Origin of the sequence: Synechococcus sp. CB0101, from assembly GCF_000179235.2 — a bacterium.
Classification (GTDB): Bacteria; Cyanobacteriota; Cyanobacteriia; order PCC-6307; family Cyanobiaceae; genus Vulcanococcus.
The window spans coordinates 600,315-652,457 of record NZ_CP039373.1 but is presented as its reverse complement, the minus strand read 5'-3'; the positions used below and the strand labels follow the sequence as shown (position 1 = coordinate 652,457).

General features: G+C 65.6%; 61 protein-coding genes (1 of these 61 cut by a window edge). 33 read left to right on the top strand and 28 right to left on the bottom strand.

Going from position 1 to position 52,143, the window contains the following annotated elements:
* The 4 genes from CB0101_RS03585 to CB0101_RS03570 all read right to left on the bottom strand — a co-directional run.
* Positions 1 to 198, bottom strand: the 5' portion of a protein-coding gene (locus CB0101_RS03585) for a hypothetical protein (RefSeq protein ID WP_010307917.1). 93 nt of this gene lie to the left of the window's left edge; 198 of the gene's 291 nt are visible here — the first part of the coding sequence; its start codon is at positions 196 to 198; its stop codon lies off the left edge, out of view.
* A gap of 7 nt (positions 199 to 205) precedes the next feature.
* Positions 206 to 961, bottom strand: a complete 756-nt coding sequence (gene msrA / locus CB0101_RS03580; protein WP_010307922.1) for a peptide-methionine (S)-S-oxide reductase MsrA — start codon at positions 959 to 961, stop codon at positions 206 to 208.
* 39 nt (positions 962 to 1,000) lie between these two features.
* Entirely contained in the window at positions 1,001 to 1,255 is a 255-nt protein-coding gene (locus tag CB0101_RS03575) for a hypothetical protein (protein ID WP_010307926.1), read from the bottom strand.
* Positions 1,256 to 1,357: 102 nt separating this feature from the next.
* Positions 1,358 to 3,124: an ABC transporter ATP-binding protein gene (locus tag CB0101_RS03570; protein ID WP_010307929.1), complete on the bottom strand. Its 1,767-nt coding sequence runs from the start codon at positions 3,122 to 3,124 to the stop codon at positions 1,358 to 1,360.
* Positions 3,125 to 3,162: 38 nt separating this feature from the next.
* Here CB0101_RS03570 and CB0101_RS03565 point away from each other — a divergent pair, with 38 nt between their 5' ends.
* The 9 genes from CB0101_RS03565 to CB0101_RS03525 all read left to right on the top strand — a co-directional run bounded on the left by CB0101_RS03565 (position 3,163) and on the right by CB0101_RS03525 (position 13,740).
* On the top strand, positions 3,163 to 3,501 hold the full coding sequence (locus CB0101_RS03565; RefSeq protein WP_010307932.1) for a DUF3288 family protein: 339 nt from the start codon (positions 3,163 to 3,165) through the stop codon (positions 3,499 to 3,501).
* Between the two features lie 37 nt (positions 3,502 to 3,538).
* Complete coding sequence (trpD, locus tag CB0101_RS03560; RefSeq protein WP_010307935.1) at positions 3,539 to 4,573, top strand: anthranilate phosphoribosyltransferase; 1,035 nt, start codon at positions 3,539 to 3,541, stop codon at positions 4,571 to 4,573.
* Positions 4,574 to 4,604: 31 nt separating this feature from the next.
* On the top strand, positions 4,605 to 5,750 hold the full coding sequence (carA, locus tag CB0101_RS03555) for a glutamine-hydrolyzing carbamoyl-phosphate synthase small subunit (protein WP_010307938.1): 1,146 nt from the start codon (positions 4,605 to 4,607) through the stop codon (positions 5,748 to 5,750).
* A 127-nt stretch (positions 5,751 to 5,877) separates the two neighbouring features.
* Positions 5,878 to 6,225, top strand: a complete 348-nt coding sequence (locus tag CB0101_RS03550) for an STAS domain-containing protein (protein ID WP_010307942.1) — start codon at positions 5,878 to 5,880, stop codon at positions 6,223 to 6,225.
* Between the two features lie 49 nt (positions 6,226 to 6,274).
* Entirely contained in the window at positions 6,275 to 6,646 is a 372-nt protein-coding gene (locus tag CB0101_RS03545; RefSeq protein ID WP_050778769.1) for a ribonuclease III domain-containing protein, read from the top strand.
* Positions 6,643 to 8,313 carry a 23S rRNA (guanosine(2251)-2'-O)-methyltransferase RlmB gene (gene rlmB, locus CB0101_RS03540; protein WP_010307946.1) on the top strand — a complete coding sequence of 557 codons (1,671 nt, stop codon included), beginning with the start codon at positions 6,643 to 6,645 and terminating at the stop codon, positions 8,311 to 8,313. The genes CB0101_RS03545 and rlmB overlap by 4 nt, the downstream gene beginning before the upstream one ends.
* A 52-nt stretch (positions 8,314 to 8,365) precedes the next feature.
* On the top strand, positions 8,366 to 8,608 hold the full coding sequence (locus tag CB0101_RS03535; protein WP_010307950.1) for a DUF1816 domain-containing protein: 243 nt from the start codon (positions 8,366 to 8,368) through the stop codon (positions 8,606 to 8,608).
* A 32-nt stretch (positions 8,609 to 8,640) separates the two neighbouring features.
* Positions 8,641 to 10,101, top strand: coding sequence for an Asp-tRNA(Asn)/Glu-tRNA(Gln) amidotransferase subunit GatA (gene gatA / locus CB0101_RS03530; RefSeq protein WP_010307954.1), 1,461 nt, complete (start codon positions 8,641 to 8,643; stop codon positions 10,099 to 10,101).
* Positions 10,102 to 10,203: 102 nt separating this feature from the next.
* Positions 10,204 to 13,740 (top strand): DNA polymerase III subunit alpha, encoded by a 3,537-nt coding sequence (locus CB0101_RS03525; RefSeq protein ID WP_010307957.1) that lies wholly within the window; start codon positions 10,204 to 10,206, stop codon positions 13,738 to 13,740.
* Here CB0101_RS03525 and CB0101_RS03520 read toward each other — a convergent pair.
* The 3 genes from CB0101_RS03520 to ruvA are packed head-to-tail and all read right to left on the bottom strand — an operon-like array spanning position 13,715 to position 15,124.
* Positions 13,715 to 14,128: a PAM68 family protein gene (locus CB0101_RS03520; RefSeq protein WP_010307961.1), complete on the bottom strand. Its 414-nt coding sequence runs from the start codon at positions 14,126 to 14,128 to the stop codon at positions 13,715 to 13,717. The two genes, CB0101_RS03525 and CB0101_RS03520, sit on opposite strands and share 26 nt — an antisense overlap.
* 3 nt (positions 14,129 to 14,131) lie before the next feature.
* On the bottom strand, positions 14,132 to 14,401 hold the full coding sequence (gene rpsO / locus CB0101_RS03515; RefSeq protein ID WP_010307963.1) for a 30S ribosomal protein S15: 270 nt from the start codon (positions 14,399 to 14,401) through the stop codon (positions 14,132 to 14,134).
* A 60-nt stretch (positions 14,402 to 14,461) separates the two neighbouring features.
* A complete protein-coding gene (gene ruvA / locus CB0101_RS03510; RefSeq protein WP_010307967.1) occupies positions 14,462 to 15,124 on the bottom strand; it encodes a Holliday junction branch migration protein RuvA in 663 nt (220 codons plus the stop codon).
* A 22-nt stretch (positions 15,125 to 15,146) separates the two neighbouring features.
* Here ruvA and CB0101_RS03505 point away from each other — a divergent pair, with 22 nt between their 5' ends.
* Complete coding sequence (locus CB0101_RS03505; RefSeq protein WP_029552920.1) at positions 15,147 to 15,602, top strand: hypothetical protein; 456 nt, start codon at positions 15,147 to 15,149, stop codon at positions 15,600 to 15,602.
* Here CB0101_RS03505 and CB0101_RS03500 read toward each other — a convergent pair.
* A complete protein-coding gene (locus CB0101_RS03500; RefSeq protein ID WP_010307974.1) occupies positions 15,577 to 16,449 on the bottom strand; it encodes a DMT family transporter in 873 nt (290 codons plus the stop codon). The two genes, CB0101_RS03505 and CB0101_RS03500, sit on opposite strands and share 26 nt — an antisense overlap.
* Positions 16,450 to 16,495: 46 nt before the next feature.
* Between CB0101_RS03500 and dnaG the strand changes: the two genes are divergently transcribed.
* Together dnaG and CB0101_RS03490 are read left to right on the top strand one after the other, a co-directional pair.
* A complete protein-coding gene (gene dnaG, locus CB0101_RS03495; protein ID WP_029552921.1) occupies positions 16,496 to 18,607 on the top strand; it encodes a DNA primase in 2,112 nt (703 codons plus the stop codon).
* A 34-nt stretch (positions 18,608 to 18,641) separates the two neighbouring features.
* Positions 18,642 to 18,926: a hypothetical protein gene (locus CB0101_RS03490; RefSeq protein WP_010307980.1), complete on the top strand. Its 285-nt coding sequence runs from the start codon at positions 18,642 to 18,644 to the stop codon at positions 18,924 to 18,926.
* Between the two features lie 3 nt (positions 18,927 to 18,929).
* Here CB0101_RS03490 and CB0101_RS03485 read toward each other — a convergent pair whose 3' ends face one another.
* Complete coding sequence (locus CB0101_RS03485) at positions 18,930 to 20,207, bottom strand: Y-family DNA polymerase (RefSeq protein ID WP_010307983.1); 1,278 nt, start codon at positions 20,205 to 20,207, stop codon at positions 18,930 to 18,932.
* Positions 20,200 to 20,640 carry a LexA family transcriptional regulator gene (locus CB0101_RS03480; RefSeq protein WP_010307987.1) on the bottom strand — a complete coding sequence of 147 codons (441 nt, stop codon included), beginning with the start codon at positions 20,638 to 20,640 and terminating at the stop codon, positions 20,200 to 20,202. The genes CB0101_RS03485 and CB0101_RS03480 overlap by 8 nt, the downstream gene beginning before the upstream one ends.
* Positions 20,641 to 20,698: 58 nt before the next feature.
* Between CB0101_RS03480 and CB0101_RS03475 the strand changes: the two genes are divergently transcribed.
* Complete coding sequence (locus CB0101_RS03475; protein WP_010307990.1) at positions 20,699 to 21,880, top strand: choloylglycine hydrolase family protein; 1,182 nt, start codon at positions 20,699 to 20,701, stop codon at positions 21,878 to 21,880.
* A 21-nt stretch (positions 21,881 to 21,901) separates the two neighbouring features.
* Here the strand turns inward: CB0101_RS03475 and CB0101_RS03470 are convergent, their stop codons facing one another.
* Both CB0101_RS03470 and CB0101_RS03465 read right to left on the bottom strand, forming a co-directional pair.
* Positions 21,902 to 22,339, bottom strand: a complete 438-nt coding sequence (locus CB0101_RS03470; protein ID WP_010307992.1) for a hypothetical protein — start codon at positions 22,337 to 22,339, stop codon at positions 21,902 to 21,904.
* Positions 22,340 to 22,352: 13 nt separating this feature from the next.
* The gene (locus tag CB0101_RS03465) at positions 22,353 to 22,838 is read right to left on the bottom strand and encodes a pentapeptide repeat-containing protein (protein ID WP_010307994.1); all 486 of its coding nucleotides are present in this window, start codon (positions 22,836 to 22,838) and stop codon (positions 22,353 to 22,355) included.
* A 139-nt stretch (positions 22,839 to 22,977) separates the two neighbouring features.
* Between CB0101_RS03465 and CB0101_RS03460 the strand changes: the two genes are divergently transcribed.
* Both CB0101_RS03460 and CB0101_RS03455 read left to right on the top strand, forming a co-directional pair.
* Positions 22,978 to 23,208, top strand: coding sequence for a hypothetical protein (locus CB0101_RS03460; RefSeq protein WP_010307997.1), 231 nt, complete (start codon positions 22,978 to 22,980; stop codon positions 23,206 to 23,208).
* A 45-nt stretch (positions 23,209 to 23,253) separates the two neighbouring features.
* The gene (locus CB0101_RS03455; protein WP_010308001.1) at positions 23,254 to 23,625 is read left to right on the top strand and encodes a YraN family protein; all 372 of its coding nucleotides are present in this window, start codon (positions 23,254 to 23,256) and stop codon (positions 23,623 to 23,625) included.
* Here CB0101_RS03455 and CB0101_RS03450 read toward each other — a convergent pair.
* On the bottom strand, positions 23,582 to 23,875 hold the full coding sequence (locus CB0101_RS03450) for a hypothetical protein (protein ID WP_010308005.1): 294 nt from the start codon (positions 23,873 to 23,875) through the stop codon (positions 23,582 to 23,584). The genes CB0101_RS03455 and CB0101_RS03450 overlap by 44 nt on opposite strands.
* A gap of 89 nt (positions 23,876 to 23,964) precedes the next feature.
* On the opposite strand from CB0101_RS03450, the gene rsmA reads away from it, so the two are divergent.
* From rsmA to CB0101_RS03415, 7 genes are all read left to right on the top strand, one after another.
* On the top strand, positions 23,965 to 24,777 hold the full coding sequence (gene rsmA / locus CB0101_RS03445; RefSeq protein WP_010308009.1) for a 16S rRNA (adenine(1518)-N(6)/adenine(1519)-N(6))-dimethyltransferase RsmA: 813 nt from the start codon (positions 23,965 to 23,967) through the stop codon (positions 24,775 to 24,777).
* Positions 24,778 to 24,787: 10 nt separating this feature from the next.
* Entirely contained in the window at positions 24,788 to 25,720 is a 933-nt protein-coding gene (gene ispE, locus CB0101_RS03440; RefSeq protein ID WP_010308012.1) for a 4-(cytidine 5'-diphospho)-2-C-methyl-D-erythritol kinase, read from the top strand.
* Positions 25,721 to 25,739: 19 nt separating this feature from the next.
* The gene (locus CB0101_RS03435) at positions 25,740 to 26,090 is read left to right on the top strand and encodes a DUF3082 domain-containing protein (protein ID WP_043717465.1); all 351 of its coding nucleotides are present in this window, start codon (positions 25,740 to 25,742) and stop codon (positions 26,088 to 26,090) included.
* A 169-nt stretch (positions 26,091 to 26,259) separates the two neighbouring features.
* Positions 26,260 to 27,243, top strand: coding sequence for a pyruvate dehydrogenase complex E1 component subunit beta (locus CB0101_RS03430; RefSeq protein ID WP_010308020.1), 984 nt, complete (start codon positions 26,260 to 26,262; stop codon positions 27,241 to 27,243).
* 75 nt (positions 27,244 to 27,318) lie between these two features.
* Positions 27,319 to 28,800: a protein translocase subunit SecD gene (gene secD, locus CB0101_RS03425; RefSeq protein WP_010308023.1), complete on the top strand. Its 1,482-nt coding sequence runs from the start codon at positions 27,319 to 27,321 to the stop codon at positions 28,798 to 28,800.
* On the top strand, positions 28,800 to 29,792 hold the full coding sequence (secF, locus tag CB0101_RS03420; protein WP_010308026.1) for a protein translocase subunit SecF: 993 nt from the start codon (positions 28,800 to 28,802) through the stop codon (positions 29,790 to 29,792). Before secD ends, secF begins: the two co-directional genes overlap by 1 nt.
* Positions 29,789 to 29,995, top strand: coding sequence for a hypothetical protein (locus CB0101_RS03415; RefSeq protein WP_010308029.1), 207 nt, complete (start codon positions 29,789 to 29,791; stop codon positions 29,993 to 29,995). The genes secF and CB0101_RS03415 overlap by 4 nt, the downstream gene beginning before the upstream one ends.
* A gap of 1 nt (position 29,996) precedes the next feature.
* On the opposite strand, the gene CB0101_RS03410 is transcribed toward CB0101_RS03415, so the two are convergent.
* The 4 genes from CB0101_RS03410 to mnmH are packed head-to-tail and all read right to left on the bottom strand — an operon-like array spanning position 29,997 to position 33,522.
* Positions 29,997 to 30,998, bottom strand: coding sequence for an AI-2E family transporter (locus tag CB0101_RS03410; RefSeq protein ID WP_010308032.1), 1,002 nt, complete (start codon positions 30,996 to 30,998; stop codon positions 29,997 to 29,999).
* The gene (locus tag CB0101_RS03405; RefSeq protein WP_010308036.1) at positions 30,995 to 32,050 is read right to left on the bottom strand and encodes an AI-2E family transporter; all 1,056 of its coding nucleotides are present in this window, start codon (positions 32,048 to 32,050) and stop codon (positions 30,995 to 30,997) included. Before CB0101_RS03405 ends, CB0101_RS03410 begins: the two co-directional genes overlap by 4 nt.
* Positions 32,051 to 32,060: 10 nt before the next feature.
* A complete protein-coding gene (gene psb28 / locus CB0101_RS03400; protein ID WP_010308040.1) occupies positions 32,061 to 32,432 on the bottom strand; it encodes a photosystem II reaction center protein Psb28 in 372 nt (123 codons plus the stop codon).
* A gap of 25 nt (positions 32,433 to 32,457) precedes the next feature.
* Complete coding sequence (gene mnmH / locus CB0101_RS03395; RefSeq protein ID WP_010308044.1) at positions 32,458 to 33,522, bottom strand: tRNA 2-selenouridine(34) synthase MnmH; 1,065 nt, start codon at positions 33,520 to 33,522, stop codon at positions 32,458 to 32,460.
* An 85-nt stretch (positions 33,523 to 33,607) separates the two neighbouring features.
* Between mnmH and CB0101_RS03390 the strand changes: the two genes are divergently transcribed.
* Both CB0101_RS03390 and CB0101_RS03385 read left to right on the top strand, forming a co-directional pair.
* Positions 33,608 to 34,330 carry a GUN4 domain-containing protein gene (locus CB0101_RS03390; protein ID WP_010308048.1) on the top strand — a complete coding sequence of 241 codons (723 nt, stop codon included), beginning with the start codon at positions 33,608 to 33,610 and terminating at the stop codon, positions 34,328 to 34,330.
* 65 nt (positions 34,331 to 34,395) lie between these two features.
* Positions 34,396 to 34,797 (top strand): ATP-binding protein, encoded by a 402-nt coding sequence (locus CB0101_RS03385; RefSeq protein WP_010308052.1) that lies wholly within the window; start codon positions 34,396 to 34,398, stop codon positions 34,795 to 34,797.
* On the opposite strand, the gene CB0101_RS15250 is transcribed toward CB0101_RS03385, so the two are convergent.
* Entirely contained in the window at positions 34,791 to 35,078 is a 288-nt protein-coding gene (locus CB0101_RS15250; RefSeq protein ID WP_010308057.1) for a DUF6439 family protein, read from the bottom strand. The two genes, CB0101_RS03385 and CB0101_RS15250, sit on opposite strands and share 7 nt — an antisense overlap.
* A 36-nt stretch (positions 35,079 to 35,114) precedes the next feature.
* On the opposite strand from CB0101_RS15250, the gene CB0101_RS03380 reads away from it, so the two are divergent.
* Positions 35,115 to 35,387 (top strand): hypothetical protein, encoded by a 273-nt coding sequence (locus CB0101_RS03380; protein WP_010308061.1) that lies wholly within the window; start codon positions 35,115 to 35,117, stop codon positions 35,385 to 35,387.
* A gap of 13 nt (positions 35,388 to 35,400) precedes the next feature.
* Here CB0101_RS03380 and CB0101_RS03375 read toward each other — a convergent pair whose 3' ends face one another.
* Positions 35,401 to 35,724 (bottom strand): hypothetical protein, encoded by a 324-nt coding sequence (locus CB0101_RS03375; protein ID WP_010308069.1) that lies wholly within the window; start codon positions 35,722 to 35,724, stop codon positions 35,401 to 35,403.
* Positions 35,725 to 35,780: 56 nt separating this feature from the next.
* On the bottom strand, positions 35,781 to 36,836 hold the full coding sequence (locus CB0101_RS03370; RefSeq protein WP_029552929.1) for a class I SAM-dependent methyltransferase: 1,056 nt from the start codon (positions 36,834 to 36,836) through the stop codon (positions 35,781 to 35,783).
* A 178-nt stretch (positions 36,837 to 37,014) separates the two neighbouring features.
* Between CB0101_RS03370 and CB0101_RS03365 the strand changes: the two genes are divergently transcribed.
* Entirely contained in the window at positions 37,015 to 37,242 is a 228-nt protein-coding gene (locus CB0101_RS03365) for a hypothetical protein (protein WP_010308077.1), read from the top strand.
* A gap of 72 nt (positions 37,243 to 37,314) precedes the next feature.
* Here the strand turns inward: CB0101_RS03365 and glnA are convergent, their stop codons facing one another.
* Positions 37,315 to 38,733 (bottom strand): type I glutamate--ammonia ligase, encoded by a 1,419-nt coding sequence (gene glnA / locus CB0101_RS03360; RefSeq protein WP_010308081.1) that lies wholly within the window; start codon positions 38,731 to 38,733, stop codon positions 37,315 to 37,317.
* Between the two features lie 230 nt (positions 38,734 to 38,963).
* On the opposite strand from glnA, the gene CB0101_RS03355 reads away from it, so the two are divergent.
* A complete protein-coding gene (locus CB0101_RS03355) occupies positions 38,964 to 39,494 on the top strand; it encodes an allophycocyanin subunit beta-18 (protein ID WP_010308083.1) in 531 nt (176 codons plus the stop codon).
* A 49-nt stretch (positions 39,495 to 39,543) separates the two neighbouring features.
* A complete protein-coding gene (locus CB0101_RS03350) occupies positions 39,544 to 40,734 on the top strand; it encodes an alanine--glyoxylate aminotransferase family protein (protein WP_043717440.1) in 1,191 nt (396 codons plus the stop codon).
* Here CB0101_RS03350 and CB0101_RS03345 read toward each other — a convergent pair.
* Entirely contained in the window at positions 40,664 to 41,221 is a 558-nt protein-coding gene (locus CB0101_RS03345; RefSeq protein ID WP_371413616.1) for a nucleoside deaminase, read from the bottom strand. The genes CB0101_RS03350 and CB0101_RS03345 overlap by 71 nt on opposite strands.
* 16 nt (positions 41,222 to 41,237) lie before the next feature.
* Between CB0101_RS03345 and CB0101_RS03340 the strand changes: the two genes are divergently transcribed.
* Both CB0101_RS03340 and CB0101_RS03335 read left to right on the top strand, forming a co-directional pair.
* Positions 41,238 to 42,689, top strand: a complete 1,452-nt coding sequence (locus CB0101_RS03340; protein ID WP_010308093.1) for an aminotransferase class V-fold PLP-dependent enzyme — start codon at positions 41,238 to 41,240, stop codon at positions 42,687 to 42,689.
* A 10-nt stretch (positions 42,690 to 42,699) separates the two neighbouring features.
* Positions 42,700 to 42,927, top strand: a complete 228-nt coding sequence (locus CB0101_RS03335) for a hypothetical protein (RefSeq protein ID WP_083798580.1) — start codon at positions 42,700 to 42,702, stop codon at positions 42,925 to 42,927.
* Here the strand turns inward: CB0101_RS03335 and CB0101_RS03330 are convergent.
* The 4 genes from CB0101_RS03330 to CB0101_RS03315 are packed head-to-tail and all read right to left on the bottom strand — an operon-like array spanning position 42,851 to position 47,599.
* Positions 42,851 to 44,416 (bottom strand): YcjF family protein, encoded by a 1,566-nt coding sequence (locus CB0101_RS03330; protein WP_010308099.1) that lies wholly within the window; start codon positions 44,414 to 44,416, stop codon positions 42,851 to 42,853. The genes CB0101_RS03335 and CB0101_RS03330 overlap by 77 nt on opposite strands.
* 12 nt (positions 44,417 to 44,428) lie before the next feature.
* Entirely contained in the window at positions 44,429 to 46,555 is a 2,127-nt protein-coding gene (locus CB0101_RS03325; RefSeq protein WP_010308103.1) for a transglycosylase domain-containing protein, read from the bottom strand.
* The gene (lspA, locus tag CB0101_RS03320; protein WP_010308107.1) at positions 46,536 to 47,006 is read right to left on the bottom strand and encodes a signal peptidase II; all 471 of its coding nucleotides are present in this window, start codon (positions 47,004 to 47,006) and stop codon (positions 46,536 to 46,538) included. Before lspA ends, CB0101_RS03325 begins: the two co-directional genes overlap by 20 nt.
* Entirely contained in the window at positions 47,003 to 47,599 is a 597-nt protein-coding gene (locus tag CB0101_RS03315) for a biotin transporter BioY (RefSeq protein WP_010308110.1), read from the bottom strand. Before CB0101_RS03315 ends, lspA begins: the two co-directional genes overlap by 4 nt.
* Positions 47,600 to 47,639: 40 nt before the next feature.
* Between CB0101_RS03315 and CB0101_RS03310 the strand changes: the two genes are divergently transcribed.
* Positions 47,640 to 47,879 carry an NAD(P)H dehydrogenase assembly family protein gene (locus CB0101_RS03310; RefSeq protein WP_029552934.1) on the top strand — a complete coding sequence of 80 codons (240 nt, stop codon included), beginning with the start codon at positions 47,640 to 47,642 and terminating at the stop codon, positions 47,877 to 47,879.
* A 16-nt stretch (positions 47,880 to 47,895) separates the two neighbouring features.
* Here CB0101_RS03310 and CB0101_RS03305 read toward each other — a convergent pair whose 3' ends face one another.
* A complete protein-coding gene (locus CB0101_RS03305; protein WP_010308118.1) occupies positions 47,896 to 49,176 on the bottom strand; it encodes a pitrilysin family protein in 1,281 nt (426 codons plus the stop codon).
* On the bottom strand, positions 49,173 to 50,429 hold the full coding sequence (locus tag CB0101_RS03300) for a pitrilysin family protein (RefSeq protein ID WP_029552935.1): 1,257 nt from the start codon (positions 50,427 to 50,429) through the stop codon (positions 49,173 to 49,175). Before CB0101_RS03300 ends, CB0101_RS03305 begins: the two co-directional genes overlap by 4 nt.
* Positions 50,430 to 50,506: 77 nt before the next feature.
* On the opposite strand from CB0101_RS03300, the gene CB0101_RS03295 reads away from it, so the two are divergent.
* Both CB0101_RS03295 and CB0101_RS03290 read left to right on the top strand, forming a co-directional pair.
* Positions 50,507 to 51,238, top strand: coding sequence for a phycocyanobilin:ferredoxin oxidoreductase (locus tag CB0101_RS03295; protein ID WP_010308125.1), 732 nt, complete (start codon positions 50,507 to 50,509; stop codon positions 51,236 to 51,238).
* Entirely contained in the window at positions 51,238 to 52,134 is an 897-nt protein-coding gene (locus CB0101_RS03290) for an HlyD family efflux transporter periplasmic adaptor subunit (RefSeq protein ID WP_029552936.1), read from the top strand. Before CB0101_RS03295 ends, CB0101_RS03290 begins: the two co-directional genes overlap by 1 nt.
* The last annotated feature ends 9 nt before the right edge of the window (positions 52,135 to 52,143 follow it).

The following is a 52,143-nucleotide window of genomic DNA, read 5'->3' as shown; positions in this document are numbered from 1 at the left end:
TCCGTAGCGAACACCAGGTTGGCTGCTCGCCACGCGGAACAGGGTGAAGCGGTTGCGGCCGCTGATCAACGAAGCCTGGGCGTCATTGCGTTCCACCACCAGCACACCCTGATCGCCGCAGAGAAAGCGGTCGCGGATGTCGTAGTCCTCCCACCAGGGGCTGCTGAGGGCCAGCAGCGGAAGCAGCAGAGCAATCACAACGCAGTTAGAAGCCAATCGGAGCGTTTTCGCCCCGCAGCACGCAGTGATCGATCGACCAGTCGTAGTGGCTCCAGACCGATGCGGGCAACTTGTAGGCCGAGCCCTCGAACCCATCCAGCAGCACGCCGCTGGGCCGAGCTGAGCAGTAGGGGCGGCTGCCGGGACGCGCCAGATACTGCTGGTGGTAGGTCTCCGCGAAGAAGAAGGGCTTACCGGTTGCGATCTCGGTGGTGATCGCTGCCTTGCCGTTGGCGTTCAGCAGTTCCTGGTAGCGATCGCGGGAGGCTTCAGCAACCTTGAGCAGCTCTGGGTCGTTCACATAGATCGCTGAGCGGTATTGAGTGCCGGTGTCATGTCCCTGGGCCATGCCTTGGGTGGGGTCGTGGCATTCCCAGAACAGCTTGAGCAGGTCGCTGAAATCAATGGCGTTGACGTCCCACACCACCCGCACCACTTCGGTGTGCCCGGTGCGGCCTGAGCACACCTCCTCATAGGTGGGATTCGGGGTGTAGCCGCCGGCATAACCCACGGCGGTGCTGATCACGCCAGGCAGGCGCCAGAAGCCTTTTTCCGCACCCCAGAAGCAGCCGCAGCCGAAGAGAGCCTCTTGCTGGCTGGTGCTGAGCGGTGCTTTCAGGGCGGTGCCGAGCACCACATGGCGGTCGGCCGTGGCAATGGGCTCGGTGCGGCCGGGCAGCGCGGCATCGGGGGCGATCAACGCGCCCTTGGATCCACCCAGTCCCTGAAACAGTCCGAACACTGATGCCGCAGCCGATGTGCTGGGGTCAGCCTACGGCGCTCAACCTTGTGGTGCGCCGGGTTCCAGGGCGATGTGGTTCAGCAGCGTGGTGGTGAAGGCGAAGAGCAGGAACGGCAGCGAGAGCACCAGGATCAGCCCCACACCCACCAGGGCAAACAACGGTTTACTGGCGCCCATCAGGGCCAGGCCGGCCGCCAAGCTCACGAACATCACCAGCATCCAAATCAGGATCTGGCCGTAGATATCCCCGAAGGTGAGGGTGCAGCGCAGTCGGTAGGGCACACCGGTGGTCATGGCAGCGGCGCGGAGCGTGCTTCCAGCTAAGCCACGCCGCTGCACCTTGTCTGGTGACAGGCACAGAGTGTGATCGAATCCGGCGGTGGCTTGAAGCGCGGATCAGGCTGCCTGGCTCAGCTGCTGCTCTGCCTGCTCGCGCTCCCAGAGCCGTCTGTAGGTGCCGCTCTGCTGCACAAGCTCGTTGTGGTGGCCTTGCTGCACCAGGCGGCCGCCATCCATCACCAGGATGCGATCGCAGGCGGCGGCGGCCGAGAGCTGGTGGCTGATCATCAGGATCGTGCGGTCCTGCTGGCTGCGCACCGATTGGAGGATGTCGGCGGCGGTGTTGTTGTCCACGCTCGCCAGCGCATCGTCGAGCACCAGAAGCGGGGCCTGCACCAGCAGGGCCCTGCCCAGGGCGGTGCGCTGCCGCTGGCCGCCGCTGAGGGTGATGCCCCGTTCTCCCACGAGCGTGCTGTAACCATCGGGGAAGCCGCGGATGTCTCCCTCGAGCCGTGCCTGGATCGCGGCAGCCTCCACCTGCTCCTGGCCGGCACTGGGTTCGCCGTAGCGCAGGTTGTCGGCCAGGGTGGCGGTGAACAGGTAGCCCTCCTGCGGCACCAGGGCCACCTGGCGGCGCAGTTGATCGAGCTCCACCTGGGTGATGTCGGTGCCGTTGAGGAACAGCGCGCCCTCGGGTACCTCCACCATGCGGCCCAGGGCCCGGGCCAGGGTGGTTTTGCCGCAGCCCACCGGGCCCACCACCGCCACCAGTTCGCCCGGTTCCAGGCGGAAGCTCACGCCATCAAGCGCCAGGCGATCTGCATCGGGATAGCGCAGCGAAAGGTTGTGGGCCTCCACAGAGGCGGCCCGGCGGCCGGCCTGCTGCGGTGGGGCGATCTCCTGAGGCTGCGCCGGTGAGGTGACCTGTGGTTTGCGCCGCAGCAGCTCTTCCACCCGCTCAAGGCTCACCTGGCCGGTCTGGAAGGTGTTGAGGGTGAAGCCCAGCAGTGCGGTGGGGAAGACCAAGCGCTCCACATACAGGATTAACGCCACCAGATCGCCAATGCTCAGGCGCCCGGTTTCCAGCTGGCCGCTGCCCAGGGCGAGCAGCAGTAGCAGGCTCACCGAGGAGATGCCCTCCAGCAGCGGAAACAAGGTGCTGCGGGTGCGGGCTAGCTGCAGCGCGTCGTCGCGGTAGCGGCGATTGCGGGTTTCGAAGGCTTGCCGTTCGGTGGCCTCCTGGCCGTAGATCTTGATTGCATTGATCCCGGAGAGGTCTTCCTGGATCAGATCGCTGAGCTGGGCGAGGGCTTCCTGCTGGCGCCGCTGCTGCCGCATCATCCGCCCACCGAACAGGCGCACGGTGACCAGCATTAAGGGGTAGAGCCCCACCGCCGCCAGGCTGAGCAGGGGATCGATGGCGAGCATCGCCGGCAGTGTGAGGGCATAGGCCAGCACCGTGTTGGTGAGGCTGAGCACGGCGAAACCGAGCAGGCGCCGCACGTTTTCCACGTCGCTGGTGGCGCGGCTGATCACTTCTCCGCTGCCGGTGGTCTGCACCCAACCCGGCTCCTGGCGGAGCATGTGATCGAAGATCTGCTGCTTGAGGCTCGCTTCTACCTGGCGTCCCACGCCGAACACCAACATGCGTGACCACAGCCTCACGCCACCCATCACGGTGGCCAGGGCGATGATCAGCGCGGCTTGACGGAGCACATCGCTGAAGGTGAAACCATCCTGCAGGTCATCGATCACGCCGCGCACCAGCAGCGGCAGGGCGACGCTCAGCAGGTTCACCACCACCAACGCCGCCACACCCAGCAGCACCGTGCGGCGATAGGGCCGCAGGTAGCGCCCGATCAATCCGAACCGGATGGCTGCCATGTCGCACCGCAGGAAGCTGCCAACCTAGGGAGCCAGCCGTGCCGCACGATCTGATGCCCGCCAGCGATCAGCCCGAGCAACAGCATCCTTTGTATGCCAGCGATCGCGAGCTGGTGGATTCCCTGCTGGCCACCCAGCAGCCCGTTGATGCCCAGCTGGTGGATCTGGGCCGGCTGTTGATGCGCTACGCCGGCTTCCCCGGCGCTCTCGACCTTCAGGACGATCTGGAGAAAACGCTTCGCCTGTGGGGGTTCAGCCATGCGGAACTCAATCAACGCTGCCGGGCGATCTGGGCCTCCGGGTATCGCCCCGGTGCTGAAGCGCAGGAGCAGGCCGTGGGCTCAGGTTTCGACACCGCCGATCAGGACAGTCCCTGAACTTTTCTGCTACATCAGCCCCATCTGATTGCTCCCCATGGCCGCTGTTTCGTCCTGGCCCGCGCTGCTGGAGCAGCTGTTGCAGGGGAAATCGCTTCAGACAGAACAAGCCGCAGCCCTGATGCAGGCCTGGCTCGCCGAAGAGCTTGAGCCGGTGCTCACGGGTGCCTTGCTTGCTGCCCTGCGGGCCAAGGGGGTGAATGGTGAGGAGCTGGCGGCGATGGCCCAGGTGCTGCGCCAGGCCTGCCCGTTGCCTGGCCCACGGCCTGAGCTGCCCCTGGTGGATACCTGCGGTACCGGGGGCGATGGGGCCAACACGTTCAACATCTCCACGGCCGTTGCGTTTGTGGCGGCGGCCTGCGGCGCCCACGTGGCCAAACACGGCAACCGCAGCGCCAGCGGCAAGGTGGGTTCGGCTGATGTGCTCGAGGCCGCGGGGCTCAATCTCAAAGCCCCAGCCGAGCAGGTGGTGGCGGCCCTTGAGCCCGCAGGTGTCACCTTCTTATTTGCCCCGGGCTGGCATCCGGCCCTGGTGGGGCTGGCTCCACTGCGCCGTGCCCTGGGGGTGCGCACGGTGTTCAACCTGCTCGGTCCTCTTGTGAATCCGCTGCGCCCGGATACCCAGGTGTTGGGTGTCGGTGCCTCCGATCTGTTGGATCCGATGGCGGATGCCCTGGCTCGCCTGGGCCTGCGCCGAGCTGTGGTGGTGCACGGTCATGGTGGCCTGGATGAGGCGTCGTTATCGGGTCCGAGCGAATTGCGGTTGATCGAGGCGGGCTCGGTGCGCTCTGAAACGATCACGCCGGCAGCGCTCGGTTTGTCGGAAGCCCCGATGCAGGCGCTGGTGGGCGGTGAGCTGGCTGAGAACCAGGCGATCCTGGAGGCCGTTCTGCAGGGGCGCGGCAGCGTGGCCCAGCGCGATGTGGTGGCCCTTAATTCGGCCTTAGTGCTCTGGGCATCGGGTTGCGCCGAGTCCGTGGCAGCTGCCGTGCCCGTGGCGCTTGCAGCGATGGCGAGCGGTGAAGCCTGGCAGCGGTTTGAGCGCCTGCGCGCAGCCTTGGCTTCCCGTTAGCCCTGATCCCGCTGGAGGGGATGATGGGGGCATGACCACAGCTTCTTCCCCATCTCCCGCCCTGCTCGTGCTGGCCGATGGCCTGGTGCTGCGCGGTGAAGCCTTCGGTGCCAGCGGTACTGCGGTGGGTGAGGTGGTGTTCAACACCGGGATGAGCGGTTATCAGGAGGTGATGACCGATCCCAGTTATTCCGGCCAGTTGGTGACGTTCACCTATCCGGAACTGGGTAACACCGGCGTGAACAGCGCTGATCAGGAAGCCGATGCGCCCCATGTGCGCGGGGTGATCGCCCGAGAGCTGGCGCCTGTGCCCAGCAGCTGGCGTTGCGAAGACACGCTGGAGGCCTGGCTGCAACGCCACAACGTGGTGGGGATTCGCGGCATCGATACGCGGGCCTTGGTGCGCCATCTGCGCGAAGGCGGCGCGATCAACGGCGCGATCAGCACCGATGGCAGCACACCCCAACAGCTGCTCGACCAGGTGCGTTCAGCTCCCTCGATGGCCGGCCTCAACCTGGCCCAAACGGTGAGCACCGACGCGGCCTACGACTGGAGCAGTCTCTGCCCGGCTGCTTTTGATCAGCGCCTGCAGAGCAATCCCGCCACCCCTTATCGGGTGGTGGCGATTGATTTCGGCATCAAGCGCGCCATCCTCGAGCGGCTGGCCGCTCACGGCTGCGCGATCACCGTGCTGCCCGCTGATGCCACCCTTGCGCAGGTGCTGGCCTTGCAACCCGAGGGCGTGTTCCTCTCCAACGGCCCCGGGGATCCGTCGGCGGTCACCACCGGCATCGAGCTGGCGCGAGGCTTGCTGGCCCAAAGCAATCTGCCGGTGTTCGGCATCTGCCTGGGGCACCAGATCCTCGGTTTGGCCATGGGCGGCAGCACCTACAAGCTCGGCTATGGCCACCGCGGCCTCAACCACCCCTGCGGCAGTCCAGGCGTGGTGGAAATCACCAGCCAGAACCACGGCTTCGCCATCGATGCGGCTTCGCTCCCTGCCGATGCGGTGGAGGTCACCCATTTCAATCTCAACGACCGCACCGTGGCGGCCCTGGCCCATCGCCAGAAGCCAGTCTTCGGTGTTCAGTACCACCCCGAGGCGAGCCCTGGACCCCACGACGCCGACCACCACTTCGGTCGTTTTGCAGCCTTGATGGCCGAGCGGCGCAGCTGAGTCAGCCGTCCAGGCACTGCGCGCCATCAATGCAGCTTTGTTGCGGTCCTGTTCGTTCCGAAAACCGTCATTACACTGCAGGCGCCCCAAACGTCAGAGGTCAGGAGCCATCACTGATCTGCAGCGATTGACCGTGTCTCTGCGCGGTGGCTTTCAGCAGCAGGACGGCTGTCTGCTGTTCAGCTTCACCGGCCAGCTCGACGCCTACTCCGAGAAGCAATTTCTCGCGTTCATCACCGAGCACCTCACCAGCACACCGCAACCGCTGGTGATCGATCTGAGCAAGATCGACTTCATCGACTCTTCCGGTCTGGGTGCCCTGGTGCAGATGGCCAAGCACTGCAACGACCAGGCCATGCAGTTCCTGGTGGTTGGTAATGCCCGGGTCGTGCAGACGGTGAAACTGGTGAGGCTTGAGCAGTTCCTCCATCTCCAGCCCGACCTCGATACCGCCCTCGGATCCATCGCGGCCTGATTGGCTTTCCGCGATTCCGGCCAGTTCCAACACCGCTGACCTCGGCCCGCTGCAGCTGGCCTGGCTGGGGGATGCGGTGTGGGAGCTTCACCATCGCCTGCGCCACTGCCGCCAGCCCGGCCGCAGTGGCGAGCTGCATCGTGCCGTGGTGGCTGAAGTGCGTGCCGATGCCCAGGCTGCAGCCCTGGCGGTGCTGGAGCGCGATGGCCTGCTGAGCCAGGAGGAGCTAGAGCTGGTACGGAAAGGCCGCAACCGTGCCGGCCGTGGACCCCGCAAAGGAGAGGCCGGCATTTATGGGCGGGCGACGGGGTTTGAGACAATGGTGGGCTGGCTCTTTCTTCAAGACCCCAGCCGCCTTGCCCAGCTGCTGGCACACCTCGAGAACGCCGACCCGATAACCCCTTTGCCCGCTGACGCATGAGCCCCCGTTTTGATCGCCGCAGGGACCAAGGCCAGGGCTCGGGGGCGGCAGGTTCGCGCCCGGGCCGCCCGGCTCGCCCCGATGCGCGCGGTGGTTCGCGTCGTCCATTTGCACCCCGTGGTGAGTGGCGCCCGGAGCGTGGTGGTGAGGGGGGTGATCGTGGCGAACGCGGCGATCGCCCGTCCTTCGGCCGTCGGCCAGAGCGAGGCGACCGTTCCGAGCGTTTTGGCGATCGGGATCGGGGGCGTCCGGAGCGCCGTTTTGATGGCGCCCGCCGCGGTGGTGGCGAACGCCCTCGTTTTGAGCGCTCTGGTGCAGACCGCTTCGGCGGTGATCGCCCCGGCTCGGAGCGACCCAGCGGCGATCGCCCCAGTTTTGACCGTGCATCCGGTGATCGTCCGGGTGGCGGGCGCCCCCGCTTCGAAGGGGTCCGCGGCAGCGGCAGCCGCACAGAGCGCCGCCCCGGCCGTCCCCAGGGGCAGGGCCGTTTTTCCTCAGCGCGTTCGTCGTTCCAGGAGCGCCGCTTCGAGCGCAAGCCCCTGCGCGGTGATCGCGACCAGGCGGCTGCCAGCCGTCCGCTGATCGTCGACGCCCCCACTGGCGAATCCGAACGCTTCAATGCGGGTCCGGCTGACGATCTGATCTGGGGACGCCACGCAGCTCAGGCGGCCCTCGAGAGCGATCGCCCCATTCATCGCATCTGGTGTACGCCGGAGATGCGCTTCCAGCCACGCTTCATGCAGCTCCTGCGGGAGGCCAAGGCCGGTGGTGTGCTGGTGGAGGAGGTCACCTGGGCGCGCCTCGGCCAGCTCACCGATGGAGCCGTGCACCAGGGCATCGTGCTCCAGGCCGCTGCGGCTGACACCCTCGATCTGGGCAGCCTGATCGATGGCTGCCGTTCCATTGGCGAGCCGCCCCTGCTGATGGCCCTCGATGGGATCACGGATCCCCACAATCTCGGCGCCATCGTGCGCAGCGCTGAGGCCCTCGGCGCCCACGGCCTGGTGCTGCCCCAGCGACGCAGCGCCGGCCTCACCGGTTCGGTGGCCAAGGTGGCTGCAGGCGCCCTCGAGCACCTACCCGTGGCCCGGGTGGTGAACCTCAACCGTTCGCTGGAAACCCTGAAAGAAGAGGGCTACCGCGTGATTGGCCTAGCCGGAGAAGCCGGCGTGGCCCTCAGTGAAGCCGATCTGGATGGCCCCCTGGTCATCGTGACCGGTTCAGAGGGATCGGGCCTGTCCATGCTCACCCGCAAGCACTGCGATCAGCTGGTGCGCATTCCCCTGCGGGGCGCCACCCCCAGCCTCAATGCCTCGGTGGCCACCGCAATGGTGCTCTATGAGGTGGCCCGCCGGGGCTGGATGAAGCAGATCACGGGTTCGGCCCCGGCGCCGCGCATCGTGCGGCCCCAGATCCCCTCGGCCCCAGCGGCTGCACCCGTTGCAGCTCCTGAGGCCGAGCCTGAGCTGCAGGATGAACCTCTGCTCAGCACGGAGCTGGAGAGCGAGGCGCCCGAGACCTTCACCCCCGAGGAGGCCGAGGCTGCCCAAGCCTTGGTGGAGCACGTGGTGGCTGAGCTCAATGCCCCCAGTGAGCCGGAGCCGGAGCTTGTGTTGGGCCTGGCCCCCGGTAGCCCTGTGGATTTCTCAGGCGATATCAAGCTCTGATTGCTGCGTCCGCCGCTTTCGCGGCCACAATGAGTCCACTGCCCACCGCCCCATGACCACCCTGTTCCAGCCCCTGCGCAGCGTTGCCAATGGGCTTGGTCTGGCCTGGTGGGCTCGGGTGGAGACGCGCCAGCCCGATGTGACCTATTGGTTTGGCCCCTACGTGCGGCGCAGCAGCCTTGAGGAGGCCCTGCCGCCATTCCTGGCGGATTTGCGCAGTGAAGGTGCAGCCGAGGTGAACCACGCCCTGCTGCGTGCCCGCCGCGGCGAGCCCTTCACCATCAGTGCTGACTGATAGCGTCGACCCCTGGAATTGCAGCAGGGTTGATGGGGATCGCCGAGTGGCGCGAGCAGCTCAAGCGCGGCGAGGTGTCCGCCCGCGAGCTCACCGATCAGCACCTCAGCCGCATCGAGGCGGTTGAGCCCAGCATCCACGCTTACACCGAGGTCACCGCGGAGCGGGCCCGGGCCGACGCCGATCGCATCGATGCCGCCCGCGCCGCCGGTGAGCAGCTGCCTCCCCTGGCCGGTGTTCCGCTGGCCATCAAAGACAACCTCTGCACCAAAGGGGTGCGCACCACCTGTTCCAGCCGGATGCTGGAAGAGTTCGTGCCCCCCTACGAATCCACAGTCACCGGCCGTCTCTGGGGTGCCGGTGCTGTGCTGCTCGGTAAAACGAATCTCGATGAGTTCGCCATGGGCAGCTCCACCGAGACCTCGGTGTTCGGCCCTAGCCGCAACCCCTGGAACACCGACAAGGTGCCTGGCGGCAGCTCCGGTGGCAGCGCCGCGGCCGTCGCCGCTGGTGAGTGCGTTGGCTCCCTCGGCTCCGACACCGGCGGCTCGATCCGTCAGCCCGCCGCCTTCTGCGGGGTGGTGGGGCTGAAGCCCACCTACGGCCGCGTCAGCCGCTACGGCCTGGTGGCCTTCGCGAGCTCCCTGGATCAGGTGGGTCCCTTTGCCAACAACGTGGCCGATGCGGCTGAACTGCTGCAGGTGATCGCCGGTGAAGATCCGCGTGATTCCACCTGCCTCAAGGCTCCGGTGCCTGATTACACAGCCGCGCTTCAGCAGCCAGTCGCTGGCCTCAAGGTGGGCATCGTGCGCGAGTGCTTTGAAGCTGAGGGGCTTGATCCCGAGGTGAAGGCGTCGGTGATGGCCGCCGCCAACCAGCTGGAAGCCCTCGGTTGTGAACTGGTGGAGGTGAGCTGCCCCCGCTTCAACGACGGCATCGCCACGTACTACGTGATCGCCCCGTCCGAGGCGTCGGCAAACCTCGCCCGTTACGACGGCGTGAAATACGGCTACCGCGCCGCCGATGCCGCCAGCCTGGCGGAGATGACCTCCCGCAGCCGCGCCGAAGGCTTCGGTGATGAGGTGCAGCGCCGCATCCTGATCGGCACCTACGCCCTCTCGGCGGGCTACGTGGATGCCTACTACAAGAAAGCCCAGCAGGTGCGCACCCTGATCCGCCGCGACTTCGACCGTGCCTTTGGGTCGGTGGATGTGCTGCTCACGCCCACCTCACCCACCACCGCCTTCGGCTTTGGCGCCCACGCCGAAGACCCCCTTGCGATGTACCTGGCTGATCTCCTAACCATTCCCGCCAACATGGCTGGCCTGCCGGCCATCAGCCTGCCCTGCGGCTTCGATGGGGCCGGCCTGCCGATCGGTGTGCAGCTGATCACCGGCGTGCTCCAAGAAGAGCGGCTGCTGCAGGTGGCCTGGCACTACGAGCAGGCTGCTCGCGTGATGGAGAAGCGTCCGGCGGCTGCCCTGGTGCCCTGACGCCATCCCTGGCGTGTTGCGTTCAGGATCGTGCTGAGCAAGCCCTGAATCTGGTGGTGGCCCCTTAGCCTGGGGCCATCGCACCGCCCTCTGGCTTCGCCTGTGGCTTTCGTTCCGCTCCATAACCACAGCGACTACAGCCTTCTGGATGGGGCCAGTCAGCTGCCGGCGATGGTGAAACGGGCTGAGGAGCTGGGCATGCCGGCCCTGGCCCTCACCGACCACGGCGTGATGTACGGCGCCATTGAGCTGCTCAAGCTCTGCAAGGGCACCGCCGTGAAGCCGATCATCGGTAATGAGATGTATGTCATCAATGGCTCGATTGATGACCCCAATCCCCCCAAAAAAGAGCGCCGCTACCACCTGGTGGTGCTGGCCAAGAACGCGGTGGGCTATCGCAACCTGGTGAAGCTCACCAGCATCAGCCACCTGCGTGGCATGCGCGGCCGTGGCATCTTTTCGCGCGCCTGTATCGATAAACCCACCCTCGAGCAATACAGCGAGGGGCTGATCGTGGCCACCGCCTGCCTTGGTGGTGAGCTCTCCCAGGCGATCCTGCGCGGTCGACCCGATGTGGCCCGCGATGTGGCCCGCTGGTATCAGGGCGTGTTTGGCGACGACTTTTACTTGGAGATCCAGGACCACGGTTCACCGGAAGATCGGATCGTGAACGTGGAACTGGTGCGTATTTCTCAGGAGCTGGGCATTCCGCTGATCGCCACCAACGACGCTCACTACCTCACCAGCAACGACGCTGAAGCCCACGACGCGCTGCTCTGCATCCTCACCGGCAAGCTCGTCACCGACGAGAAGCGCCTGCGTTACACCGGCACCGAATACATCAAAGGTGAGCAGGAGATGCTGGCCCTGTTCGCCGATCACCTCGAGCCGGAGGTGGTCGCCGAAGCGGTCGCCAACACCGCCCGTGTGGCCGAAAAGGTGGAGGACTACGACATCCTCGGCCGCTATCAGATGCCCCGCTTCCCGATCCCGGAGGGGCACACGCCGGTGAGCTATCTGCGCGAGGTGAGCGAGCAGGGTTTGCGGGCCCGGCTTCAGTTGCCGGAGAACGAAGTGTTCACGCCGGAGTACGGCGAGCGGCTCACCTTCGAGCTGCAGGTGATGGAGCAGATGGGCTTCCCCACCTACTTCCTGGTGGTGTGGGATTACATCCGCTTCGCCCGCGAGAACGGCATCCCTGTCGGGCCCGGCCGCGGTTCGGCCGCCGGTTCCTTGGTGGCCTACGCCCTGGGGATTACCAACATCGATCCGGTCACCAACGGGCTTTTGTTCGAGCGCTTCCTCAATCCTGAGCGCAAGTCGATGCCTGATATCGACACCGACTTCTGCATCGAGCGCCGTGGCGAGGTGATCGACTACGTGACCCGCCGCTATGGCGAGGAGAAGGTGGCCCAGATCATCACCTTCAACCGCATGACCTCCAAGGCCGTGCTGAAGGATGTGGCCCGCGTGCTCGACATCCCCTACGGCGATGCCGATCGTTTGGCGAAGTTGATCCCGGTGGTGCGCGGTAAGCCCGCCAAGCTTAAGGAGATGATTGGCGATGAATCACCGGCGCCCGAATTCCGCGAGAAATATCAGAACGATCCCCAGGTGAAACGCTGGGTGGATATGGCGATGCGGATCGAAGGCACCAACAAAACCTTCGGTGTGCATGCGGCTGGTGTAGTGATCGCCGCTGATCCGCTCGATGAGGTGGTGCCGCTGCAGCGCAACAACGACGGCCAGGTGATCACCCAATACTTCATGGAAGACGTGGAGTCGATGGGGCTCCTGAAGATGGACTTCCTCGGCCTCAAAAACCTCACGATGATCGATAAAACCATCGATCTGGTGGAGCAGAGCACTGGCCAGAAGGTGGATCCTGATGCGCTTCCTCTCGATGATCCCGGCACCTACGGCCTGCTGGCCCGCGGCGATCTTGAAGGCATCTTCCAGCTGGAATCGAGCGGCATGCGCCAGATCGTGCGCGATCTCAAGCCCTCATCCCTGGAGGACATCTCGTCGATCCTGGCGCTCTACCGGCCGGGTCCGCTCGATGCCGGCCTGATTCCCAAGTTCATCAACCGCAAGCATGGCCGCGAGGCGATTGATTTCGCCCACGCCAAGCTCGAGCCGATCCTGCAGGAGACCTACGGGATCATGGTGTATCAGGAGCAGATCATGCGGATTGCGCAGGATCTAGCCGGCTATTCACTCGGTGAAGCCGACCTGCTGCGGCGTGCGATGGGTAAGAAGAAGAAGAGTGAGATGGAGAAGCACCAAAGCATCTTTGTGAAGGGGGCCACCGAGCGCGGTGTCGACTCGAAGATCGCCGAGGCGCTGTTTGAGCAGATGGTGCTGTTCGCCGAATACTGCTTCAACAAGAGCCATTCCACCGCCTACGGCGCGGTGACCTATCAAACGGCGTATCTGAAGGCTCACTATCCAGTGGCCTACATGGCGGCGCTGCTGACGGTGAATGCCGGCACCACCGACAAGGTGCAGCGCTACATCTCCAACTGCAATGCCATGGGCATTGAAGTGATGCCGCCGGATGTGAACGCCTCCGGGATCGACTTCACCCCCGTGGGCGACCGCATCCTGTTTGGCCTTTCCGCCGTGCGCAATTTGGGTGATGGCGCGATTCGCGCCCTGTTGGAGGCCCGTAGCGCTGATGGCCCGTTCCGCTCCCTGGCCGATCTCTGCGACCGCATCCCCGGCACCACGCTCAACCGGCGCTCACTTGAATCGCTGATCCATTGCGGTGCGCTCGATGCTCTCGAGCCCCAGGCCAACCGTGCCCAGCTGATGGCTGATCTCGATTTGATCGTGGATTGGGCCTCCTCCCGTGCCCGCGACCGCGCCAGCGGCCAGGGCAATCTGTTTGATCTGATGGGTGGCGGCAGTGCTGATGCTGTTGCCGATGCAGCTGGCAGCGGAGATCTGAGCACGGCCCCCAAGGCAGCGCCGGTGCCCGACTACCCGCCCACCGAAAAGCTCCGTCTGGAGAAAGACCTGGTGGGCTTCTACCTCTCCGATCACCCGCTCAAGCAGCTCACCCGCCCGGTGCAGCTGCTCTCACCCGTGGGGCTGGGCAGCCTGGAGGAGCAGGCCGATAAGACCCGCGTCAGCGTGGTGGGCATGGTGGCGGGCCTGCGGCCTGTCACCACGCGCAAAGGTGATCGCATGGCGGTGCTGCAGCTCGAAGACCTCAGCGGCAGCTGCGAGGCCGTGGTGTTTCCGAAGACCTACGCCCGCCTGGCGGATTTCCTGATGGTGGATGCGCGCTTGTTGATCTGGGCCTCGGTGGACCGGCGCGATGAGCAGGTGCAGTTGATCGTGGATGACTGCCGCGTGATCGATGAGCTCAAGGTGTTGCTGGTGGAGCTCGAAGGCAGTGAGGCCAGTGATATCGCTGTGCAGCACAAATTGCGCGAGTGCCTCAATCAGCACCGCACCGAGAAGGATGAGGCCGGCGTTCGCGTTCCCGTGGTGGCGATGGTGCACCACCACGGCCAGACCCGTTTCGTGCGCCTCGGCCATCAGTTCTGCGTGCGTGACAGTGAGGCCGCCCTCAGCAGCCTCACCGCCCAGGCGTTTCGGGCTCGCCTCAGCTCGCCGCTGGTGGCCGCTTGATCGAGCTGCGCAGCCGGCTGATGTTCAGGCCAATCTGCTCAAACCCCAGCAGGCTGCCGGCTCCCGGCTCCCAGCTGGCGGAGAGCACCCCGTAGCTCAGCCCCACCAACCCCAACAAGAAGAATCCCCCGGACGTCACCAAGGTGACACCAGGGGGAATATCCATCACGCCCTTGCTCACCAGCAGATAACTGGCCACGAATGTGGACATCCCGAGAACGCTGGGGATGCCTGTGGCAATCGCCACCCGCCGGGCCATGCGATTGGCCACGTAATCGGGAATGGTCTGCTGAGGCTTGGCTTTGGTTCTGTTGAGGCTGGCAGGGGGTTGCGGCCCTAGACCACCGCCGCCGCCGGAGCGGGCGCGGTTATTCCCCTTGCCTGCCATCGATCAGCCGCGGATGCCGAGCTTCTGGATCAGAGCGATGTAACGCTGCTCACTGTTGCTGCGCAGGTAGCTGAGCAGGCGCTTGCGGCGACCGATCATCTTCAGCAGGCCCTGCCGCGATGAGAAGTCGTGAATGTTGTTCTGCAGGTGTCCGCTCAGCTTGCTGATGCGCTCGCTCAGCATGGCCACCTGAACCTCAACAGAACCGGTGTCGGTGCCGTGGGTCTGATGAGCGTTGATCAGTTCCTGCTTCTTGGTGGTGTCGAGCGACATGCGCGGCGTCTGGCCCTGACGGTGCAAACATCCAACTTACCGCCTCGTGGTCACCCCTCCTCAGGCCGCCTGGCTGCGGGAGAGCCAGCGCAGACACTCCCGCAGCCAGGCATCGGCCCCCTGGCCTAGGTCTTCTTCGGTCGTCGCCACAGCCCGCAGAGCGCGGTTGATCTCCAGGGCCTCGTAGCCCAGCGCTGTGAGGGTGAGATTCACCTCGTCGCGCACGGCGCTGGGTAGGGCTTCAGCGCTGCCGCTGGCCGGGAGGGCGAGGTCGGCCGTGTCCTCGGGGTTGGCCACGCTGCCGTAGCGCTCCTGCAGCCGGGTGCGCAGCTCAACGGCCAGGCGCTCCGCCGTGCGTTTACCCACCCCTGGTGCCTGCGTCAGCAGGCGCAGGTCCGCCTGCACGATGGCCCGCACCAGCTCCTCACAGCTCAGTTGGCCCAGCAGGCCCAGGGCCATCTGCGGACCCACGCCGCTGACGGCCACCAATTCCCGAAACAGATCGCGCTCGGCGCGGCTGGCAAAGCCGTAGAGGGTCCAGGCGTCCTCGCGGATCACCTGATGGATGTGCAGGCTGAGCTCAGTGCCCGTTTCCCCGAGCCGCTCCCACTGGCGCCTGGGCAGGTGCACCTCGTAGCCCACGCCGCCGCACACCAGCAGCAGCCCGCAGCGGCTGGCTTGTTGCCAACGATCGGCGAGTTGCCCTTGCAGCCAGCCGATCATGGGAGCACCGTTGTTGCTCCCCATGCTGCCCGCTCCGACAACCCCGTTCCCGCTGGTTGTGGCGCTGCGCCGGGTTGTGGCGCTGTTGCTTTGTGTGGTGCTCAGTTTCACGCTGAGTGCCTGCGGCGGTGCTCAGCCCTCCCAGAAGGTGCTGCTCTCAGCTCTGGCCCTGCAGATTGATCTCACCCAGCGCTCGATCGCCGATGCGTTGCAGCTCAGCACCGCCGAGGGCATGCCTCAGGTGAGCCGGGTGCGGGTGGAGTCTCAGCAGGCTCTGCCGATCGGCGGCAGCAAAGGGTTGCACCTCACCGGTCGCTTTGATTGGCGCCTGCCGGGTGATCCGATCCGCGTTGACAGTGCCTTTGACCTCTACCTGCAACGGGGCGAGCGCGGCCAGAGCTGGCGCTTAGCGCGGCCCAGCGGCAGCAGCGATGGCACCACGCAGGACTGGATCATCGATCCCTTGCCGATCGCCTGAGGCTGAGCAGCGTGGCGACCAGCACCAGGCCCATCGCCAGGGCGGTGTCGGGATCCAGCGCCTCACCAAAGAACCACCAGCCCCACAGGGCCGCCAGGGGCACCTGGCCATAGCTCAGGGCTGTGGCCCGTGCGGCCGGCAAGCCCAGCAACCCGTTGGTCACACCCAGCTGCCCCAGCTGGGTGAACAGGCCGACTCCCACCAGAGCCAGGGCCTCCCAGGCCGTGGGCCACACCGGTTGCAGCAGCACCAGTGGGGTGGTGAGCACCAAGCCCACCAGCGGGAAATAGAACACGATCACCAGCGGGTGTTCGGTGCGGCCCAGGGCCCGCACACTCACGTAGGCGCAGGCCGAGAGCAGGGCGCCGGCAATGGCCAGCATCACTCCGGCCAGGGGTAGAGGCGTTGCACTGCCCTCCAGCCAACCGCTGGCGATCGGGCCCAGCAATCCCATTAACTCGCTCGGATTGCTCAGCAGGACCACCGCTAACCACCCCAGCAATGCCGCCAGCAGCACCCGCGGCCCCACCCGTTCTCGCAGCAGCAACCAGGCCAGCAGCGCCGTGAAGGTGGGCTGGAGATACTGCAACACCGTGGCCGGCGCCAGGGGCAGCTGCGCCAGGGCGGCAAACACGCAGAGCAAGGCTCCGGTGCCGATCACGCCGCGCAACACCAGCAGGCCCCGCCGCTGCCCCCAGGGGTTCAACCCGGCCTGGCGCAGCATGGCGATGCTCAGCAGCAGGCTGATGGCGGATCGGGCCATCACCACCTCCGCCACAGGGATCCGGCCGCCCACGGCCTTCACGCACACCCCCATCAGGCTGAAACTGACGGCGCTGGACAGCATCCACAGGGCTGCCCTGCCATCCTGAAGCCGCACCCGCGTGCGCAGCGTGTCTGCTCCTCGCCTCCACCCCCGCACGATCGAGGCCGTTAAGGAACGCGCTGACATCGTTGATGTGGTGGGTGAGCACGTGGTGCTCAAGAAGAAGGGCCGCGAGTTCGTCGGGGTCTGTCCGTTCCACGACGACAAATCGCCGTCGATGACGGTGTCGCCGGCCAAGCAGTTCTACTACTGCTTCTCCTGTGGTGCTGGTGGCAACGCGATCAAGTTCCTGATGGAACTGCAGCGCCAGAGTTTCAGCGATGTGGTGCTGGAGCTGGCGCGCAAGTACCAGCTGCCGGTGGAAACCCTGGAGGGTCCCCAGCAGGAGCGGTTGCGGCAGCAGCTCTCGCGCCGGGATCAGCTGCACAAGGTGCTCTCCCTGGCTGCCGGTTGGTTTCGCAGCCAGCTGCGCAGCCCTGATGGGGCATCAGCTCTTGCCTATCTCCGTGAGCAGCGGGGCCTGAGCGAAACCACCCTGGAGAGTTTTGGCCTCGGCTATGCGCCGGAGCGCTGGGATGGCTTGCTCAGCCATCTGCAGCAGGTGGAGGGTTTTGCACCCGAGCTGCTGGAGGCGGCGGGCCTGGTGGTGCCGCGGCGCGGCGGTGATGGCTTCTACGACCGCTTCCGCCACCGGGTGATGGTGCCGATCTGCGATCGGCAGGGCCGGATCATCGGTTTTGGCGGTCGCAGCCTCGATGGCGGCGAACCCAAATATCTGAACTCTCCTGAAACGGAGGTGTTTGAGAAGGGCAAGCATCTCTTCGGTCTCGATAAGGCGGTCAACGCCATCCGCAAGGACGATCGGGCGGTGGTGGTGGAGGGCTATTTCGATGTGATCGCCCTGCATGCCGCCGGCATCACCAATGCGGTGGCGGCCCTGGGCACCGCCCTGAGCAGTCAGCAGATCACCCAGCTCTGCCGCTGCTGCGATGGCAAGCGCCTGATCCTCAATTTCGACACCGATCGCGCCGGTGTGCGCGCCGCCCAGCGGGCCATCGGTGAGGTGGAGCAGCTGGCGCTGCAGGGTCAGCTGGAGCTGCGGGTGCTGCACCTACCGGCCGGTAAAGACCCCGATGAGTTTTTGAAGGAGCACGGGGCTGGGGAGTATCGCTCCCTGCTCGATCAGGCGCCCCTGTGGCTCGATTGGCAGATCGATCAGGTGCTCGAGGGCCGTGATCTGGCCCGCTCCGATCAGTTCCAGCAATCGGTGAGTGAGCTGGTGGTGCTGCTGGGCAAGCTGCCCGCCAGCGCCGTGCGCTCCCGCTACCTGCAGCAGGTGGCTGAGCGGCTCAGTGGCGGCCAGGCGCGCCTGGCCCTCCAGCTTGAAGACGATCTGCGCCAGCAGGTGAAAGGTCAGCGCTGGCATGGCCGCTCCCAGCGCTGGGAGCAGCCCGGTGAGGCGGGCCTGCGGGAGCGGGCGGAAGCGGAACTGTTGCGTCTGTATCTGCATTGCCCCCCGCACCGGGGCACGATCCGCGCCGAGCTACGTCGCCGTGAGCTCGATGATTTTGCGCTGGCCCACCACCGTCAGCTCTGGGCTGCGATCAGCTCCCTCGAGGAAGACAACCTTGGCGTGGGCCGGCTTGAGGCGATCAATCGCGGCGTTGATCCGGGTGTGGAGCTGGCGGATCTGGAGCTGCCGCGGCTGCTTTCGGATCAGCTGTTGCTCAGCGACGGCGAGAGCCCTTCGGATTTGCTCACCCGGCTCACGCCCCTGCTTGAGCCCACCGATGTGCAGCGCCTCGCTCTCGCCAACCCTCTGCTGCAGCTGCGCGGGGCCACCGCTTCGCTGGAACGGCAGCGCAGCCTGAAGCGCTGCCGCCATCTGCTCAACGCCTGGAGTGCCCAGCGCCTCGAAACCCTGGAGCGCTGCATCGCCCGCCTGCTGGAGGAGGGCCAGGCACCCGCGGCGGAGCCAGCTCCTGGCCAGGCGTTGCAGCCCGCCGCCCTGGACATGGAGGCGCGCATCGAGGCGATGTTCGCCGACCTCAACGGCGATGCCCTGCGCTTTCAGGAGCTCTACTACAACGAGCGCCAGCACATTGCCCACCTCGACCAGCAGCGCCGCGCTGGCTTTGAAGATGTGCTGCAGGAGCAAGCGGATTCGCTCACGGCCTGAGCTTCTTGCGTCGCAGCTCTGTTAAGACTCAGGGATGCCTTTTCCCTCCATCCGCCGCCTGATCGGCGTGTGTCTGGTTGCCACTGCTGCCTCTGCCCTGGCTGCTCCTGCCCAGGCCAGCATGATCAATCAGATCATTTTCAAAAAGTGCTCTGAGGCCATGGCCGACGACTTCAAGACGGCCGGCAAGACACCACCTGAAGGGATGGTGACCGACACCTGCAATTGCGTGGTGGAGCAGGTGGGCAAGCGTCAGACGATCGAACAGGCCAAAACCTTCTGCAGCAAGCAGAGCATCCAGAAATACGGGCAGCCCTGATCGTTAGCGGGCCCAGGCGGTGGGGAGATCACTGAGCCGGGTGGTGGCGGCGCGCGAGAGCTGCTCGCGCCGCATCATCCAGCCGGGTGCGATGCCGCAGGCGGCCCATTGCACTGTGCCCCGGCCATAACGGCGATTGAGCCCATCGATGCTCTGCATCAAGGCCGCCCGTCGCTGCTGTTCCTGCTCCGGTAGCGGTGCCAGCAAATGGTGTTGCAGTTGCTCCTGGCTCTGCAGCTCCTGCAGCAGCACCCCGGCCTTGGCAAAGCGTTTGTGGGGCCGGTAGATCACCGCCACCAGCGGCAGGGCGGCCTGCAGCAGCACGGCCGTGTCGCTGCTGGCCACCGCCAGGGCGGTGCTGGCGGCCTGGCTGTAGAAGCCCGGGCTGAAGGGGCTGGTGCGGGCAAACACCGTGAGCCGGCCACTGCACTGCTGCTGGCGGCGTAGTTTCTCGGCCGCCCGCACCACGTAGGTGGCCACCGCCTGGCGCAGTTCCTGTTCGCTCAGGATCGCCCGGCTGAAGCTGCGGCTCACGCAGGTTTCCCGCTTGGCGCTGGGCGCTTGCTCCAGGGGCAGGCAGCTCACCCCCTGCAGCTCCAGCTGCAGCCGCAGACCCACCACCCCCGCCTTGGCCCGCAGTTCGCCACTGGCCATGTCGCGCAGTTGCCGGGCATTGGCGATGCCCCGCAGCCGGCACCAGCGGCCCAACTGGCGGCCCACACCCCAGATCTCCTCCACGGGGGTGAGCTCCAGCCAGGGATCGGGGTTGGCTTCGCGGCCGAGATCGAACACGCCCGCATGGCGGCGATCTCCCTTGGCGATGCGGTTGGCGAGTTTGGCCAGCACCTTGCTGGAGGCCAGGCCGATGGCGATCGGCAGGCCCAGGTTGTGGCGGATGCGGCTGCGCAGCTCCGCGGCCCAGGCGCTGAGATCACCGTGCCGCGGGCGCGGCAGCCGCGCGAAGGCTTCATCGATCGAATACACCTCCAGCTCCGCCACAAACGGTTCGAGGCTGCTCATCAGCCGCTGGCTCATGTCGCCGTAGAGCGCGTAGTTGGAGCTGCGCACCACCACGCCGTGTTGGGCCAGTTGCGCCGCAATCTGGAAATAGGGCTTGCCCATGCCGATGCCCAGCTGCCGCGCTTCGCTGCTGCGCGACACCACGCAACCGTCGTTGTTGGAGAGCACCACCACCGGCCGGCCGATCAGGGCTGGATCAAAGGCCTGCTCACAGGAGGCGTAGAAGTTGTTGGCGTCGATCAGCGCCAGCACATCAGCCATGGCGCGTGAGGGCGTGGATCACGTGGATCGCCACGCCCCAGATCTGCACGTCGCCGCATTGATGGAGCTCCAGGGGCGGATAGGCGCTGTTGGCTGCCTCCAGCCGCAGCCGGCCGTGGTAGCGCACCAGGCGTTTGAGGGTGAAGGCGCCATCGAGCACCGCCACCACGATCAGGCCGGGCCGGGGCTCGAGGCTGCGGTCCACCACCAGCAGATCACCGTGCTGAATGCCGGCGTCGATCATCGAATCGCCGCTCACCCGCAGGAAAAAGGTGCTGCTCGGATGGCGGATCAGGGCCTCGTTGAGGTCGATGCCCGCATCGATGTAGTCATCGGCAGGACTGGGAAAGCCCGCTGCCACGGTGCTGGCGGCCAGGGGCAGCCGCAGGCTGGGCCGCTGGCTGCGCAGGCTGCCGATCAGGAGGAGTGACACAGGCCGCCCGGACACGCTCCGAAGCAGGCTAGTTCATCTGTACTGATCCGGTGTTGCCGTGGCTGGCCGGGTCGGTCAGGCTTCGGGGCAGTTTGTGATTTCGGTACCGCAGATGATCCAAGCAATGGCATGGCGCCGCCGCGCCCTCGGTGTACTGGCGGCCCTGGGGCTCCTGGGGGGTCAAGCGGTGCCGGCTCAGGCCTGCACCAGCTTTGTGCTCAAGGGCTCGGATGGGGGCCGTGTGTATGGCCGCACCATGGAATTCGGCCAGCCGCTTGGCAGTCAGGCTGTGTTGATTCAGCGCGGGACGCCCCTGCGCGGCAATGGCCCCGATGGCGGGATCGGGAATGGCCTGGCCTGGACCAGTCGCTATGCCGTGGTTGGCCTCAATGCCCTCGGCCTGAAGGATGTGATTCCGGATGGCATGAATGAGAAAGGCTTGGCTGGCGGTCTGCTCTACTTCGCTGGCTATGCCCAATTTCAGAGCGTTCCCCCTGGTCAGACCAAGCGCTCGATCAATAGCGCTCAGTTGCTCACCTATGTGCTAACCAACTTCGCCACGATTGAAGAGGTGAAGCGTGGCTTGCCCAAGGTGCTGGTGAATGGTGCTGCGATCAAGGTGTTCGGTGGGCCGTTGCCGATCCACATGACCTTGCATGATCGAACGGGGAAGAGTTTGTCGGTGGAATACATCAAGGGTGAGCTCACCATGATGGATAACCCCACCGGCACGTACACCAACGATCCGCCATTCCCGTATCACCTCGCCGCAGCTGGCAATTACGCCAATCTCAGCGCGATGCCACCGGCGGAGCTGAGCGTGAATGGCCTGAAGCTTCCGCCGGCCAGCACCGGCGGTGGGCTGCACGGATTGCCGGGTGATTTCCTCTCTACATCGCGCTTTATCCGCGCACTGATGTTGAGCCACTACGCCCCGACCAACCTCACCACGCAGCAGCAGGTGGGCACGGCCTTCCGCCTTCTCGGTCAATTTGATCTGCCACCTGGGAGCATTCTGTTGCCGCCGGGTGGTGCGTTTGGGGGTGCAGGCTCTAACACCACCTATGAAATCACCGAGTGGACGGTGGCCGCTGATCAAAAGAATCTCGTGTATTACATCCAGACCTACGACAATCCAGGTCTGCGCAGTCTCAACTTCGATCAGCTGCCCCTCGATGGTGCTGCGATCAAAGTGATGCCGTTGGATCAGCCTGCGCAGGTCACTGTTCTCAAGCCCTAGTTCAAGGTTGAGCGCTGTTGATCAGTCCTCTTCGTCGCCTTCCAGCAGCAGTTGCTGGAAGGCGGTGTAGAGCTCGAGTTCCTCGCTGTTGGCGGGAGGGCGGCGCTGGCGATTGGGGCGCAGTTCGTTGTTGGCACCGCGCGGCTGCAGGCCTGAGCTGGCGGAGGGGCCCTGGGGGCTCTGCCGTTGGATGGCCTGTCGCTGCTCGGCCTGGCGCTGGCGCTGCTGATCGGCTTCTGCCTGGCGCAACCGGTCCATCAGGTGGGGCGGCACGCTGCCATCGGGGCTCACCTGCATCAGCTCGCGGAACAGGGCCTGAGGGTCGGTTTCCGTTTCCACCCGATGGCGTTGTTGGCTAGCGGGGGCAGGTGCTGGCTCCGCTTCCGGCTTGGGCAGGGGTTTGGGCAGGCTGCGGCCCAGTTGCTGCAGGCGCTCAAGGCTGCGGGCGTCGAAGCTCATGGCGTGGCTCTCCTCAGCTGCACTCGAGGGTGTCGCGGGTGTTGCGGCCCGTGACGGGGTTGGTGCCGCTGGCGCTGGCGCACAGGGTTTTGAGCACGTCACCGCGGAAGGGCACGTTGGTGAAATCGGCGCCTTCGATCAACACATTGTTGAAGCGCGTGTTGAAGGCGAAGGCGTTCTCGAGCACCGCGTTGCGCAGATCGGTGCCGTCCAGCACGGCCGAGTCGAGGGTGGCGTCGGTGAGGTCGGTGCCGGAGAGGTTGGCGTCCTGGAGCTTGGCCCCAAACAGGCTGGCGCCGCGCAGGTCGGAGCCGTGGAAATCCGCTTCCCGCAGGTTGGTGAGGTTGAAGGTGGCGCCGCGCAGATCCATGCCGGCGAAGTCGTGGCCGATCAGCACTTGCTTGGCCACATCCATGGCCGCCTGGGCGGTTGGGGCCGCCAGCAGCAGTGCCAGAGGCAGCAGCAGGAGCGAAAACAGCGGTCGCAGCAGGCGGCCCATCGGATCGGGATCGGGTCGGCCAACCCTAGGCAGCCTGTCGCGATCACCACCAACGCCTCGAGAGGCTTCCCTTAATCTCCGGCTCAATGCATCGATCGATGCAGCCCCTTGTTGCCGAATCGAACAGCGAGCGTTCGCGATGGGCAATCCGATCGATCAAAACACGTTCCTGGCTCGGGCCCGCTCCCGCTTCGGGGATCGCTACGACTACAGCGCCATCGTTTACAAGAGCTTCAAAACGCCCATCAAGATCCGCTGCAAGGAGCATCCAGTGCGCTGGATTTCGATCACGCCGGAGCGACATCTGGTCACCACCGGCGGCTGCAAATACTGCCTGCGAGCCCTGCGCGGTCAGCTGCCCGGCGAGTGAGCGGCTGCAGGGGAATGCTCACGCTGGATGAGGGCGTGGGCAGTCATGGCCATCAGCGCAACCCAGCGGCGCGGCAATTGGGCGGAGCAGCGGGCCCAGCGCCTGCTGAAGGCCGCCGGTTGGCAGCTGCTCGAACAGCAGTGGCGCTGCCGCTGGGGGGAGCTGGATCTGCTGCTGCATAAGCCGCAGCGCCTGTTGCTGGTGGAGGTGAAAAGTCGCGCTCGATCCGGACGGGATGGCTGGGGCCTGGCCAGCTTCACGGCGCGCAAGCGGGCTCGCCTGAGCTGTGCCTATCGCTGTTGGCTGGCGGCCCATCCCCGCTATCAACACTGCAGCCTGGAGCTGGTGCTCGCCCTGGTGCCGCAACCGCCGGCTAAGGAGCCGGTGCGCTGGATTCGCTGCTGGCTGGGGCCGTAGGGGTGGTGGTGTAGTCGACGGTGCAGATGTAGCGGTAGTTGCCGATGGTCACGTTGACCACGGTGCAGTGCGTGTTGGTCACCGTGGCGTTGGCTGGTAGTTGCTCCTCGGCCCGTTCGATGGCGTTTTTCTTGTCCCACATCGATTCGGCGGTGATCGATCCGGCCTGGGCTTGAGGGGCAATGGCCAGCACGAGCGCTGCAGCGGCAGGCAGTGCAGTGAGCCAGGCGGAGGCGGCGGGATGGCGCATCGGCGTTGGATGGATGCTTCTGTGTTTAACCCCGTTGGGCGCGGACGGCCAGGGAGCAATCTGGAAGTAGGCCTGTGGCGCACGGATCGATGACCTTCGCGGCCCACCGCACCCGCAAACGGTTTGGTCAGCACTGGCTCAAAGATGAGCGGGTGTTGGATCAGATCCTCGCGGCGGCCGAACTCAGCGCCGCCGACACGGTGTTGGAGGTGGGGCCTGGCCGCGGGGCCCTCACTGAACGGTTGCTGGCTTCTCCGGCAGCGGCGGTGCGGGCCGTGGAGCTCGATCGCGATCTGGTGGAGGGGTTGCAGGAGCGCTTTAGCGGCGATCCCCGCTTTGACCTCACCCCGGGAGATGTGTTGGCGGTGCCGCTGCCTGAGGCTGGGATTGTGGTGGCCAACATCCCGTACAACATCACAGGCCCCTTGCTGGAGCGGCTGGTGGGGCGGCTCGATCGCCCCGTGGCGCAGCCCTACCGCCGCTTGGTGCTGTTGATGCAGCAGGAGGTGGGGGAGCGGATCCGGGCGCGGCCGGGCAGCAGCGCCTATTCCGCCCTGAGCGTGCGCATGCAGCTGCTGGCCCGTTGCAGCACGGTGTGCCTGGTGCCGCCGCGCTGTTTTCAGCCCCCACCGAAGGTGATGAGCGAGGTGGTGGCGATCGATCCCTTGCCGCCCGATCAGCAGTTGGATCCGGCCCTGGCTCGCACGGTGGAAACCCTGCTGCGCCGCTGTTTCGCCGCCCGCCGCAAGATGCTGCGCAACACCCTGGCCGGCTTGCAGCCGCCTGATCAGCTGCAAGCGTTGACGGCAGAGGCGGGTATTGGCCTGGAGCAGCGGCCCCAGGAGGTGGCACCAGCGGCTTGGGTGGCGCTGGCGGCGGGTTTGAATCGGCTCACTGCCTGAACCCCCTCGCATGGCTGAGCTGCTGGTCAGCGCCCCCGCCAAGATCAACTTGCATCTGGAGGTGCTGGGGCTGCGGCCCGATGGCTTCCACGAGCTGGCGATGGTGATGCAGATGCTCGATCTCGCCGATCAGCTGCGCTTGCGCCCGACGGCCGATGGCCAGATCAGCCTGACCTGTAACCGCGCAGACCTGCCCACCGATGGCAGCAACCTGATCGTGAAGGCCGCCGAATTGCTCAAAGCGCGGCTGGGTTTGCCGGAGCTGGGGGCCTCCATCGAGCTGGAGAAGCGCATCCCCATCGGTGCGGGCCTGGCTGGTGGCTCGAGCAACGGTGCAGCCGCCCTGGTGGGCCTCAATGCGCTGTGGGGCTGTGGCTTCAGCCGCCAGCAGCTGCTGGAGATGGCCGCCCAGCTGGGTTCCGACATGCCGTTCTGCATCGAAGGCGGCACCCAGCTGTGTTTCGGTCGTGGTGAAGTGCTGGGGCCCGCTGCCCTGGCGGGCGCTCCTGCTTTGGGTGTGCTGCTGATCAAGCATCCCAAGGCGAGTGTGTCGACCCCCTGGGCCTATGGGCGCTGCCGTGAGCAGCGCGAAGATTTTTACCTCAGCAGTGAGGCGGAATTCGAGCAGCGGCGCCAGGCCCTGCGAGAAGGGCCGCTGTTGGCCGCCTTGGCGGGTGAGCGGCCGCTGCCGCCCCTGCGCAATGACTTGCAGGGCGTGGTGGAGCCCGAAGTCGCCAGCGTGCGCGAGGGCCTGAGCCTGCTGCGTCAGGCCACCGATGCCCTGGCGGTGGCGATGAGCGGATCAGGTCCCAGTTTGTTTGCCCTCTTTGCCGATCACGCCGCCGCGCAGGCGGCCCACCAGCAGCTGGAACCCCAGTTGCAGCAGGGTGGCTTTGAGGCCTGGGTCTGCCGCTGCACCAGCTCCGGTGCCACGCTGGGCTGACGCCGAGTGCCGCCGATCCGTGAGCGAACAGCCAGCCACCGACCAGCTCTCCGCTGAGCCTTCGGCTGCATCGGGCAGCCCGAAGCGGCAGCGCAAGGGCCCCATCAGCTTTCTGAGCGGCTCGCTCACCAGCTTTGGTTTTGGCTGGCTGGCGCTGCAGCTGGCCCAGCGGATCGTGGGCTACTACGCCGAGCATCCCCCCCACTACGACGTGCGCTTTGCCCAGAGCATCGCCGTGTTCATGAAGACGCTGATCGTGGGGATGAGCTTTCTGGCCACCTTCACCTTCGCCTTCGTGGGGCTGGGCCTGTTTTTCACATTCCTGCGCAGCTTGATGCCGGGTTGGAGCGAAGCGGAACAAACTCCCTAGCCTTGGAGGGCGTCGACATATGGCCGATGACAGCCCACGATCTGCAGCTGCTGGTGCTGCTCCTCTCGCCCGGCATGCTGCTGTCGGTGCTGCTGCTCGTCACCTTCGCTGCAGGCGGCTGAGATAAGTTGGCGCAGCGACCGGCCTGAGCCGGACTGAGTGCTCCGCTGTGGCTGAGACCCTGCTGTTCAACGCCCTGCGCGAAGCCATCGACGAAGAGATGGCTCGCGATCCCCACGTGTGCGTGATGGGGGAAGACGTGGGCCAGTACGGCGGCTCCTACAAGGTCACCAAAGACCTCTACGACAAATACGGCGAACTGCGGGTGTTGGACACCCCGATCGCCGAAAACGCCTTCACCGGCATGGCCGTGGGCGCCGCGATGACGGGCCTGCGCCCGATCGTGGAGGGCATGAACATGGGCTTCCTGCTGCTCGCGTTCAACCAGATCTCCAACAACATGGGGATGCTTCGCTACACCAGCGGCGGTAATTTCACGATCCCCGCCGTGGTGCGCGGCCCCGGCGGCGTGGGCCGTCAGCTGGGTGCTGAGCACAGCCAGCGCCTCGAGGCCTACTTCCACGCGGTGCCCGGCATCAAGATCGTGGCGGTGAGCACCCCCACCAACGCGAAGGGCCTGATGAAGGCCGCCATCCGCGACAACAACCCCGTGCTCTTCTTCGAGCACGTTCTCCTCTACAATCTCTCCGAGGAGATCCCCTCCGGCGACTACACCTGCGCCCTGGATCAGGCGGATCTGGTGAAGGAAGGCTCCGACGTGACGATCCTCACTTATTCGCGCATGCGCCACCACTGCCTCAAGGCGGTGGAGCAACTGGAGAAAGACGGCGTGAGCGTGGAGCTGATCGACCTGATCAGCCTCAAGCCCTTCGACATGGAGACCATCTCCCGCTCGATCCGCAAGACCCACAAGGTGCTGATCGTTGAGGAGTGCATGAAGACCGGTGGCATCGGCGCCGAGCTGATGGCGTTGATCACCGAGCAGTGCTTCGATGATCTCGACTGCCGTCCGGTGCGCTTGTCCTCCCAGGACATTCCCACCCCCTACAACGGCACCCTCGAGAACCTCACGATCATTCAGCCCCACCAGATCGTGGAAGCGGCCAAGGCGCTCAAGAGCGGCCAGGTCTGATCGGCGGGGCGGCGGCACGTTTCAGCCACCGTTCCAGAACCCTTCCCCCTCCAACACCGACCCCTCACAACACCGATGGCGCGTCAACAGGGGTGGTTTGCCCTGATCCTGGCTCTGGCGATTGCGGCTGGAGCCGTTCTTGTTAATAGTCCACTTCAGCTAGGCCTGGATCTCAGGGGCGGTAGCCAGCTAACCCTGCAGGTGTTACCAGCCGGTGCGATCAAGCAGGTGAAGGGCGAACAGCTCGAGGCGGTGAAAGACGTGCTCGACCGCCGCATCAACGGCCTCGGCGTGGCGGAATCCACCCTGCAGAGCGTGGGCGACGATCAACTGGTGCTGCAGCTTCCTAATGAGCAGGACCCCAGCCGGGTTGCCAAGGTGCTGGGTAAACCCGCCCTCTTGGAATTTCGGGCCCAGAAGGCAGGCACCGAAGAGGAGATGACGGGGCTGCTGAAGCTCAAGCGCCAGGCTGAGGCGGTGCTCAACCAGAGCCGGGCCCAACAGACCGTCGGTGATCAGCAGCCTGAGTTCAAAACCGAAGAGCTTGCCAAGGCCCTCGATCAGCTTGGGGTGAAGGTGCCGCCCGGCAGCAGCGAAATTCAACAGCTCGAGCAGCTTTTAGACGAGGTTAAGCAGCGTATCGTTCCTCTCTACGAACCGGCGGAACTCACCGGTAAAGACCTCACCAGCGCCGGCCGCCAGCAACAGCAGACCGGCAGCGGCTGGGATGTGACGCTCGCCTTCAACACCGATGGCGGTCGCAAATTTGCCGAGCTCACCCAGGGGATTGCCGGCACGGGTCGCCTGCTGGGGATCGTGCTCGATGGCCGCTCGATCAGCGAGGCGAGTGTGGGACCGGAGTTCAAGCCCGCCGGCATCACCGGCGGTGCCGCCAGCATCACGGGCAACTTCAGCGCTGAAGAGGCCCGTGACTTGGAAGTGCAGCTGCGGGGCGGCTCCCTCCCTTTGCCGGTGAAAGTGATCGAGCAACGCACGATTGGTGCCACCCTCGGCGCTGAAAACGTGCAGCGCAGCCTCTCCGCCGGCCTGTTTGGCCTGGCGTTGGTGGCGGTGTTCATGGTGGTGATGTATCGCCTACCAGGGTTCGTGGCGGTGGTGGCGCTGGCGCTCTATGCCCTGTTCAACCTGGCGCTCTACGCCTTGATCCCTGTGACCCTCACCCTGCCGGGGATCGCTGGATTCATCCTGTCCATCGGCATTGCCGTGGATGCCAACGTGCTGATCTTTGAGCGGGTGAAGGAAGAGCTCCGCCGCGGCAACACGCTGATCCGCTCGATCGATGCCGGGTTCTCACTGGCCTTCTCCTCAATCCTGGATGGCCATGTCACTGGTTTGATCAGCTGCGCGGCTTTGTTCGCTTTGGGTACCGGTCTGGTGAAGGGCTTCGCACTCACCCTCGGCATCGGCCTGGTGCTGAGCTTGTTCACTGCCCTCAGCTGCACCCGCACCTTGCTGCGCTTGCTGATGGGCTATTCCGGTTTGCGCCGCCCCACCTTCTTTCTCCCCTCTGCCCAGCTGCCCGGGAGTGCCTCCTGATGACCGCCAGTACCCCCGCTCCCCAGATGGGCGCCTCCGCCATGGCTGAGCCACGCTTTCGGATCACGCGCATCCGCCGCCAGGGTTGGCTCGTTTCTGGGCTGGCTGTTCTGCTCAGTCTCGTGGGCATGGCCCTGTGCTGGAGCAACCCGCGCATCGGTGCCCCCCTGCGCCCTGGGCTTGATTTCACCGGTGGTACCCAGCTGCAGATTGAGCGCAGCTGCACCGCCTCTGATTGCGCCAGCCTCACGGCGGATGCCGTGCAGCAACGCTTGCTGGCCATCTCCTTACCGGCTGTGGCTGGTGCTGAACCGCCTCGGTTGAGCAGTGCCAGGGTGCAGGTGCTGGATGGTGGCCGCTCGCTGGAGTTGCGCCTCCCGGATCTGGAGCCGGAGCAAACCCAGACATTGCTCGATGGCCTCACCCCGCTGATTGGTGCGGTGAACCCGGCCCAGTTGTCGGTGAACACCATTGGTCCATCCCTCGGTGGTCAGCTGCTGCGCAGCAGCGCTGTGTCGCTGCTGGTGAGCTTTGCCTTGATCGCCGCCTACATCAGCTTCCGCTACGACGGCATTTATGCCGGTTTGGCGCTGCTTTGCCTCGCCCACGATGTGTTGATCACCTGTGGCGTGTTCGCCTGGTTGGGTTTGCTCCGCGGCGTGGAAGTGGATTCGCTGTTTGCCGTGGCCTTGATCACGGTGGCGGGCTACTCGGTGAACGACACCGTGGTGGTCTTCGACCGAATCCGTGAGCAACGCCGCGAGGTTCGCGATCTCGGGCTCTCTGATCAGGTGGATCTGGCTGTGGACGCCACCCTCACGCGCTCGCTCTACACCTCGTTCACCACCCTGCTGCCCTTGATTGCCCTATTGCTGTTCGGTGGCGGCAGCCTGTTCTGGTTTGCTGTGGCGCTCACCGTGGGCATTGGGGTGGGGAGCTGGTCGAGCATCGGCATCGCGCCAACCCTGCTGCCCTTACTGGCACGTCGATGAAGAATGCCGGCCGCTCCCCACGCCGGCCACTGCCGCTGATCCCGCTGCTGCTGGTGCTCTTCGCTCTGCTCGATCTGCGCACCGAGCTGCAGCTCTTGCTCGATCACTTCACCTTCAGCAGCCTGGCGGAAATCCCGCGCCACCACCCATTGGCTCTCGCTGTGCTGGTCTGCTCGCCCTGGTTGTTCCAGCGGGCGCGTTGAACTACAACCAGCGATCCATGATCTGCTCCACCAGCACCCGCTGAGAGAGCACCTGCAGCACCACCACCAGCGGTAGGGCCAGCAGCACCCCCGGCAGACCCAGCAGGGCACCCAGGCTCAGCTGGGCCATCAGCGCCACCGTGGGTAGGAGATTCACCGTGCGGCTCAGCAGCAGGGGGGTGAGCAGGAACGCCTCAGCGTTTTGCAGCACCAGCCGCAGGATCAACACCTGCAGGGCCAGCGCAGGAGACACCAACAGCGCCACGGCCAGGGGCAACAGCGTGGCCACGGTGGGGCCGATGGTGGGCACAAAGGTGAGCAGGCCGCAGACCAGGCCGCTCAAGAGAGCCAGGGGCACCTTGAGCGCCGCCAGCCCAGCCCAGGTGAGCAGAAACACCGCGCTGGCAGAGATCGTCATCCCAGCCAGCCAGCCCCCCAAGGCCTGGCGGCAGGCGCTGAGTAGTTCACCCGCCATGCCGCGGTAGTGGGCTGGTGTGGCCGCCACCACCAAGCGTTGATGGCTGCGGGGATCGAGCACCAGCAGCAGAGCCAGCAGCACCATCAGCAGCAGCTGAATCGTGCCGTTGGCGGCGCCGCCTGCAAAGCCGAGCAATTGGCCGCCGAGGGGTTGCAGTTTGTCGAAGGTGGCCAGTTCGGCCACGCGACCTTCCAGGCTTTCGAGCATGGCCACCCCGCCCAGCAGCTCCCCCACACGGTTGAGTAGTGCCGGCACCAATTGGGTGAACTGCTGCACCTGCTCGATCAATTCGGGCAGCAGCACTTCACCCAGCTGCCAGCCCCCCAGCAGCAACAACAGCACCACCACCGTGAGGGCCTGGGGCCGGTTCATCGGCGTGAACCGCCGCAGCCAGCTCACCGGCACATCCAGAGCCACCGCCAGCACCACGGCGCCGAACAGCACCAGCAGCACCCAGCGCAGTTCCCAGGCCAACAGCCCCAGCACCACCAGGGCGAGCAAACCGATCAGGCCGCGCAGGGTCATGGGGAGAGGCGTTGGCGCTGCCACGGATCGAGCACATCGTGGATCAACACCTCACGAATCACCACCTGCAGACACACCGCCAGCGGCAGTGCCAGCAGCAGGCCGAGTGGACCAAACAGCACTGTGAAGACAAACTGTGCCGCCAGGGTGAGCCCAGGCAGCAGCTTCACCTGGTGCTGCATCACCGATGGGGTGATCAGGTAGCTCTCCAGGTTTTGCACCAGCACGTAGAGCCCCAACACAGCCAGAGCCTTCCACGGCGACACCAGCAGCGCCACCGACATCGGGAACACGGTGCTCAAGGTGGGCCCGACATTGGGGATCACATTGAGCAGCCCCGCCAGCAGGGCATTGGCCACCACCAGCTTCACGCCCAGGAGCGACAGCCCGATCCCCGCCAGCAGCGCCACACAGACGGAGCTGATCAGCACTCCGCCCATCCAGCTGCTGAGGGCTTCACCACATTGCAGCAGCACCTCCCGCAGACGGCGGCGATAAAACGACGGCGCCAGCAGCACAGCCACCTCGCGGTAGGCCGTGGGCTGCACGGCAATCATCAGGGCTACCGCCAGCACAAACAGCAGCTGGAGCAGGCCGCCGCCAAGATTTCCCGCCAAACCGAGCAGGTTCTGCAAGCCCTGTCCAAGGGCTTCAGTGTTGGAGCTGCTGCTGCCCCAGTTCTGCCGGAGCCAATCGAGGGCCTGCTGGCCGTAAAGCATGCGGCTGCTCACATCCATGAGGTCACGCAGCAGGGTCCCGGCACGGTCGGCGGCGATGGGCAATTGCAGCAGCAGCTGCTGGAACTGCTCCACAAACGGCGGCACCACGGCGGCAAGGGCTACGGCCACCAGCAGCAGCAGCCCCACCAGGCTCAGCAGCAGTGCCAGGGGGCGGCTGCAGCGCAGCCGTACGCGCACCACACCCACCAGGGTGCATAACGCCATGGCCAGCACCACGGCCGCGAACAGCTGAATCACCACATGCCGCAGCGACCACAGCAACAGCACTGCGGCCGCCGTTGCGATCAGACCGAGTGCCTGGCCAAATCGCATGGTCTTTGGCTTACTCGGCGGCTTCGGCGTTATCGCCAGCGTTGTTCTCTTTCTGGGAGAACCCGAGGTCGTGGCTGTCGGCGTAGCGCTGGGCGAAGCGCATGAAGCGCTCGAAATCTTCCGGGGTTTTCCAGGTGTAGGTGGCTTCGAGTGCCGCTGGTTTGCCGTTCACAAACTTGGCGTTCACCTCGCGGGTGACCAGTTGGCCCTCCTCATCCACCATGTACATCCCGCCGATGTCGCCCATGCTTTCGGGGGAGAGGGCTTCGGGCTGATCGAACACAAAAATCGCCTGACCGGTGCGCCCATCGCGCGAGCGGGTCATGCGGATATCAGGAACCACAGGCTCGTCGACACCGCGGAAGAACTGAATGGCGGCCATCGATCGAACCCAGCAAAGCTCGATCCTAGGCAGCGTTCCGGCCCTGGGTCCTGATCACACCACGGCTGATCAGCTGGTCGGCGGCGGCATCGGCACTGAGTCCAGCCAGATCGACATGACCCAGCAGCTGGTGCTGATTGGAGCCGCCATGCCGTTCCAATTCGTGGTCGTAGCAGCGGTCGTAGTAATCGAGCATCTGGCGCGCGGCCTCTCCCCACTGCCGTTCGGCAATGGCCGCCAAGGCGGCGCTGGTGCGTTGGGGGCCCAGCCGGCGGGCGATCCGTTCGGTGGCCTCGCGCAGCGCAGTGGGGTCCTGGTTGCCGTACACCTCCACCAACTGCTCCAGCCTCTCCTCCAGCGGCCTACGGATTTCCAGCAGTGGCGCGGCCTGCATCTGCCGCCAGAGCCCAGCGGGAATGCGGCAGCGACCCACCTGCACGCTCTCTGCCTCCACCCAGATTTGCTCCGCTTCCTGCATGCCTTGGAGGGCGATGGCGATGCGGTTTTCGTAGTGCTCGGTGCTGGGCTGGGGTGGCATGCCGAGGCTGCCGAAGCTGCTGCCGCGGTGATGGGCTAACCCCTCCAGGTCCACCACGGCCGCTTGGCGCTGGGCCAGGGCGAGCAACAGATCGGTTTTGCCGCTGCCGGTGCGCCCACCCATCAAATGGATCGGCCAGCTGCACTCAAATCGCTCCAGCACCCAGCGGCGGAAGGCCTTGTAGCCCCCCTCCAGCAGGAGCACCGAGAGATCGAGCTGGGCCGCCAGCCAGGCCATGCTTTCGGAGCGCATGCCGCCGCGCCAGCAGTGCAGCCGCAGTGGCTCACCCCCTGCTGCTTCGGCGAGGGCGTTGAGCGCGCTGCCCAGCTCCCCGAGCCGAGGCCCCACCAGCTCAAGCCCTAGCTGCACAGCGGCCTGGCGCCCCTGTTGCTTGTAGGTGGTGCCGACGGCTGCGCGCTCGTCATCACTGAACAGCGGCAGATTGCGGGCCCCTGGAATGTGCCCCTGGGCAAACTCCGCCGGCGCCCGCACATCCACCACCGGACCTGTGCCCTCAAGAAACCGTTCCACCGGTTGGCGGTTCCGTTCCATCCCCACCATCAATGAACCCGCCCTGGCCTGGCCATGCCTGACATAGTGGGCCAACGCTGGCCCCTGGCAGGTCTGATCCCCTTACATGCTTTCCGGACCCCCCGTCACCACCACGGTTAGCGCCGAGCAACTGTTGGAGCGTTTTCTGGCGGCGAATCCCCGCCAGCGCCGCAGCCTGCTGACGCAGGTTCAGCAGCGTGCAGCTGAGCTGCGGCCGCTGATCCCGGAACAGATCGATCGTCTCGATGCCACCGCCGACGACTGGGCGGCAGGCCTGTTGATTCAGCTGTTGATGGCTGAGGACGACAGCCTCAGCCAGGCCTTTCGCCAGCGTTACAGCGACGGCTGGCTGGCGGTGTATAGCGCGGCGGGTCTCGATTACGGCCCGTTGCAGAAGGCTTTGGTGGAGCAGGCCTTTGAAGAGGCCGACCGTCTCACCAGCGAGCACCTACGCCAATTGGCCGGTGAAGCAGCGGTGAAGCGCGGCTACGTCTACTACTCCGAAGTGCCTCCGATCGCCTCGGTGGATCTGGAAAGCCTGGATCGCCTCTGGGTGGTGTATTCCCAGGGTCGCTTCGGCTTTTCGGTGCAGATCCGCCTGCTGCGCTCCCTCAATGGCCGTTGGGATCAACTCTGGCCTCGGCTGGGCTGGAAGCAGGGTGGCGTCTGGACGCGTTACCCCTCCGCCTTCACCTGGTCGTTGGAGGCACCTGAGGGCCATCTCCCCCTGGTGAATCAGTTGCGGGGCGTGCGTCTGATGGATGCGCTGCTGTCGCATCCTGGGCTGCAACAGCGCGTGTCGGCCTAGATCAGCCGGTTCGCTGCAGCGGTAGTTTCGAATCACTGGGCGGGGCCTCCGCCGGTTTGGGTTCGATGCCACATCGCTGGGCCGATTTCATCACCCCATCCACCCTGCAGCTCTCCCCGCTGCTGGAGGTGCTGCTCGAGCCGATCAGTTGCAGCCAGCAGCTGTCTTCACTGCAACTCGGCCTGCAGGAGGTGCTGGTGAATGCGGTGCGTCATGGCAACGGCAACGATCCGGGCAAATGCCTGCGGGTGCGGCGGATTGTGACCCCTCGCTGGTGGGTGTTTCAGGTGCAGGACGAAGGCTGCGGCGTGCCCAGCGATGCCCGCCATGGGGTGTTGCCGGAGCAGGCTGATGCCCTCTGCGGCCGCGGGTTGTTTTTGATTCACTCCTGCTTCGATGACGTGCGCTGGAGCGCGCGCGGCAATCGCGTGCAGGTGGCTTTGCGGCGTCAACCGTCGCCTCAGTGACCGTGGCTCGGACAGCCCGGATCTTTCAGCTCACCCCGTAACCAACCCAGGCCATGCTCCAGCAGGGCGATGGCCTGCTCCCGTTGTGCGGTGGGAACCGGAGCATGGGCCGGGTTGGCTGGATCGAGCAGCTGCACCAGGGCCGCTGCGATCTGTTCGGCTGCACGCCGCTGGGGTTGGCCTTTGAGCGCATGCCAATCGCGGTTGTCGATGGTGAGCAGGCGATGCAGGGCTTCCGCCGTTTCTCGGCTACCTTCCGGCCACGGTTGACGCGTAGACACTGGACGAAACCTCGGCTGGAGGGCCATCCTGGCGCCATGCAGCAGCGCCCGAGGTCTCCCCATACGCCGATTCGTTGGCTGCATCAGCTGGCGAACCTGATGGCCCAGGTGTCGCGGGCTGAACGGATCAGCAGTGGCGACGAAAGCCTTCAGGCCCGGCGCCTGCGTCAACGGATGGCACTGGCGCAACGCGTGTTGGACCCGTTGCCCGTTCCGCTGCGGCCGAGCCTCTGGAGCGAAACAGCACTGTGGAGTGGCCTTCGCTGGGGTGGCGTCGGCCTGCTCCTGGCGCTGTGGCTGAAGCGCTGATGCTCGCTTGCAATCAGGCTGCCAGGCGGATCAGTGGTTCGAGATCAGGTGCGTTCAAGGGGGTTGGTTCCACCTCTGCGCTCGCGCCGTTGAGCGGTGGCGCCGGCGGCGATGCGGGGAGACGGTTTCCCCTGAGCCACGCGTTGTGGAGCGCCCTGCGGCGCTGATCTTCCGCCAGCACCAGCCGATCAGCAGCCACAACAGGGCTCTCACCAGACAGCAGGGGTGTGCGGAGACAGATGCCGAAGCCGTGGGCTTCCACCTGTACACATCCCTCCATGAACACCGTCTGGAAGGTCCAGCCTGCCAACCAGCGCACGCTGAACGGATTGCTCATGCCCTCATCGCTTTGGGCGGACCCTATGGCGTTTGAGCGATGGCCACGGCCCTTTGTCAGGGCTTGGTGGCACTCCAGACCCGTGTCATCAAGTGGGAGGTGGCGCGGATGTTGCTGAAGCCAGCGCTGCTGAGGCGGGCCTCGATGTCATCGCCGATGTAATCGCGGTAGTAAGGCTCATGGAACACACGCCGGAAGTTGTCCATGGCGGTTTCGAACTGAGGCGAATCCGCGAGTTGTACGGAATCGGCCAACACGAGCACTCCGCCGGGCTCCAGCACCCGGAAGCAGTCGTTGATCACGTTCTGGCGCGCTTCCGCTGGCAGTTCATGCAGCAGGAACACACAGGTCACGCCCTGCATGCTGCCGCTGGCGAACGGCATGGCCTCGCCATTGCCCTGCACCAGCTGGGGCAATTCGTCGGGGAGCTGGCTCAGCCAGCGGTTGGCCTGGCGCAGGTAGGAGGCGGAGAGGTCGATCCCCACCAATTGCGCCTGGGGCAGAGCCGCGCGCACTTGCCGCAGGGTGCGACCGGTGCCGGTGGCTACATCCAGCACCCGCAGTTGGGAGGCCGGGCGATCCTTGAAGGCCCGCAGCCCCTGCACCAGCGGTTTGATCACACGGCGCCGCATCGGATCGGCGGTGCCGTTGAAGAGGATTTCCACTTGCAGGTCGTAGAGCGAGGCGGAGTGGTCGCTCAGATAGCCATCCGTTTGGTGATGGAAGTTCTGGAGGTAGTAATCGGGATAGTTCTCGGCCTCCACATCGCGCGGCAGGTCGTTGACATTGCGTTCACTGCGCCGGTTCCAGGTGCTGGGCATGTCGAGCCACACCATGGGGTAGCGGGCAGCCCATTCCAGCCAGGGCGCATCGAATAAGAGGCTGGTGGGATACAAGCCCTGCTCGGCTTCCTCCCAATCAACCTCCATCAGGGCTGTGTTGGCCGCCTGCAGATCCAGCAGCATTTGCGGCGGGATCGGCCGCGTTTTCGGAGCACCCTGGGGTGCCACCAGCTCCATCAGCTTGGTGCTCACTTCCTTGTGGGCCACGCCCACCAGGCTCTTGCCCTGCTGCAGGGCCTGATAGGCGAGCTTGGTGAGGGTATCGGCCATGGAGCTGGGCAGGGTCGCAGCGGCCTTCCATTCCAACGGATCCCATGCGGCATCGCGATCGGTTGGGGCCAGGCGCTGTTCTGTGCCGGCCTGAACGCAGATCACGTTTCATGGAGCAACCCGATATTCCGTAGCAACCGCTACAGAATGGGCCCATGCGAATCCCCAGGAGGATGCGATGAGCGCCTCGATCAACACCTCCCAGAGCGAGCCTCTCTTTGTGGAGTGGATGCGGCACCGCCAGCAGGAGCAACGGCGTCACCAGCCCGTGGTGGCCCAGCGCCATGCCACGGCCGACCAAAGCGAGGCTTCCAACGTGCATTCCCAGGAGGTCGCCTGGGCTGAGCGCCATGCCCACGAGCGCCGTCTCCACGACAGCGCCATCGCCCAGCTTCGCCACGACTGATCTCCCCACAAAAAAAGCCCCGGGTGAACCGGGGCTGAATAGGGCTGCCAGGCAGCGACGATCCGGCGCTGATCAGGCGTCGTAGTACATGGTGAATTCGTGGGGGTGAGGCCGCTGACGCAGCTGCTGCACCTCCTCGTATTTCAGAGCGATCCAGTTGTCGATGAAGTCTTCGGTGAAGACGCCACCGGCGAGCAGATACTCGTGGTCGGCCTTGAGGGCTTCCAGAGAACCGTTCAACGAAGCGGGCACCGTGGAGATCTTGGCCAGCTCTTCGGCCGAGAGCTCGAACAGGTCAACGTCGGTGCCGTCGCCCGGGTCGATCTGGTTCTTGATGCCATCGATGCCGGCCATCAGCATGGCCGCGAAACCCAGATAGGGGTTGGAGAGCGCGTCGCCGGAGCGGAACTCGAGGCGCTTGGCCTTCGGGTTCGTTCCGGTGAGGGGGATGCGCACGGCGGCGGAGCGGTTGCCCTGGGAGTACACCAGGTTCACCGGTGCTTCGAAGCCGGGCACCAGTCGCTTGTAGCTGTTGGTGGTGGGGTTGGTGAAGGCCAGGAAGCTGGGGGCGTGCTTCAGCAGGCCACCGATGTACCAACGGGCGGTTTGCGAGAGGTTGGCGTAGGTGCCTTCACCCCAGAACAGAGGTTGGCCGCCTTTCCAGAGGCTCTGGTGCACGTGCATGCCGCTGCCGTTGTCGGCAAAGATCGGCTTGGGCATGAATGTGGCGGTCTTGCCGTACTTCTTGGCAACGTTGCGCACCACGTACTTGTAGATCATCACGTTGTCGGCCGCGCTGATCAGCTCGGCGAACTTCATGCCGAGTTCGTGTTGCGCCGTGGCCACCTCGTGGTGCTGCTTTTCGATCGGCACGCCCAGGGAACCCATGGTGAGCAGCATTTCGCTGCGCATGTCCTGCAGGGTGTCGTTGGGGGCGACGGGGAAGTAACCCTCTTTCAGCTGGATCTTGTTGGCGAGGTTGCCGCCTTCTTCCACTCGATCGGTGTTCCAAGGAGCTTCGATCGAATCCACGCTGTAGAAGCTGGAGCCGTTGGCGCTCTTGTAGCGAACGTCGTCAAAAACGAAGAATTCGGGCTCCGGGCCGAAGTAGGCGGTGTCAGCCAGGCCTGTGGAACCGAGGTAATCAAGGGCCTTCTGTGCCAGGGCGCGGGGGCAACGGGCGTAGGGCTGACCGCTGCGGGGCTCCTGAATCGAGCAGATCAGGCTGAGGGTTTTGTGGCTGTAGAAGGGATCAATCCAGGCGGTATTCGGATCCGGCACCATCGCCATATCCGATTCGTTGATCGCTTTCCAACCGCGGATCGAGGAGCCGTCGAAGGCCACACCCTCGGTAAAGGCGGCTTCGTCGATCAGGTCCTGGCAGACGGTGAGGTGCTGCCACTTGCCGTGAAGGTCGACGAACTTGAGATCGATCAGTTCGATGCCCTCGTCCTTGATCTGACGGAGGACGTCCTGGGCGGTTTTGGCCATGACGTGAACGCTTGGAGGCTGAGAGGAAGCCCGCCTGGAACCGGGCTCGCGGGACCGTACGGAGCAGCCCTGCCCTGCCTGTGTATCACCTGTAACCAAATTCGTGACTGATTCGGACTGGATCGCTTGCGTAACCGTTTCTGTCAACTTGATCAGATCCATGCAATCGCAAGGGATCTGAGGGTTTGCAGGTGCTACGTTCCGGCTCAGGTGCGTCGATCCTTCACGCCATGCGCGATGCCATCACCGGTCTGATCGGTCGGTACGACCAGCTGGGCCGCTACTTCGATCGCGATGCAGTTGATCGCATTGCCACCTACTTCTCTCAGGCGCAACTGCGTTTGGCCGCTGTTGAGTTGATCAATCGCGAAGCCGCTGAAATCGTGCGTGAGGCCAGCCAGCGCCTGTGGCAGTCGGATCCGGAACTGCTGCTGCCTGGCGGCAACGCCTACACCACCCGTCGCTGGGCTGCCTGCCTGCGCGACATGGATTACTTCCTGCGCTACGCCAGCTACGCCCTCGTGGCCGACGACAGCACGATCCTCAACGAGCGAGTGCTGAATGGTCTCGATGACACCTATAAGAGCCTTGGCGTGCCCACAGGTCCCACGGTTCGCAGCATTGCGCTGATGGCAGATGTGGTGTGTGAGCTTTTGCTGGATGCCGGCGTAGCAACGGCTGAACAGCTTTCCGCCGTTGTGCGGGCACCGTTTGAGCATCTCTGCCGCGGCCTCGCTGATAACAACGTTCGCGCCCGCTGATCTCGCCTCTGCGACTGCGTAGGCTCCCACCACAGACCAGCAACCGGCCTTGGCAACCTCCACTCCTCCTGTGTCCGATCGGCATCGTCTGAACCTTGGTCCGATCGCCACACCGGATCGGTTGCTCCTGGGTCCTGGCCCCTCCAATGCCCACCCCACGGTGCTGCAGGCCCTGAGCCGCACACCGATCGGTCACCTCGATCCGCTCTACGTGGCGTTGATGAGCGAGGTGCAGGAGCTGTTGCGCTACGTCTGGCAGACGGATAACCGCCTCACCCTGCCGATGAGCGGTACGGGTTCGGCGGCGATGGAAGCCACCCTCGCCAACATGGTGGAGCCCGGCGACACCGTGCTGGTGGCCGTTAAGGGCTATTTCGGCTTGCGCCTGCAGGACATGGCCGGCCGTTACCGCGCCGATGTGCGCACGATCGAGAAGCCCTGGGGTGAGGCCTTCAGCCTCGAGGAGATCGAAGCCGGTCTGAAGGAGCACCGCCCCAAGATCCTGGCGATGGTGCATGCCGAAACGTCCACCGGTGTGCGGCAGCCGATGGAAGGCATTGGTGATCTCTGCCGCCAGTACGACTGCCTGCTGCTGCTCGACACCGTCACCTCCCTCGGTGCTGTGCCGCTCTTCCTGGATGACTGGAAGGTGGACCTGGCCTACAGCTGCAGCCAGAAGGGCCTCAGCTGCCCTCCGGGCCTCGGCCCCTTCACCATGGGACCCCGCGCCGAAGAAAAGCTGGCGGCCCGCAGCGGCAAGGTGCCCAACTGGTACCTGGATGTGAGCCTGCTCAACCAGTACTGGGGCAGTGATCGGGTGTATCACCACACCGCTCCGGTGAACATGAACTTCGGCATGCGTGAGGCCCTGCGCCTGATCGCCGAGGAGGGTCTCGACAACGTGTGGGAGCGCCACCGTCGCAATGCGGAGCGTCTGTGGTCCGGTCTTGAAGCGCTTGGTCTGCAATGCCACGTTCCGGCCGAGCTGCGCTTGCCCACCCTCACCACCGTTCGCATCCCCGAGGGTGTGGATGGCAAGGCCTTCACGCTGCACCTGCTCAACAAGCACGGCATTGAAGTCGGCGGCGGTCTCGGCGCTCTGGCCGGCAAGGTCTGGCGTATCGGCCTGATGGGCTACAACAGCCGCGAGGAAAACGTCGACCTGTTGCTCAACCTCCTGGAGCAGGAGCTGCCGGCGTTCCGGAGCGCTGCTCCCGCTGTTGCCGCCGCCGCTGCTTGAACCAGCGTTCCAGCTGAGTCGCACAGCGCTCGGCCTCCACGCCGCCCACCACCAGCATCGAGTGGTGGGCGCTGGGGCTTGTGCTGAGATCGAGCACACCTCCCAAACCGCCGCGCTTGGGGTCGTGGGCTCCAAACACAACCTGGCCGACTCGCGCTTGCACCAGAGCCCCGGCGCACATCGGGCAGGGTTCGAGGGTGACCAACAGGGTGCAGTCGTTGAAGCGCCAGTCGCCCCGCAGGCGCGCAGCTTGCTGCAGCGCCATCAGCTCGGCATGGCCCAATGGCTGTTGATCCCGCTCGCGCCGGTTGCTTCCCCAGCCAACGGCTCGGCCTTGGGCATCGAGCACAACGGCAGCCACTGGGATTTCTCCTTCGCAGCCCACGGCCTCAGCGCGCCGCAGCAGCCGCTGCATCCAGAGGATGTGCTCCGCCGGCTCCAGATCCATCGCTTCTGCTTTGAGCACAATGCCAGCGCCTGATCCCATCCCGCCATTGGGGAGAATGGGAGAACCCTGTGGCGCCGCCTTGGCTCCAGCCCCTCAGCACGAGCCTGCGGCCCCTGCATCTCTGCCGCTGTTCCCCGATCCGGCGCAGCTGGATCCGGCTTTGAGCGCCTTTCTTCAGCAGGCCGGTGATCAGTTGTGCCGCTGGTGGGCCGATTCGAGCACCCGTTCGCCGCTTCCCCTGCTGAGTGTGCTGCCGGAGGCAGCACCCGGCCCCACCGGCCTCGATCCCATCGCCCTGCTGGACGACCTGCAGCTGGTGATGGATGGAGCTTTCAATCCCGTGCACCCGGGATCGATGGCCCACCTGGATCCACCGCCGCTCACCGCTTCGGTGGCAGCGGATCTGATCTGCGCAGGCCTCAACAACAACCTCTTGGCTGAGGAGCTCTCCCCCAGCCTCTCGCGCCTGGAACGCAGCTTGTGTGCCTGGATGGCGGAGCGGTTGGGCCTGGGTGATCAGGCCGGCGGCGTGGCCGCGAGTGGCGGCAGCTTGAGCAATCTCATGGCGCTGGTGGTGGCGCGCCATCAGCGCGGGCTGGTGGGGGTGCCGGAAGCGCTGGTGTTCTGCAGCGCCGATGCCCATGTTTCGATCGCGAAGGCCCTGGCGGTGATGGGCCTACCTGCCACCGCCCTGCGGCCGGTGCCGGTGGATGGACACGGTGGTTTGCAGGTGGATGATCTGGCCGCTCAACTGGATGGTGCTGCCGCCGCTGGTGTGCCGGTGCTGGCCGTGGTGGCCACGGCCGGCACCACCGTGCGTGGCGCCATTGATCCCTTGGCCGCCATCGCAGCGCTCTGCCGTCAGCGCCAGATCTGGCTGCATGTGGATGGTGCGATTGGTGCTGTGTTCGGCCTGAGTGCTGCTCACGCTCATCTCATCGATGGCCTCAGCAACGCCGATTCGCTCACCGTGAATCCGCAGAAGTTGCTCGGGATCACCAAAACCTCCTCGCTGCTGCTGCTGCGCCAACCCGATGCTTTGGCGGCCTGCTTTGCCACCGGTCTCCCCTACATGGAACCCAGTTGGGCCGATGCCCATGGCGGTGAATGTGGCTTGCAGGGCACCCGCCCAGCGGAGGTGCTCAAGCTCTGGCTTGGCCTGCGTCAGCTGGGGCTGAGTGGCATTGCCCAGCTCCTCGATGGAGCCCTGCAGCGCCGTTCCCAGTTACAAGCGCTGCTGGCCGGCTTACCGCTGGAGCACTGCAGCGGTCCATTGCATCTCCTGGCCTTTACCCCCGAAGGCCTCGCTCCCGCGCAGGCAGAGCAGTGGTCGCTGCAGACCCGCCACCACTTGCTTGAACGCCAGCTGATGCTGTCGCGCCCGCTGTATCAAGGTCGCCACCACCTCAAGGCCGTGCTGGGCAATCCCCACACCGGTGCAGCCCAGCTGGAAGCGGTGGCTGAGGTGGTGGCTGCCTCAGTTCACGCTTCTGTGCCCCTTCGCTGATTCGCCCTGTATGACTGCTCCCCAGACCCGCGGCCGCTGGGTGGCCATCATCACGGGCGCCATTTCGATCCTGATCGCGGCGGCCTATCTGGTGCTGATCACGGTGCTGGATTCCCGCGGTCCGCTGTTGCCGCCTCCTCCTGAAGCCATGGGTTTGGCGGTTAGCTCCGCTCCTGCGGCCTCGGTGGCAGCTGTTCCCGCTTCTGCTGACGCTGCAACGGCTCCACCACTCGATTAAACGCAGCACTCAAAAAGGCTTTGAGCGCGGAATCGCGGCTGTTGAGGTCGTATTGCCGCTGCACCACCTCCTGCATGCCGCCATCACCCCAATCCTGGTCCTGCTGGAAGTAGGTGATGAAACTGCGACCCGCGACGCGGGTGAGCCAGCCGGCGCCCACCGCCTGCACAGCAAGGCTGAGCAGCAGGGCCGGCACATTCAGGCTCAGGGCTGCACTGATCAGGCCCATGCCTCCTTTGATCACGCCGAGGCTGGCCAGGGTTCGTCCCACCGACACCGCCAGTTCCTGTGCGGAAGCGCGGCTCAGGCTCACGCCGTGGATGCGCCCGATTTCCATCACCATCTGGGCATTCACCGCCGCTGCTCCCAGCAGATCCACACCGGGCAAGGGGGTGGCAGCGATCACCCCGGCGCTGATCCAGCTGTAGCGATCCACCACCGCTTCTGCATCCTGCTGACGCTGGTCGTTGAGCAGCCTCCGGCCCGCCGCGCTCAAACGCCGGCTTTGCATCAGGATGTTGTCGGCGATGAGCTCCTCGCCATCGCTGTGCAGCACGTGGGCGATGCGCCGCAGAAGGGCATCGAGCTCGGGTGCTGGTTGCAGCGGTTTTCCGCCTGGCATCGGCACCGATTGCGGGGCGGCACTGGCGGCAAGTACGTCGTCGGCTTCAATCCGGCCCTGACAGCGGCGGCGCAGCAGGGCCAAGAGACGGCGCTCTTCCTCGCTGCCCCGTAGGTCGCACTTGTTGAGCACCAGCAGCAATCGCTTACCCAGCTGCGCCAGGGCGGTGAACACCTCCTGTTCGGCGGCGCGTAGGTCGCCATCCACCACCAGCAGCAGCAAATCCGCTTCGGCCGCCTGCTTGCGGGCCAGTTGTTCGCGTCGCTGACCAGCATCACCGGCCTCGAGGATGCCGGGCGTGTCCACCAGTCGGATGCCACGGCTGAGGTTGTTCAAGCGCAGCCGATAGCTCACGCAGGCATCGGTGGAGCCCATGGCGGCTCCCACCTGTCCCACCACATCCTTGAGCAGGGCACGGATCAGCGAGGTTTTGCCAGCGGAGCCGGTGCCAAACACCACCACCACCAGGTCGCCTCGCTCTAGTTCGGCGGCCACCCGGGCGCGTTCCTGCTGCAGGGCTTCCCGCTGCACGGCATCGCGAATGCGCTCCAGCAGTTGATCCACCGCCTGCAGCTGCTGCTGGGCGGCTTCCTGCCGGTTGCTCGGTGGTGCTGGGGGTGCGCCTTCAGGGCGGTTGTTGCCCAAACGATTGCGGCGCCAGCCCTCCAGCCATGGCCAGGCCACCCGCGCCATCACCAGCGCGCCGCCGCCAAACAGCAGCAGCATGAACGGGCCCACCAGCCAGGCCGGCAGCAGATAGCTCAGCTGCCAGACCAGGTTGTTGATGGCCTGCAGCACAGCGGTGATCACCACCAGCACCAGCAGGCCGCCGCCGAGCCAGAGCCAAAGCCGTGCAGGGGGTTTCACAGGGGCTGGGCCTCAGCGCAGGGTGATGCCGCGTTCGAGGCTGCCTCGACCGGCTGAGCGGATGATCTCGCCCCAGAGCTCTGCCGCCAAGGCACTGCTGGCTCCGGTGGGGCTGTTGTCGTCGTTGCCGAGCCAGATGCCCATCACCCAGTGCCGGCTTGGTTCGTAGCCAATGAAGAGCAGATCGCGGCCGTTGTTGGTGGTGCCGGTCTTGCCGCCTTCCTCTCCACCAACCCTGGCGCTGCGGCCGGTGCCGGATCGAATCACCTCCCGCAGCATCGCCTGCATCTGGCGTGCCTGGGCCTCGCTCAACACGCGCCGCCCCGGACGCAAGCGTTGTGCCTGGCTGGAGCTGTTGCGCTGCTGTTCCCCATCCGTGAGTTGGCGGATCGTGGTGGGGGGATGCCAGACGCCCTGATTGGCCACGGCGGCGTAGGCGCCGGTGAGCTCCACCAGGCGCACCTCGGCTTGGCCAAGGGCCAGACCTGGTACGGACTCCAGTGGGGTGGTGATGCCAAGCCGGCGGGCGATGTCGACCACGCGATCCAGCCCGACACGCCGGCCCAGGCGCAGAGCGGCGGTGTTGCTGGAGCTGGCCAGCGCCTGCTGGAGGCTGAGGCTGCCGCCGCAGCTGCTGGCGAAGATCTGGCCGCCCCATTCGAGCGGGCTGCAGCTCACCCGATCGCTGGGCTGCAGCCCCAGCTCCAGGGCGGCGAGGTAGGGAAACAGCTTGAACGTGCTGCCCGGTTGGCGCAGCGCCATGCTGGCTCGGTTGTATTGGCTCTGGCTGTAATCGCGTCCGCCGGCGATCGCCAGGATGCCGCCGTTGCGCTGATCGATCACCACCACGGCGCCTTGCTGCGGACCCACCTTGGAGCGCAGGAGGCCGCTGAGCCGCCGCTCCACCACCTGTTGCAGCAGCGGATCCAGGTAGGTGCTCACCAGGAAGTTGCCTTCTGAAGCCACATCGGCTCCGAGCAGGGCTTCGAGATCTCGTTTCACCTGATCGGTGTAGAAGGGCATCGGCTGAGCCGCTTGCTTGGTCGCTGAACCGCAGGCCTGCGGGGCCAGTTGCAGCGGTTGCCGCCTGGCACGCCTGGCCCGTTCCGCGCTCAGCCGCCCCGCCTCCACCATCTTCAGCAGCACCCGGTTGCGGGAACTAAGGGCCGCTTCTGGATTGCTGCAGGGATCAAAACCGTTGGGTGAGGGCAACAGGCCCACCAGCAGTGCTGCCTCTTCAAGGCTGAGGGCAGCGGCAGGGCGCGCGAAGTAATGGCGGGCGGCATCGTCAAAGCCCCAGCCCACCCCCAGGTACACCCGGTTGAGGTAGGCAAGCAGCACATCCCGTTTGCTGTGAAGCGCCTCCAGTTGCAGGGCCACCAGCAGCTCTCGCCACTTCCGGCCAAGGGTTTCGCCGCGGCCCACCTGTTCGGGATGCAGGCTGCGTGCCAACTGCTGGGTGAGGGTGCTGCCCCCCTCCAACACTCTTCCCCCGCTGAGGTTGGTGAGCAAGGCGCGAGCGGTGCCGATCGGGTCGATGCCGGGATGCCACCAGAACCGGTTGTCTTCGCTGGCCAGCAAGGCGCTGATCAGCTCCGCCGGATAGCCGCTCAGGCTGCGTTGCTCCTGGTGTTGGCTCGACTCCGCCGCGATCAGTGGGCGATTCGCGCCATCAAACAGAAGCAGGGGCCCCCGGCTCGCGCCGAGCCCCGCAGCCACGGGCACCTGCAACCGGCCCAAGCCCCACAGGGCCACACCGCCCAGCGCCAGCAGGGCAAGGGCTGCACTTCCCCAGTGGCGCAGCAGGCTCAAGGGCCGTTGGCTGGGCTGTTGAAACCGTAGTTCGGCCGTTGCACCGGCCTCGCCTGGAGCGAGCTGGATGCGATCGCCATCGCGAAGCAGCAATTGCTGAATGCGCCGGCCCCGCCACCACAGGCCATTGGTCGACTGCAGATCGCTCAGCAGCCACTGCCCTCCAATGCATTCGAGCAGGGCGTGCTGCTGGCTCACCCCGACCGCTGGCAGGCAGATCTCCGCCCCTGGATCACGACCGATGCGGTAGGCGCCTGGCTGCAACAGCTTGCGCTGCTCGCCATCAGCGCCGTTGCTCCAGCTCAGTTCAGCGGGCCGGGCGGTCATGACGCCCATCCTGCCGGCGCAGCAGATCGATCAGCAGACACACCACCGCCAGGTTGATCGCGGTGTCCGCCAGGTTGAACACCGGGAACTGAATGGGCACAAACTCCAGAAAATCCACCACGCTGCCCAGGCGCATGCGATCGAGCCCATTGCCGATCGCCCCACCCAAGAGCAAGCCCAGGCCCAGGCTCTGCCAACGGCTGAGGGGGCCGCTCGTTTGGATCCACCACACCAGCCCCACGGCCACTGCGGCACTCACCAGGCCCAGACCGAAGGCGTTGCCCTCCAGCATGCTGAAGGCGGCGCCGGTGTTGAACACCAGCCGCTGCTGAAGCAGGCCCGGCAGGAGCGGCGCCACGCCGCGGCCGCTGAGGTGCTGCAGAGCCCAGAGCTTGCTGAGCTGATCGCTCACCACCACCACCAGGGCGGTGAGATACACCGGCCGGATCATGACTCGAGCAGCAGCACACGCCGCAGCCCGAGGGCCAACAGCGCCACGGCACAACACAACAGCAGCTGGGGGATCAACGGGCCAAAGCTGTAGCTGATCAACAGCTGCGGCAGGGCTCCATTCCAGCGCCCCACCAGACCGCCCAGGAGCAGGTTCGCCAGGCCACACAGTTGCAACACCAGCAGGCCGAGCATGGAGGCAGCGGTCAGGCTGAGCAGGTTGTCCATCCCGCCCTGCTTGGCCAAGCGACCGGTGAGCCATGCCGCCGGTAAAAAGCCGGCGATGTAGCCGAAGCCCGGGTCGAGGAGATAGGTGACCCCACCGCCAGCCTGAAAAACAGGCAGTTGAAACAGGCCGAGGCTGATGTAAGCCACCCCCGCCAACATGGCCGAGCGGGCCCCACACACCAGGGCCGTGAGCAGCAAGGCCGGCACCTGCAGGGTGATCGGCAAGGCGATCAGGCTGAAACCGTTGGGGCCGAAGCTGGGGAGGGCCGCCTGCACCAAGCTCCCGCACACGATCAGCAACAGTCCGGCGAGGGCACCGCTCCAATTGGTGAGGGCTCGCACGGGTTGCCAGTCGCTGGCCACCATCCTGCAGGAGAGTGGTGGCCTTGCAAGCGTTTGTGTCGTCATGACGGATCCCGCCTCGCCGGCGCTGCCCTTTTCAGTTGGGAGCCGCGTTCGTTTGCGGGAACTGCCCTCTTTCCTGAAGAGTGCCGATCCGATGCCGATGTTGCGCCCACCCGATCTGGTCGATGCCCAGGAGGAGGGCGAGGTGGTGGGCTTGCGGGCCCTGGAGCAACTGGCCGTGCGTTTCCGCCGGGGCACGTTTCTGTTGGAAGCCCGGCAACTCGAGCCTGTCAGCGACTGATCTGCTCGGTCTCCCCTCAGCCGCCGAGGCTGTGGCTTTGCCACACAGCCTCGGCTTGGGTGATGGCAGCGCGCGGTCCGCACAGGCTCAGGCTCGGTGCGGTGAGCAGTTCACGGGCGGCCTGGAGGAGATGGTCGGTGGTGAGCTCAGCCGCTTCCTCCAGGCAGCGATCGGCGAAGTTGAAGGGCAGGCCGTGGCCCAGCACCAGGGCATGGCGATCGGCCAGCTGACTGCTGGTCTGGCGGCCGAGGGCCTCTTGGCCTCGGAATTTGGCCAGGGCGAGCTGCAGGTCATCCGCTGTGATCGCTTGGTCCAGGAGGCGTTGCCACTCGGCCAGCAGTTCCCGGGTGGCTTGGGCGGCGCGGTCGCTGCTGGTGGAGAGGTGGAACACGAAGGGGGCATCCCCCAAGCGGGCTGGGTAATGAACCCCCACGTCGTAGGCGAGGCCGTGTTCTTCGCGAAGCGCCACGAACAGGCGGCTCGACATGCCAACCCCCAGATGACAGTGCAGCAGCCGCAACGCCAGCGCATGGGGTGCTCCCAGGGCGGTGGTGCTCGCACCGAGCATCAGCACCAGTTGTTCGGTGTCGTCTTCACTGCAGGCCAGCTGCGCTTGTTTCAGCCCCCTGGGGCCCGCCAGGCGCTGGGGAGCCACACAGGGCCAGGCTTCGCCATCAAGACCAGCCAGGAGTAGGTCCTGCGCCTGGGGCGGCAGTTCGCCGGTGAGCACCAGCACCGCTCCGGCCTGGCCGTAGGCGCCGGCCAGCGCGTCGAGCTGGGATCGATCGATCGCTTGCAGGTCCGCCTCCACGCCCAGGGCGTCATGGCCGTAGGGACCTTCGCCGTAGAGCAGGCGGCGCAGTTGGTCGTGGGCGAGCTGGAAGGGATCCTCCTTTTGGCGTTGGAGGGTCTGGAGATTGAGTTGGCGCTCCAGGTTGATCTGGTCTTCCACCAGCCAGGGCCGCCGCACCATCAGCAGCAAGAGCGGCAGCAAGGCTTCCGCATCACTGCTGGCGCACTTGAGGCTCAACAGGGTGCCGTCTTCAGCGGCTTCACAGCGCAGGCCGGCGCCGCATCCTTCCACCAGATCGGCGAGGGCATCGCCGCTGAGCTCACCGCAACCACGGCTCAGCACTCCCGCCAGCAGCTGCGCTGCGCCGCGCTGACCGCTGGGGTCTGCGCTGCTGCCGCCACGCATCCACAACTTGGCGGAGAGGATCCCGGCCCCTGGCCGCTGCAATAACCACACCGGGCATCCGCCCGGCAGCTCCAGCTGTTGCACCGCTTCTTGGCTCATGCCGGCACCGCCTGCAGGCAGAAGGCCCGATCGGGGTGCAGCAGCGGAATCACCTCTCGGCTCAAGCGTTCGGTGCTCCAGCCCTCCAGCCACTCCAACGGTCGCTGCAGGTTGTGGCGGCGTCCCCAGAGCTGGCTGTTGCCCACCATCGCCGCCACCGAACCAGCCACCTCCAGGCTGAAGCGGTAGCCATTCCCCACCAGCCGCTTGGCCCGCTGCAGCTCCGCTTCGCTGGGGGACTGCTCCATCAACTCGAGCAACACCTGGCGCACCTGCTGCTCCACCGCCGCCAACTGCTCCGGTTCACACACCGCCTCCAGTAGCACCAGACAGCCCGACTCGAGCACATTCAGATCCAGGTCGATGCTCTCCACCAGCCGCAGGCGCTCCCGCAGCTGCTCCACCAGGCGGCTGCGGCGCCCTTCCGCCAGCAGCGTGGTGATCAGGTCACCGCCCATCACGCTGTCTTGATCGGCGGCACCGGGGAGTTGCCAGGCCATCAGCAGCCGAGCTGCTTCCAGGCGCGCCAACTCCATCCGGTGGCGTCCCGGCTGTAACTGCAGCTTGGGAACGGTGCTGAGTTGCTCTGCTGGTGCCAGAGCGGCCAGCGGCGATTGCTGCAATGGCGCATCCAGCTGCAGCCCCGCCAGGGGGCCAGCCACCGAGAGGCAGCAGCGATCGGCGCGGTAGTGGCGCTGGTGAAAGGCGGCCATCGCTTCGGGGGTGTGGCCCTCGAGGGCTTCGCGTCGGCCCAGGATCGGCAGGCCATAGGCGTGATCACCACAGGCTTGGCGCAGTAGCTCCTGGAATGCCACCTCTTCCGGTTGGTCTTCGCTCTGGGCCAGCTCCTCGAGCACCACCTGGCGCTCCATGGCGAAGTCGTCCGCATCCAGCCGGGGCTGCAGCACCAGATCGAGCAGCAATTCCAGGGCTTGCGGTGCTGCGGCCGGGGGGATCAGCACGTGGTAATGCACGTCGTCGAATCCGGTGGCGGCATTGCTGTTGCCTCCGAGGGCTTCCACCTTCAGATCAAATTCGCCGGCGTCGAGGTGCTGGCTGCCCTTGAACACCATGTGTTCGAGAAAGTGCGCCAAGCCCGATTCATCCTTGGTTTCCCAGGCGCTGCCGGCGCGGCACCACAGATCCAGGCACACCACGGGCGCCTGCGGCAGCTCGATTTGCACCAGGCTCACGCCGTTGTCGAGTTGGTGGCGCCGCGGGTCCGGCAGGGGCGGGGTCGAGGGACCGGGCAACGCGGGCAACGGATCAGGCGCTGTGTCTGAAACCTCATTCTGCTGGCAGGATCGGCAGCCTGTCTGCCGGGAAGCCCATGAGTTCAGCTGCTTTGGGAATCCACCCGCTGGTGGACGCGCTCGCTGAACAGATCCGCAGCAGCTGGGAGCAGCTGCCCGCACTGCAACCACTGGCGGTGGATCCGGAGCTCGAGGCCATCAGCGGCAGCCTTGATGGCGAGGCGCTGTTCATTCGCAATGAGCTGCGTCAGTGCCAGGGGCTGCGCAAACTCCACCTGGAAACCGCTCGTCTGGGGGCCGGCCTGCAGATCCTCCATTGCGTGTATTTCCCAGATCCCCGCTACGACCTGCCGGTGTTCGGGGCCGACATCGTTGCTGGGCGGGGTGTGGTGTCGGCAGCGATCGTGGATCTCTCCCCGGTGAGCGGCCAGTTGCCTGACGCTGTGGCGCAGGGCCTGGCTGCTCTGCCAGCGCGATCCTTCAGCCAGGAGCGCGAGTTGCCGGAGTGGGGCTCGATCTTTTCCCCCTATGTGCGATTCGTGCGGCCTGCTGATGCAGCCGAGGAACAGCAGTTCATTGGTGTTGTGAGCGACTTCCTGCAGGTGCTCAGCGCTGCCTGCCAGGCCGCTGAACCGCAGCCGATCGACCACCCGGATACTGTGAAGCGACACGACGGTCAGCTCTCGTATTGCCGGCAGCAGAAGCGCAACGACAAGACCAGACGCGTGCTGGAGAAGGCGTTCAATCCAGCCTGGGCGGACCGCTACATCGAGGAGTTGCTCTTCGACGATCCCCTGCCGCTGGGCTGATGCGACGCCCGTGGCTTCTCGCCGGTGGAGCGCTGGTATTGGTGCTGCTGGCGGTGGTGGTGAGCCGCCGCAGTACGCCCAAGCCCCCGGCTGCCGTTCCTGCCGCTGTGAGTACACCTCGTTTGGAGGCGGTGTCGGCGCTGGGCACCTTGCAGCCCGCTGGTGATGTGCGCCGCCTGGCTGCGCCTTCAAGTGCCATGGGCGGCAGCCCACGCCTGCTCAGCCTCCAGGTGCAGGAGGGGCAGCGCGTGAAGCAGGGGCAGCTGCTTGCCACCTTCGATAACCGCCCCAAGCTCCAGGCCGATCTCGCTGCCCTGCAAGCCCGGATCAGCAGCCTCCAGGTGCAGATCCGCATGCAAACCCGGGAAGTGGAGCGCTACCAAAACGCCGCCAGCTCCGGTGCTGCGGCAATGGTGCTACTGGAAGAAAAGAAAGATGAGCTGGTGAAGCTGCAGGGGCAGCTGCGTGAGGCTCAGGCTCAGCGCCAGGGTCTGCAGGTGGATCTGGCCGACAGCGAGCTGCGCGCGCCCCTGGCCGGCACCGTGCTCAAGATCCACAGCCGTGCTGGGGAGCGTCCTGGCAATGACGGCGTTCTGGAGCTCGGTGCGGGCGACCAGATGGAGGCGGTGGCGGAGGTGTACGAGAGCGACATCAACCGCGTGAAGCTCGGCCAGACCGTGACGCTGGTGAGCGAGAACGGCGGCTTCAGCGGCTCCCTGCAGGCGCGTGTGATCCGGATTTCACCGCAGGTGCGTCAGCGCGCCGTGCTCTCCACCGACCCCACGGGTGATGCGGATGCGCGTGTGGTGGAGGTGCGCTTGGCCCTGGATCCGGCTGATGCCAGCCAGGTGCGGGATCTCGCAGGTTTGAAGGTGATCGCACGCTTCACCCCGTGAGGCCGAATT

What these genes read in the sequence shown, in the direction of transcription:
- CB0101_RS03355 (WP_010308083.1), top strand. Translation starts at nt 38,964, where the DNA reads ATGCGCGATGCCATCACCGGTCTGATCGGTCGGTACGACCAGCTGGGC.
- CB0101_RS03325 (WP_010308103.1), bottom strand. Translation starts at nt 46,555, where the DNA reads ATGACCGCCCGGCCCGCTGAACTGAGCTGGAGCAACGGCGCTGATGGC.
- CB0101_RS03455 (WP_010308001.1), top strand. Translation starts at nt 23,254, where the DNA reads ATGGCCATCAGCGCAACCCAGCGGCGCGGCAATTGGGCGGAGCAGCGG.
- gatA (WP_010307954.1), top strand. Translation starts at nt 8,641, where the DNA reads ATGGGGATCGCCGAGTGGCGCGAGCAGCTCAAGCGCGGCGAGGTGTCC.
- CB0101_RS03315 (WP_010308110.1), bottom strand. Translation starts at nt 47,599, where the DNA reads ATGGTGGCCAGCGACTGGCAACCCGTGCGAGCCCTCACCAATTGGAGC.
- CB0101_RS03470 (WP_010307992.1), bottom strand. Translation starts at nt 22,339, where the DNA reads ATGAGCTTCGACGCCCGCAGCCTTGAGCGCCTGCAGCAACTGGGCCGC.
- CB0101_RS03500 (WP_010307974.1), bottom strand. Translation starts at nt 16,449, where the DNA reads ATGCTGTCCAGCGCCGTCAGTTTCAGCCTGATGGGGGTGTGCGTGAAG.
- ispE (WP_010308012.1), top strand. Translation starts at nt 24,788, where the DNA reads ATGGCTGAGCTGCTGGTCAGCGCCCCCGCCAAGATCAACTTGCATCTG.
- CB0101_RS03490 (WP_010307980.1), top strand. Translation starts at nt 18,642, where the DNA reads ATGCCTTTTCCCTCCATCCGCCGCCTGATCGGCGTGTGTCTGGTTGCC.
- trpD (WP_010307935.1), top strand. Translation starts at nt 3,539, where the DNA reads ATGGCCGCTGTTTCGTCCTGGCCCGCGCTGCTGGAGCAGCTGTTGCAG.
- CB0101_RS03535 (WP_010307950.1), top strand. Translation starts at nt 8,366, where the DNA reads ATGACCACCCTGTTCCAGCCCCTGCGCAGCGTTGCCAATGGGCTTGGT.
- rpsO (WP_010307963.1), bottom strand. Translation starts at nt 14,401, where the DNA reads ATGTCGCTCGACACCACCAAGAAGCAGGAACTGATCAACGCTCATCAG.
- CB0101_RS03345 (WP_371413616.1), bottom strand. Translation starts at nt 41,221, where the DNA reads ATGGGATCAGGCGCTGGCATTGTGCTCAAAGCAGAAGCGATGGATCTG.
- mnmH (WP_010308044.1), bottom strand. Translation starts at nt 33,522, where the DNA reads ATGGAACGGAACCGCCAACCGGTGGAACGGTTTCTTGAGGGCACAGGT.
- CB0101_RS03295 (WP_010308125.1), top strand. Translation starts at nt 50,507, where the DNA reads ATGAGTTCAGCTGCTTTGGGAATCCACCCGCTGGTGGACGCGCTCGCT.
- secF (WP_010308026.1), top strand. Translation starts at nt 28,800, where the DNA reads ATGACCGCCAGTACCCCCGCTCCCCAGATGGGCGCCTCCGCCATGGCT.
- CB0101_RS03505 (WP_029552920.1), top strand. Translation starts at nt 15,147, where the DNA reads ATGCTGCCCGCTCCGACAACCCCGTTCCCGCTGGTTGTGGCGCTGCGC.
- CB0101_RS03380 (WP_010308061.1), top strand. Translation starts at nt 35,115, where the DNA reads ATGCAGCAGCGCCCGAGGTCTCCCCATACGCCGATTCGTTGGCTGCAT.
- CB0101_RS03305 (WP_010308118.1), bottom strand. Translation starts at nt 49,176, where the DNA reads ATGAGCCAAGAAGCGGTGCAACAGCTGGAGCTGCCGGGCGGATGCCCG.
- CB0101_RS03570 (WP_010307929.1), bottom strand. Translation starts at nt 3,124, where the DNA reads ATGGCAGCCATCCGGTTCGGATTGATCGGGCGCTACCTGCGGCCCTAT.
- CB0101_RS03575 (WP_010307926.1), bottom strand. Translation starts at nt 1,255, where the DNA reads ATGACCACCGGTGTGCCCTACCGACTGCGCTGCACCCTCACCTTCGGG.
- CB0101_RS03485 (WP_010307983.1), bottom strand. Translation starts at nt 20,207, where the DNA reads ATGGCTGATGTGCTGGCGCTGATCGACGCCAACAACTTCTACGCCTCC.
- rsmA (WP_010308009.1), top strand. Translation starts at nt 23,965, where the DNA reads ATGACCTTCGCGGCCCACCGCACCCGCAAACGGTTTGGTCAGCACTGG.
- glnA (WP_010308081.1), bottom strand. Translation starts at nt 38,733, where the DNA reads ATGGCCAAAACCGCCCAGGACGTCCTCCGTCAGATCAAGGACGAGGGC.
- CB0101_RS03290 (WP_029552936.1), top strand. Translation starts at nt 51,238, where the DNA reads ATGCGACGCCCGTGGCTTCTCGCCGGTGGAGCGCTGGTATTGGTGCTG.
- CB0101_RS03365 (WP_010308077.1), top strand. Translation starts at nt 37,015, where the DNA reads ATGAGCGCCTCGATCAACACCTCCCAGAGCGAGCCTCTCTTTGTGGAG.
- psb28 (WP_010308040.1), bottom strand. Translation starts at nt 32,432, where the DNA reads ATGGCCGCCATTCAGTTCTTCCGCGGTGTCGACGAGCCTGTGGTTCCT.
- CB0101_RS03465 (WP_010307994.1), bottom strand. Translation starts at nt 22,838, where the DNA reads ATGGGCCGCCTGCTGCGACCGCTGTTTTCGCTCCTGCTGCTGCCTCTG.
- ruvA (WP_010307967.1), bottom strand. Translation starts at nt 15,124, where the DNA reads ATGATCGGCTGGCTGCAAGGGCAACTCGCCGATCGTTGGCAACAAGCC.
- CB0101_RS03405 (WP_010308036.1), bottom strand. Translation starts at nt 32,050, where the DNA reads ATGCGATTTGGCCAGGCACTCGGTCTGATCGCAACGGCGGCCGCAGTG.
- CB0101_RS03450 (WP_010308005.1), bottom strand. Translation starts at nt 23,875, where the DNA reads ATGCGCCATCCCGCCGCCTCCGCCTGGCTCACTGCACTGCCTGCCGCT.
- CB0101_RS03340 (WP_010308093.1), top strand. Translation starts at nt 41,238, where the DNA reads ATGGGAGAACCCTGTGGCGCCGCCTTGGCTCCAGCCCCTCAGCACGAG.
- secD (WP_010308023.1), top strand. Translation starts at nt 27,319, where the DNA reads ATGGCGCGTCAACAGGGGTGGTTTGCCCTGATCCTGGCTCTGGCGATT.
- CB0101_RS03370 (WP_029552929.1), bottom strand. Translation starts at nt 36,836, where the DNA reads ATGGCCGATACCCTCACCAAGCTCGCCTATCAGGCCCTGCAGCAGGGC.
- CB0101_RS03310 (WP_029552934.1), top strand. Translation starts at nt 47,640, where the DNA reads ATGACGGATCCCGCCTCGCCGGCGCTGCCCTTTTCAGTTGGGAGCCGC.
- rlmB (WP_010307946.1), top strand. Translation starts at nt 6,643, where the DNA reads ATGAGCCCCCGTTTTGATCGCCGCAGGGACCAAGGCCAGGGCTCGGGG.
- CB0101_RS03520 (WP_010307961.1), bottom strand. Translation starts at nt 14,128, where the DNA reads ATGGCAGGCAAGGGGAATAACCGCGCCCGCTCCGGCGGCGGCGGTGGT.
- CB0101_RS03385 (WP_010308052.1), top strand. Translation starts at nt 34,396, where the DNA reads ATGCCACATCGCTGGGCCGATTTCATCACCCCATCCACCCTGCAGCTC.
- CB0101_RS03390 (WP_010308048.1), top strand. Translation starts at nt 33,608, where the DNA reads ATGCTTTCCGGACCCCCCGTCACCACCACGGTTAGCGCCGAGCAACTG.
- CB0101_RS03335 (WP_083798580.1), top strand. Translation starts at nt 42,700, where the DNA reads ATGACTGCTCCCCAGACCCGCGGCCGCTGGGTGGCCATCATCACGGGC.
- CB0101_RS03460 (WP_010307997.1), top strand. Translation starts at nt 22,978, where the DNA reads ATGGGCAATCCGATCGATCAAAACACGTTCCTGGCTCGGGCCCGCTCC.
- CB0101_RS03410 (WP_010308032.1), bottom strand. Translation starts at nt 30,998, where the DNA reads ATGACCCTGCGCGGCCTGATCGGTTTGCTCGCCCTGGTGGTGCTGGGG.
- CB0101_RS03415 (WP_010308029.1), top strand. Translation starts at nt 29,789, where the DNA reads ATGAAGAATGCCGGCCGCTCCCCACGCCGGCCACTGCCGCTGATCCCG.
- carA (WP_010307938.1), top strand. Translation starts at nt 4,605, where the DNA reads ATGACCACAGCTTCTTCCCCATCTCCCGCCCTGCTCGTGCTGGCCGAT.
- CB0101_RS03375 (WP_010308069.1), bottom strand. Translation starts at nt 35,724, where the DNA reads ATGAGCAATCCGTTCAGCGTGCGCTGGTTGGCAGGCTGGACCTTCCAG.
- lspA (WP_010308107.1), bottom strand. Translation starts at nt 47,006, where the DNA reads ATGATCCGGCCGGTGTATCTCACCGCCCTGGTGGTGGTGGTGAGCGAT.